We start from the raw sequence: 57,671 nt of genomic DNA, 5'->3' as shown, positions 1-57,671 counted from the left end.
CAGGACGCGACGGATGTCTCGCTGCACGATCTTCGGGGCTCGGGCGTCATCCTCTTCTTCTACCCACAGGCGATGACGCCGGGGTGTACGACGGAAGCGTGTGACTTCCGCGACAGTGTCGAGCCGCTTCGCAGCGCCGGGTACGTCGTGCTCGGCATCTCCCGCGACGCTCCCGCCAAGCTCCGGGCGTTCCGCGAACGGGACGCACTTCCGTACGACCTGTTGAGCGACCCCGACCGTGCCGTCCACGAGGCCTACGGAGCGTGGGGCGAGAAGACGATGTACGGCAAGACGACAGAGGGGGTGCTGCGCTCGACCTTCGTCCTCGACGAGAACGGCGGCATCACGCACGCCCTGTACAACGTCAAGGCGACGGGGCACGTTGCCCGAATCCGCGGTCTGCTCGGTCTCTAGTCTTCCCGCGCCGGTGGGGCCGCGCTGCGAACGGCGATCACCAGAATCACGAGGGCGACGATCGCCGGAATAGCGATCGCGACGCCCGTGACCGGATGCGCGTACTGGCCCGTTGCAGCGCCGAGGGCGACTGCGAGAATCAGCAACTGCGTCACAATCGCTCCCGAGCGACCCCATGACAGCCCGCGCCACGTCGTGATGCCGAACATCGCGACGATCGCAGCGCCGCCCAGCGTCAACACGATCAGGGCAATCGCACTGTCTAGCGCTGCGGTATCGCCGGCGATGACCGCAACGGCTTCCCATGCCGCGAGCGCGCCGAGCCCCGCTGCTTCCAGCAGCACGATCACGCCTGCCACTCGCGCGGCAGTCATCGAGCGCGTCACTGCATTGACCTCCCGATCACTCTCGGCTCGCTCATAGCGTTCTTGCATCGTCCTCACGAATGAACCCTTGATTCGGGTGAACGGCTGTGGGACGATGGGTAAAGCCGTGTGCTCCCACAAGGTCGTGGGACGAGACATCTTCTCGTACACCTCATAGAGTATCCGACCGCCCCCGTGGCCCGATGCTCATTCCCCATCAAGGAGCACCCCCTATGGATTGGCGCGACAAGGCCGCCTGCTTGACTGTCGACCCCGAGCTGTTCTTCCCGGTAGGAAACACGGGTCCAGCGGTCGACCAGATCGAGAAGGCAAAATCCGTGTGCGCCCGGTGCACCGTCACCGAAATCTGCCTGCAGTATGCCCTGGAGTCCGGTCAGGACTCGGGTGTGTGGGGCGGGCTCTCCGAAGACGAGCGCCGCGCCCTCAAGCGCCGCGCTGCCCGCGCGCGCCGCGCCAGCTGACAGCGTCGGGTACGGCGACGTCAGGCCGTCGTCAATCGAGCGCGATGTAGCGCAGCGGGATGTCGATCGTGACTTCCGTGCCGCTTCCGACGAGCGTGTGCCAATCGATCGTGCCACCCAGCTCTCCCTGAATGAGGGTGCGCACGATCTGGGTGCCCAAGCCTCGGCCGACCTGCCCTTCCGGCAGGCCCACGCCGTTGTCGCGGACACGCACCAGGAGTCGTTCGGGGTCCCGCTCGGCCTCGATCTCGACGTCGCCCTCCTTGCCGGCGAGGCCGTGCTCGACCGCGTTCGTCACCAGCTCTGTGAGGGCCAGCGCCAGAGGCGTCGCGTACTCGCTCGGGAGCGTGCCGAAGCGCCCCACGGAACGGGTCCGCGCACGTGTGGTTGGCGCGGCTGCCACTTCGGCGACGAGTTTGAGAACGCGATCGAAGACATCATCGAAGTCGACGCGTTGCGTGAGTCCTTCGGACAAGGTGTCGTGCACGACAGCGATCGCAGAAACGCGACGCATCGCCTGGGTCAGCGCTTCTCGGGCCTCCTCCGTATGCGAACGGCGAGCCTGGATACGAAGCAACGATGCGACAGTCTGCAGATTGTTCTTGACCCGGTGATGGATCTCGCGAATCGTCGCATCCTTGGTGATGAGCTCTTGCTCCTGGTGGCGCAGCTCCGTGACGTCGCGGCACAGCACGATCGCACCGATGCGCGTCCCGTGATCGCGAAGGGGGATCGTACGCAGGCTCACCGTCACCCCGCGCGCCTCGATGTCGGCGCGCCACGGCGCCCGCCCCGTCACCACCAACGGAAGCGATTCGTCGAACTGGCGCTTCTCCGGAAGGATCTCCGTCGTCACCTCGACGAGCGACTCGCCCTCGAGTTCGTCCTCGAATCCCATGCGGTTGAACGCCGAGAGTGCGTTGGGGCTCGCAAACGTCACGGTCCCATCGACATCGAGGCGCACGAGACCATCCGATGCTCGAGGCGCGCCCCGCCGTGGCGCTGTCGGAGCGCTCAGATCGGGGAAGTCACCCGAGGCGACCATCCCGAACAGATCATCGGCACACTCGTTGAAGGTGATCTGCTGTCGCGAGGGAGTACGCGTCTCGCCGAGATTGGTGTGACGGGTCAGCACTCCCACCGTGGTGCGACCGGAGCCGGACCCTCGCACGATCGGTACCGCACGCACCCGGGTCGGGGTCTCTTCGAACCAGTCCGGGGATGCCGAGTCGACGATCATTCCCGAGAAGAACGCCTCGCGGATCTGTGTCCGCCACTGCGGGCGGACCGGGTCACCGACGATGTCACGGTAGAACAGGGTCGCAGCTCCGCTGGGGCGGGCATGGCCGACAGCGACGAACGAGTCATCCGTCGTCGGAACCCAGATGACGATGTCGGCGAACGCGAGATCGGCCAACAGCTGACCGTCCCCGGCCAGGCGGTGGAGCCATTCGACATCCGCGCCAGTGGAACGCCCCTGGGCATAGACGAGATCGCTGAGGGTCGACATTGTTTCAGCCTAGAGCCCCGGCGTGAATGCTCGAACTACGCAGCTTTGCGAGTATCCACGGCGAGCGCCTCAGCCACAAGACGCCGCACCCCGGACACGATCGGTGATCTCCGGGCAACGTCTGCGATCGGGCGGGCGGCCAGGAGCGCAGCGTCAGCCGAGCGCGGATCTTGCGGCACGAACCACACGTCACGGATGCCGGCGAACCGGTCGAGACTACGGCGTACCTGGCCGCGGGCGTCGATGCCCAGGGAGCCCGGGCGCAGCCGGTTGGCGACCACCGCGATCGGTGTCGCTCCCACCGTCTCGCGCAACTGCGCGTACCCGCGAACGAATCGACTGATGCCGACTGGATCCGCAGCGGCAACGGCGACGATGAGATCAGCCTCCTGGAGGGCCGCGATCGTGGCGGCGTTGCGCCTGTCCCCCGCGAGATCACTCACGATCTCTTCGTCGCGGTCCAGCGACGCTGCCACGTCGACGACAGTGTCGTCAGCCCACTCACGGCATACCGCGAGCGCGGCGCGCACACGGTCTTCACGCAGCTCCGGCCAGCGCGACGGACGATTGATGCCGGTCAGAACGCGCGGCCCCCGCCCGAGCCGCAGCGCGATTCGATCGAGTTCGGCGACATCCAGAGCACCAAGACTCACTTGTCGACAGGCGGCGGCGAACCCCGGGCCTTCATCGGGGAGCCCCAGCGCCAAAGCAATCGACGGCGCGTGGGAGTCTGCATCGATCAGGGCGACGTCACGGTCGCGGGCGAGCTCCACCGCTAGTTCGATCGCGATCGTTGAGCGACCGGGCGACCCGGCCGGGCCCCATACGGCAATGACGCGTCGCCCGGCCCGGGGAGCGGGTGCGCCGGGCAGCGGGTTTCGGAGGGCACCCACGAGCTCGCGACCGGAAGCGCGAGGCGACATCGGGACACCGAGTCCGAATGCCTGAGCGAGGCGCGCCGTCGCCTCTCCATCCCCCACGGGAACGATTCGGACCCCCTCCCGATCGCACGCTGTCACGAGTTCGCGCGTGAGTGTGTCGTGGCGCGCAGCGACGACGAGAAGATCAACCTCCTGGTCGCCGGCGTCACGGACTGCGCCGCGGGCGGCCGCGATGCCGGGAGTCGTGACCGGCACCGCCAGCGCGTCCCATCCGAGCCGCGACAGCTCGTCAGCCAGACGTGTCGCGTGGGGCTCATCCAGCGCGATGAGCGCCCTCATTGCTGCCCCGGAGTCCAGGGGATAACCGAGAGCGCCGAACCGTCGGCGATCGCAGCGAGCGCGGCGGCGACATCTGCCCGGGGGATCACCAGCTCGACCGCTGCCGTTCCCCCTGCCAGTGGCGAGTCGTCGCGGCTGACACTGACGACTGTCGCGTCAGCCACGAGAATGCGTGGCGTATCGAAGCGCGACTGGTCCAGGCGCGGCGCTGCCCACAGCTCTACCGTCGATCCGGCAACGACAGACCCTGGTACCTCGGCCGCGCTGCGGACGACAACCGTCGTCGAGCGCGTGCTGTCGTCGGTCACGAGGGCATCCGCGGGCACGAGTTCTCCGGCCGAGACCGTACGCGCCGCTACGAGCCCTTCACCGAGATCATCCGCGCCGAGGTAAGCGTCAGATGCGGCTCCGAGAGCAACATCCACGACGGCAAGGTCGGCTGCCGCGACCGGCTCGCCGGGCACGATCGCCCGGACGGCGACGTACACGGGTTCGGTCTGACGCGCCGCCGACACGATGAACCACACGCCGCCGACAGAAGTCAGAACCAGAACGATGCCGATAAGGAACCGCAGGTCGGCCCACGCGGAGCGCCGGGACGTTCGAGACGGGGAGAACATGCGATCCATGGTGACCGAGGCAGGCGATGGGCTGCCGCGCTTATCCACAGCGTGCGCTGCTGCGCTGCCCTGTCCGAACCCGGCGTCATAATGGGGACATGCCCCATCCCCACGCTGCCGACGCGCGCCTGTTGACGCCCTCGCAGGTCGCCGAAGTGCTCGCGATCGAGGTCGATGACGTGGTGGCCCTGGTCTTGGCCGGACAGCTCCGCGGGATGCGTGTGGGCGAGAGCGGGCAGTGGCGTATCGACGAGACGAGCGTCGAGGCCTACCTCGACGATCAGGTCGAGCAGACCCGCCGCATGGCGCTGTGGCACCAGTCTCAGACCGCGAGCTTCCCCGAGCTGTGGGGCACCGGCGCCATTCGCAACCCCGACTGAGACGCGAGGTCAGCTGCGGGTCAGAGCCCCGAGTCGCCCGCCGCCACGATCAGCTGCGCGAGCGCGCCGAACGGAACCATCCGAAAGCCGGTCACTGCCGACGGATGCCGCGGGGTATCGAGGTCGTGAAGGGCAAGGTCGAAGTGATCGGCACCGGCTCGGTCCACGGTTCCGGTCAGGGAGTCACCAGCGACCAGCTCGACGAGGACGGGAACGCGCCGCCGCGCGAGGTCACGCAGAACGAATCCGAGATCCACCCGCTCGCGGAGGGCTTGCCCCGCGCGTCCCGAGGCGCTGTGCAGGAGGTCGGCGTGCGGCATCCGTAGTCCCATGAGCCCCGCGAGAGGCACGATGCTGACGGAGGACGGTCCTCGATCGAGCGCAAACCAATCGGCGCCCACCGCGACCATCCGCCCGTCGACAGCACCGCCACCGCTGAGGTGCGCCCGCACCTGAGCCTGGGCATCTCGCAACACGAGAAGCCGGTCCCGCAGCGATACACGCGACAGGCGCACCCGCTCGGACTCGGAGGCGAGGGCGGCACGCTCTGCTTCCCACTCGGCGGATGCTTGAGCCTCGAGGTCATCGAACAGCCGGTCCCATCGCACGGGGCGAGCGTACGTCGCAGATGAGGAGTCGATGAGAAACTGTCCACAGCGGGGCCCCGGCCCCCACCCGGCATCCCGCCGTGTGCTCTACTTCTCGACATCCTGTTACCGGTCGAGAGTGAGATCTCATGGCGACGACGCAACCGAACTTCGCACGCGCTTACCGCGCGGCAGACGAAGCGGCCGAGCTGAACCAGTACTTCGCGCCGCAGCGCACGAGTACCGCCGACCTCCCCGATCCCGAGACCTTCTTGCGCAACATCTCGCGCGGGGTCCTCGAGATCTTCGCGGGCGTTCGCGAGGTGGACCAACTCGCCAGGTGGCTGACCGAGGATGCCTATCGGAAGCTCGTGACCCGAGCCAACCTCGCCGCCCGCGCACGAAGTGCCCGCGGCATGCCCGCGAAACGTCCCGTGCATCAGATCGTTTCCGTGCGCTACTCCTCCCCCGCGGACGGCATCGTCGAGGGCGTCGTCATCGTCCGTGGCCCCGCACGCACCCGTGCCGTGGCCCTGCGGTTGGAGGGCATGGACGGTCGGTGGCGCACCACCTCGCTCGCCCTGCTGTGACGACGTCGCGCAGGGCGCTCCGCCTTACTGCCGGTACGACGAGAGGAAGTTCCCGAGCCGCTCGATCGCCTCGGTGAGCACCCGAGACTCCGGAAGCGTCACGATCCTCACGTGGTCAGGGGTCGGCCAGTTGAACCCCGTCCCCTGCACGAGCAGCACCTTCTCGGCGACGAGGAAGTCGTACACCAGCTTCGCGTCATCGCGAATCTCGTAGACGTTCGGATCGAAGCGCGGGAAGGCATACAGCGCCCCCTCCGGCTTGACGCAACTCACACCCGGGATCGACTCCAGAGCCTCCCAGGCGGCATCCCGCTGCTCGTGCAAGCGCCCCGTGGGCGCAATCAGCGCGTCGATCGACTGGACCCCCGACAGCGCAGCCTGCACGGCGTATTGCGCCGGAACGTTCGGACACAGCCGAGTCGAAGCCAGCAGGGTGATGCCCTCCAGGAAACCGGCTGCGTGATCCTTCGGTCCCGTGATCGCCAGCCACCCCGAGCGGTAGCCCGCGACGCGATAGGTCTTCGAGAGCCCGTTGAACGTGAGCACCAGCAGATCCGGCGCGACGGCAGCCATCGGAATGTGCGTTGCATCGTCGAAAAGGATGCGGTCGTAGATTTCGTCAGCGAGGACCAGGAGTGAGTGTTCCCGGGCGATGTCGGCGATCTGTTCGAGGACTTCCCGCGTGTAGACGGCACCGGTCGGATTGTTCGGGTTGATGACAACGATCGCTTTGGTGCGCTCGGTGATCTTCGAGCGGATGTCCTCGATGTCAGGCTGCCAGCCGTTTTGCTCATCGGAGAGGTAGTGAACCGGCGTCCCGCCGCCCAGGCTCGTCATCGCCGTCCACAGCGGGTAGTCAGGGGCCGGGATCAGCACTTCATCGCCCTCGTCCAGGAGGGCCTGCATCGTCATCGTGATGAGCTCGGAAACCCCGTTCCCGAGATACACGTCGTCGGGGTCGAGCGCGGGGAATCCGGGGACCTGCTCGTACCGATAGACGACGGCGAGCCGGGCCGACTTGATGCCGCGACTGTCGCTGTAGCCGTGTGCCTCGGGAACCGCCTCGATCATGTCCCGCACGATCTGGAACGGAGCCTCAAAGCCGAACGCTGCCGGGTTTCCCGTGTTCAGCTTGAGAATCCGGTGACCTTCGGCCTCAAGTCGGTCGGCCTCGACCAGGGCCTGCCCCCGGATCTCGTAGAGGACATGCTTGAGTTTGCTCGACTGGTCGAGCGGCCGGGGGTGGGTCATCCGTTCAGGATAATGCCGCACCCGCCGGGCCACCTGACCGCATGTGGCTTGCGCTCTCGCGTTCTGCGCTTACTTCTTCTTGTCGGCTGCGCGCCGCTGGGCGCGGTTCAGCGGTGGCTGGGCAGCCTGCGCCGGCGCTTCGCCCTCTGTGCGCTGCCCGAACGATCCTCGCGCGGCGGGTGCCGCCGGCGCAACGGGCGCTGCTGGCACGGATGCGGCAGCCTGACGGGCCCGGCTGGTCGCCGCTTGCTGCACCTGGCCGCGTTCGTTGCGTACCTCGACCTCACCAGCGTCGTTGGCTGCGGAATACTGCAGGCGCTGCCCCTCGACGGGCGCGATAGACAGACCCTTCGCCTCGACTTCGGCGGCGCTCTCGCCCTCGGCGCGGCGTACCTCGACCTCCAGGTTGTAGAGGTACCCGACTGACTCTTCCTTGATCTGCCCCATCATCTGCTGGAACATCTGATAGCCCTCGCGCTGGTACTCGATGAGCGGATCACGCTGGGCCATCGCGCGCAGGCCAATGCCGTCCTTCAAGTAGTCCATCTCGTAGAGGTGGTCGCGCCAACGGCGGTCGACGACCTGAAGCACCACGCGCCGCTCGAGCTCGCGCATCGCAGCCTCGCCGAGGCTCTCCTCACGCTTCTGGTAGGCGATGCGAGCATCCGAGATGATCTCGCGCTTGAGCACCTCGGGGGTGACCTTGCCCTTGCTTCCCGACTCGGCGACGACCTCGTCGATCGTGAGAGAGACCGGGTACAGCGTCTTGAGCTCGGTCCACAGAGCGTCGAAATCCCAGCTCTCGGTGTGACCCGTACCCGTGTGATCGTCAATGAGCGTGCTGATCGCGTCCTCGATGAAGTGCTGGACCCGATCCGCGATGTCATCACCCTCGAGGATGTGGCGGCGATCCGAATAGATTGCTTCACGCTGGCGGTTGAGGACGTCGTCGTACTTCAGCACGTTCTTGCGCAGCTCGGCGTTACGCGCCTCCACCTGCGACTGTGCGCTCTTGATCGCACGCGACACCATGCCGGATTCGATCGCGACGTCATCGGGGAAGTTCGTGCGCGACAGGATGGCCTCGGCAGCGCCCGACTGGAACAGCCGCATGAGGTCATCGGTCAGAGACAGGTAGAACCGGCTCTCCCCCGGGTCGCCCTGACGGCCCGACCGACCACGCAACTGGTTGTCGATGCGGCGCGACTCGTGCCGTTCCGTACCGAGCACGTACAAGCCACCGGCGGCAACGACCTTCTCGGCCTCTTCGGCGACATGCTCGCGGGTGGACTGGTACACGGCATCCCACTCGGCTTCGTACTCATCCGGCGTCTCCACCGGATCGAGGCCCTTCGCCTTCATCTCCTGCACCGCGAGGAACTCAGCGTTCCCGCCGAGCATGATGTCGGTTCCACGCCCTGCCATGTTCGTTGCGACGGTCACTGCGCCCAGTCGCCCGGCGCGTGCCACGATCTCGGCCTCGCGCGCGTGGTTCTTCGCGTTGAGCACCTCGTGCTTGATGCCCTTCTTCGCGAGCAGACGCGACAGGTACTCGCTCTTTTCCACCGACACCGTACCGACGAGCACCGGCTGACCCGACTCATGGCGCTTCGCGATGTCCTCGACCACCTGGGCGAACTTCGCCGGCTCGTTCTTGTAGACGAGATCCGACTGATCCTTGCGGATCATGGGCTTGTTCGTGGGGATTGCGACGACGCCCAGCTGATAGGTCGACATGAACTCGGCAGCCTCGGTCTCGGCGGTACCGGTCATGCCCGAGAGCTTGTCGTAGAGGCGGAAGTAGTTCTGCAAGGTGACAGTCGCGAGGGTCTGGTTCTCGGCCTTGACCGGCACGCCCTCCTTCGCCTCGATCGCCTGGTGGATGCCCTCGTTGTAGCGACGGCCGACCAGGATTCGACCGGTGTGCTCATCGACGATCATCACTTCGTCGTTCATGACGACATAGTCTGTGTCGCGCTTGAACAGGGCGAGCGCCTTGATCGAGTTATTCAGGAACGAGATCAGCGGGGTATTGACCGACTCGTAGAGGTTGTCGATCCCGAGGTAGTCCTCGACCTTCTCGATACCCGGCTCAAGCACACCGATGGTGCGCTTCTTCTCGTCCACCTCGTAGTCGACGCCCGGCTCAAGAGTCCGAGCGATCTTCGCGAACTCGGCGAACCACCGGTTGGCCTCGCCAGCGGAGGGTCCCGAGATGATCAGGGGCGTGCGGGCTTCGTCGATCAGGATCGAGTCAACCTCGTCGACGATCGCGAAGAAGTGGCCGCGCTGGACGAGGTCCTCCCGGCGCCACGCCATGTTGTCGCGAAGGTAGTCGAAGCCGAACTCATTGTTCGTGCCGTAGGTGATGTCCGCGAGGTACTGCTCCCGGCGCACCTCGGGGGTCTGCCCCGACACGATCGTGCCGGTCGTCATCCCGAGCGCCCGGTACACGCGCCCCATGAGGTCGGCCTGATAGCTCGCGAGGAAGTCGTTGACGGTGATCACGTGGACGCCCTTGCCCGCGATCGCGTTCAAGTACGCGGGAAGCGTTGCCACCAGCGTCTTGCCCTCACCGGTCTTCATCTCAGCGATGTTGCCGAGGTGCAGCGCAGCGCCGCCCATCAACTGCACGTCGTAGTGCCGCTGACCAATCGTCCGTTTCGCGGCCTCGCGCACGGCCGCGAAGGCCTCGGGCATCAGCTTGTCGAGCGTCTCGCCAGCCTCGTAGCGGGTGCGAAACTCCGCGGTCTCGTCCCGCAACTCGACATCGGTCAGCTGCGAGTACTCGTCCTCGAGGGCGTTGACCGCCTTCGCAACCTGCTGCAAGCGCCGCAGCAGCCGACCTTCGCCGGCACGCAGGAGTTTCTCGAGAGGATTGGCCACGGAAAGCTCTCCATCTGTCAACGGCGGCACCCGGAGTGCCGACCCGGCGCGAACCGCGCGCGGACATACCGACTCATGTTACCGGGCCGTGACCTTAGCGTGCGCTGGATCCGCTCCCAGCGGAAGCCTCACCCTCGCCGGCATGTTCGGCGCTCTGCAGGATGTGCCGCCCTTCCCGGTTCGTGCCGCGATCAACGGACTGATCGCATCTGTGGCGATCGGCGCCCTGGCAGGATTCCTTCCCGCGCTCGTCGCGGTGCGCTCACGCGTCATCGACACCCTTCGCGTGTGACCACTCAGCCCGAACACGGCTGCGCGAATCTAGGATCAAGGCATGGCCAGCTTTTGGGGACGACGCAAGCGTGAACAGGCCGAGACGGCGCAACAGGATGCCGACCTCGCGCGCCGCGCGCAAAGCTCGCTCGTCGCGGCTGACGAACACATCCGTCTCGCCTCAGACGAGGTCTCGTTCGCCGAAGCCGAACTCGGTCCGGGCGCCGTCGGCGACCTGCGCGACGCGCTCGATTCGGTGCGAACCCACATGCAAGAGGCCTTCCATCTGCACCAGCTCAACCACGACGAGATTCCCGACACCGCCGACGAGCTCCGCACCCGCAACACCCGCATCATCCAGCTGTGCGACTGGGCAGAAGACCTCCTCGAAGACCGGATGGCTGCCCTGGCCGAGCCGATCGAGCGGGCACGTCGGGCGCCTGAGATCATCGCCCGGGTTCGCGCCGACGCTGCCCGCGTCCGGGAACGCATCCCGCACGCGCGGGAGACCGTCGAGCGGCTCGCCACCAGGTACTCCACACGCGCGTTGGAAGGTGTTGGCGCCAATCCTGCGGAAGCCGAACAACTCCTGAGCTTCGCCGAACACAGCGCGGGAATCGCTGAGCGTCGGCGGGAAGCCGGGCAGCGGGAGCAAGCGAATCTCGCGATGGAAGCCGCGACGGAAGCGGCTCGTCGCGCCGAGACCCTGGTGGATGCCGTCGAAACGTTCGAGGTCGAGGCCCTCCGAGCTGAGGCGACACTCGGCGCGATCGTGGAAGACTCGCGCGGGGATCTGATCGCTGCGCGAACCGCCCCACAGGTTCCCGCCGTTGTCCAGGCGATGTCAGGACTGCAAGCTGCCCTCTCCGCGCTTCCCGCCGCCGGAGTGAACACCGACCCGTTTGAGCACTTGACCCGGATGCGGGAAGCGAACGCGGCCCTCGATGCGGCAGTGGCCGCGGCGCTCGAACGCGCATCCCGACCGATTCCGGAGCTCGGTCATGTGCGAAACGCGATCGATGACGCCGACCGCCAGCTCGCGGTGGCCCGAGACGTCATTGCCGGCCACCGGGGCTGGATCGGTGCTGACGCACGCACGCGCCTTGCCGAAGCCGAGCGCGTCCGGGCAGACCTGGACCGCGTCGTCGGAGGCTCCGCCGCGACCGTCCCCACCATCCCCGAGGACGATCGGGAGCAGGCGCTGGAGTTCGCCCGCCGCTCCGCCCAGCTGGCGGGCGACGCGCTGCGGTATGCCCAGCGCGACATCGACGCATCACGTCCCGCGGCGGGTCCACCGCCGCAGTGGGGCGGTCCCATGGAGGGCTTCGGTCGCCGCGCCGGCGGCGGTTCAGACCTCGTCGGAGGAATCCTCGGGGGCCTGGTGATCGGCAGCATCCTCGACGGAATCTTCGATTGACAGACGGATGCCGCGAGCTGGTGGGCCCGCGGCATCCGTTCCTCTATCTCGCGGCAGTGCCGCGAGCGGTCAGCTCACCAGGGCCGCCGGGCTCGCCTCCGTCGTGAGGGAGATCACACCGTAGTCCCAGCCCTTGCGGCGGTAGACCACGCTCGGGTGATCGGTTGCGGCGTTGATGAACAGGAAGAAGTCGTGCCCGACCAGTTCCATCCGGTCGACGGCATCCTCGACCGTCATCCACTCGGCCTCGAACTCCTTCGTACGGATCACGACGGGTGTGTAAGCTTCGTCATCCTCACCGTCAACGATCGGCACCTCGCCGGTCGCCACACGCCGGAGCACGTCTGCCGATGCGGGCTGGATGTCGATTCCGTCGAGCTCACCGCGCTCCTTGTCGAAACTCGCCTTCCGGGGGTGGTTTCGAGCATCCACTCTCTTGTCCTTGGCGCGGCGCAACTGCTCGCACAGCTTGTCGACAGCCATGTCGAGCGCAGTGAACTTGTCGGCATCGGTCGCTTCAGCCCGCACGAGCGGACCCTTGCCGGTGAGCGTGAGCTCGACAGTGTGGTCTTCGACCCGACCCGTGCGGTAGGTGCGGTGGGTGACCTTGACATCGATGCGCTGCGCACGGGGTGCGAGGTGTTCGATCCGGACGAGTTTCTCTTCGACGACCGAGCGGAAGCGATCGGTGATACCGACTCCCACGCCGACGATGTTCGTGTCCATCTTGACCTCCTTGTTTCCGGTCCGCCCGGTTCCAAGGGCGGACCATCAGTCGCCTTGTCACCCCCACGTTAGACCCTGGTCATCTGCCTGTCACGCACGATTTCCGCTGTGTCCGTATCCTCCGCAGGAACACGTGCGAGGACACGTTTACCCGGTGCTCAGCGACTCCGAAAACGCCGCATCAGAGCTACCATTCCCCGTCATCCCCGCGCGTCAGGTGACCACAGCAGCGGCGTGGAAGCCACAGTGACAGCTCCGATAACCGTTGCCCCTGCCGCCTGCAACGCCTCGGCCGCTGCCCGCAGGGTCGCGCCGGTCGTCACGACATCATCGATCAGGACGACTGGCCGCTCGGGCACCGATCGCACGATGAACATGCCCTGCGAATTGCGTTCCCGCGCCGCCCTGCCCAGTGCCCGTTGGTCGAGGCCGGAGCCGACGCTGCGGAGTGCGGGTAGGCAGTGGAGCCCAGCCCGCCTGGCGATGAGCTCGACCACGCTGTAACCGCGGCGGCGAAACGCGGCTGACGACGATGGGATCGCAACCGGGATGACCGCAGCTGCAGCGATAGCAGGCACCAATCCCCCGGGCACGATATCCGTCCCCTCCATCGCCCCGCGAAGCGCGGCCCCAAGTGGGCGAGCGAGCCCGGTCCGACCCTCGGCCTTGAGTGAGCGCATGACACCGACGACGGGCCCGGCGTAGTCCATCGCGCTGACCACCGCGAAGCCGGCGAGCGTCCGGTGCCTCACACCGCCACTGCGCACCGCACGCTCGCACTGCTCACACAGCGGGGAGTCAGGCTGGCCGCATCCAGCGCAATCGACCGGGATCAGCCACGAGAGTGCTTGCACTGCGGCATCGCGTACCCATGCGGCGGCACTCGCGGAGGGAGAGGTTGTCACTGCCCCACCGTGCACCGGAATGCTCATCGCACCGGGGGCTCGCCGCGATTCCCCGAAAGGCTGCGCCGGCACGCACGCTCGGGAGGAGCCGATGGGTCACTGCTGCGGGGTGCCCTGCTGAACCGCGAGGAGTAAGATCCCCTCCGCGGTCTGCAGCCAGTTCGCGCCACGGCGCACGTACAGCCCGCCCTCCTCCGAACGGAGACGAACGCTCGACGTGGCGGTCGCAACCGTTGAGATCGAAACGCCGGCGGGACCGGCAACCGCCCCGGAGGCACCCCCGACGACCTGTTCGACGAGGTTCGTCTCGGTTCCCGATCGCACGACGACAGCGACAGTGACGTCATCCGTCCACGCCATCGACACAGCCTCGCCCTCGATGCTGCCCGCAATGATCGGCTCACCCAATCGCGCGGGGACACCATCGTTGTTCCGGATGACGCCAGACAGCCACAGCTCGGTGCGATCACCAACGCGAACAACGCCTGCCATGCGTGTCCCGTCTCGGGAGATCGACACGGCTTGCACGTCGGTGGCACCGGCTGCCGCCCACGGCTGCGAGAGAAGCGGTGACTCGACGCCGGGACCGAAGGCGGTGAGAGTGGCCGGTGAACGGGCCGGAATACTCCAGACGAAACCCCGGGCATCGATCACGGGATCTCGAAGCGCGCTGCGCGTGTCGAGGACCACGACATCGTCGGTGGCGTCAGCACGTGCAACCGATCCATCCGCTGAGCGGACCGCTGCGCTTTCCTGATCAGGCCCCACCTGCACGGCCACCGGATTGCTTCGTACAACGGCCTCCGAAAGCCCGGGAATCGCCGTGATCGTGTTCCCGGAGAGGAAGCCGAATCCTTGGTCGGTCATCACCAGCGGGCTGCCGGTAACCGCCGTCGAGCGGGTCGGCACCGGAGTCGCAGCGATAGGGACGCCGTCGACAGTCAGCTGCACCTCCGTGATCCCGGCGGTGGCAAGACTCGCTTCCAGCTGCGTTGCCATGCGGTCGATCGTGAGCTGGGGCAGTGCGAGCACCTCGGGCGATAGCTCCACCTGGGCAGTTCCAGCGCTTTGCGGCACTGACGAATAGACCGACGTCACGTCGTCCGTGAATGCTGTCGATACTGCCCCGGCGAGCCAATCGCTCGGCTGCTCGTCGACCAGCGCCGCGGTGATGCGTACGGCAGCGGATGTGGTCGGGAACCATCTCTCATCGGGAACGAGATAGGTCCACGACGGGTCGAAGTACATCACCGAGTACCGGTGGAAAACGGTGCCGAACACGCTCTCGTCGAGGACGATACCGTCGGGGGCTCTCGAGATCCGCCACTGGCCCGCTATCTCGACCAGTTCGAACGCGAGGGTCGCGGTGCCGCCCAAGGCCGGCTCGTAGCGCCCGGTCTCGTCGACACTGGCAACGGGCGCAAGGGTGACTTTGACCATGTCATCGACCGCCGGCTGAGCGACGATCTGCCCCGTGGGCACGATCGTGACACCCGCTGAGGGGTTCCACGAGGACTGGATCGAGGGCGCAAGAAAGGAGCGAGCCGCCTGCCAGTCATTGCTTGAGCCCGATCCAGCCAGCAGGAACCCCTCGACGATCTCCTCCGGAGTCGCTCCGGGCTGGGCTTCCTCCGGGAAGAAGCGCACCTCGGGACCGGTCAGCACCTCATCCACGGGCCGACCGGCAGTGACCGGTCCGCTGACGGGTAGTCCCGCGCATGCAGAGAGCACCAGGATGCCGACCGTTGCCAGCACGCTCGCGATGAGCCGCCTCATGAATGAGCTCCCGGTGCTCGGTCGCCGCTGGGAATCGTGGATATCGGCTGGGTGTGCTCGAAGGCGTCGACAGTGTTCTCGTCGCCCGGGTCGAGCGGAATGGGTGAGTCCAGCGGAAGCGCTGCGGGTCCCGTGCGGTGCGCGCCGCGCGGAAGCGTGAGCACGAAGTGAGCCCCTCGTCCAGGTTCCGACCACACAGCCAGCTCTCCACCGTGAAGCTTCGCGTCGCCGAGTGAGATTGCCAGGCCGAGGCCCGTTCCGCCCAGGGTGCGCTTGCGGGACGGATCGGCGCGCCAAAAGCGGTCGAACACGCGTGCAGCATCCTCGGCGGCAATACCCATGCCGAAGTCTCTGACTCCGACAGCGACGGCTTGCTGATTGCTGTCTACGGTGACCACGACCGGCTTGCCCTCACCGTGCTCGATCGCGTTCCCGATGAGATTTCGCAGGATGCGTCGCACCCGCCGGGGATCAAGATCTACCGGCGAGTAACCGCCCGGGGCGACCAGGCGCAGATCAGTGCCGTGCTGGTGGGCGACCTGCTCCATCGAGGCGATCACATCCTCTGCCACGTGGGCAAGGCTCGTCGGTTCCAGCTCGAGCTGCACTGATCCTGCGTCATATCGGCTGATCTCCAAAAGATCGCTGAGGAGAACCTCGAAGCGCTCGACCTGGGCAGCGAGCAACTCGGCGGCGCGCGCAGTCGCCGGGTCGAAGTCCTCGCGGCGGTCGTTCAACATGTCGGCGGCGAGCCGGATGGTGGTCAGGGGCGTTCTCAGCTCGTGCGAGACATCCGAGACGAATCGCTGCTGCACCAGCGAAAGATCGGCGAGCTCCTTGATCTGAAACTCGATACTGTCGGCCATCGCGTTGAAGGACTCACCCAGCGTTGCAAGCTCGTCCTCGCCGCGCACGGGTAGCCGTACCCCCAGCTCTCCCGCCGCGAGCTTCGCGCTGGTCTGTGCAGCTTCGCCGATGGGCGTCGTAACCGAGCGGAGCACGAACCAGGCGATGCCGCCGATGAGCAAGACCAGCGCGACGCCGACGACCCACAGCGTCGCCTGAACGAAGCGGAGCGTCTGATCCGCGCTCTCCAGCCCGTAGGCGTAGTAGACCTCGAAGTTGCCGACCTGCGGGAAGATCAGCTGCTGCCCGACGACGATGCCGGGCGTGCCCGAAGCATCGAGGGCTACCGACTGCCACCACTGCTGGTTGGCGTCGGCCCGCACTTTCTCGCGCAGCCCTTCGGAGATGATCGCCGTGTCGAACTCGCCGACGCGGTACGCCTGCGCTGCAGCCGAGGGCGCTCCCATGCGAAACGTCGCGATCATGTCGGTCGAGGACTGCTGCTGCAGCGCCGTGCGCAGCCCAAGCCAGACGCGTTGGATCTGCGCCGGATCTCCCTGCGTGTCAGCACTGTCGAGCACCGTCTGCGCCGATGCCGTCGCACGAAGCGCCTGCTCGGTAACCTCGTCGCGGCGGGACGCGAAGAGGTCATCCTGGATGGCCAAAGCGGTCCAGGTCACAGCTATGAGGACGGCGAAGGCCGTGAGCACGATTGTCACCGAGAGGGTACGAAACCGCAGCGAACGTCGCCACAGGTGCACGAGATTGTCAGGCCACGCCCTCCAGTTGCGTCGCCAGATCAGCGGGCGAAACGACGGCTCGGCGGCCCCTCGGGAGCCCACTGTCTCACCTCACGCGACCGCTGCACGCGGCTCGATCGTCGACGACACTCACTCCACTGCACCGGCCCGGTAGCCCACACCGCGCACTGTCGTGACAATGCGGGGGTTGTCGGGGTCGAGTTCGACCTTGGCGCGCAGCCGCTGCACGTGCACATTGACCAGACGCGTGTCGGCCTTGTAGTGGTAACCCCAGACCTGCTCGAGCAGCATCTCGCGCGAGAACACCTGCTGCGGCTTGGAGGCAAGTGCGACGAGCAACTCGAACTCAAGCGGCGTGAGCGAGATCACCTCGTCGCCGCGTCGGACTTCGTGACCGGCGACATCGATCGTCAGGTTCCCGATCCGCAGTGTCTCCTGCGACGGATGCCCGCCGGGGCGCAGTCGTGTGCGGATGCGGGCCACGAGCTCTTTCGGGTTGAACGGCTTGACGATGTAGTCGTCAGCGCCCGACTCCAGTCCGCGCACGACATCGGCGGTGTCGGTGCGTGCCGTCAGCATGATGATCGGGATGCCCGACTCGGAGCGGATCGCCGTGCAGATCTCGATGCCGTCGCGACCGGGAAGCATCAAATCGAGCAGGATCAAGTCGGGACGTTCCGCGCGCCAGGTCTCGACAGCGGCGTTTCCGTCAGCGCAGAAGACCGTGTCGAACCCTTCCGTGCGCAGCACGATCCCGATCATCTCCGCCAGGGCGGTGTCATCGTCGACCACCAGGATGCGTGAGTTCATCGCGCCTTCGTTCCTTGCGTCCAGCCTGCGCACTTGCGGCAGGCAGCCGCGGGTGCTTCCCCCGAGAGTAGTCGACTCCACCTGTACGCACGCCGTTGATTCGCGCGCGCGTCGGCACCGGCCCGCACGGCTGCGGCACGCAGAACGCTGCAGTGACGGACACGAGCGGGCCTGCGTCCCGTGTGACACGATGGAACTCACGCCGATTCCAGCCCTGTAGGAGGAACCCGTGACCGCGTACCCGTCTTGGACGCCTGCGCCGCGGCCTGGGATCATCCCGTTGCAACCACTGACGTTCGGCACGATTCTGGGTCGCTCGTTCTCGGCGCTGCGACACAATCCGAAGGTGCTGCTCGGGTTCGCGATGGTCGTGCAGACGATCGCCTACCTCGTTGTCACCATCGCCATCTCGGCGGTCGCGTTCGCAACCTTCTCGCGGCTCGACACCGTGCCGGCCGGCACCGACGAATGGGATGCCGTCCTGACGGGATCGATCACGCTGACCGCCCTGTCGGGGCTGGTGCTCGGTCTTCTTGCGGGCGCCGTGGGCGTCCTCGTGCAGGCCGTGGTCATCTCCGATGTCTTGTACGCTGCGGTGGCCGAGAAGATGACGCTGCGGATGCTGTGGCAGCGTGTGCGGCCCGTGGCCTGGCGTCTGATCGGTTACACGATCCTGCTCTCGCTCGCGATCGGCGTGATCGTGATCATCGTCGGCGGGCTGATCGCCGTCCTGGCTGTCTCCGTTCCCGCCGCCGCAGTCATCCTCGGAATCCTCGTCATCCTCGCCGCCATCCCCCTGAGCCTCTGGCTGTCCGTGAAGCTGCTGCTCGTTCCGGCGGTCCTGATCGTGGAGCACACGTCGCTGGGCGCGGCTCTGGGGCGCTCGTGGCGGCTGTCGCGGGGCCGATTCTGGGTGATCTTGGGGATCATCGTGCTCGTCTCGCTCGTCTTCGGCGCCGTCGCCCAGGTCGTCAGCATCCCGTTCTCGTTCCTCGCCTCGGCCCTGACGACAGTGATAGCCCCCACGGGCGATGAGAGCGCAGCGGCGATCATCGGAATCGTCGCAACCCTCGGTCTCACGCAGATCGTGACCCTACTCATCCAGTCGGTCGCCGTCATCGTGCAGTCAACAGCCGCGGGGCTCGTCTACATCGACTGCCGGATGCGGCACGAGGGCCTCGACCTCGACCTGCTCGAGTACGTCGATCGCAGAGATGCGGGAGAGGCGGGCCTCCCCGACCCGTACGTCGTGCACATCGGCCGCGCCGTGCAGCCCCGGTGGCCTGCGGCGTACGCGCAACCAGCTCCGTTCGCCCCGCCGCCGGGGTACGTCATGACGCCTCAAACCGCAGCTGTGCCGACATCCGGGTCGCCGACACCCGCCACGCCGACCGCTGACCCGGCGTCGTCGACGCCTCCCGCGGGCCCCGATGACGACCAGACGACATGGGCGATGCCTCGGTGATCTCAGAGATCCCGCTCATCCCTGATGGCGAACAGGCTCGCGACTGGGCCGTGCAGGAACTCGCGGATCCGGTCTATCAGGCGGCGAAGCCGACGTGGTTCGACCGAGCGGCACAAGCGGCGCGGGATGCGCTAGCTTCCCTGTTCTCGCCCGATGTCGCACCAGAGTGGGCAGCCATTCTCGCCCTTATTGCCGCGATCATCGCCATCGCGGTCATCGTCATCGCGATTCTCGTGTGGGGAGTCCCCCGCCGGGCATCCTCACGACGAGCCCGCACCGGTGAACTCTTCGGCGACGTCGACTATCGAACTGCCGACGGGCTGCGGACGGCAGCTGAGGCTGCCCGCAGCCGCCGGGACTGGGACGCGGCGATCGTGCTGCGCTTCCGGGCAGCAGCCCGCGGCCTGGACGAACGAGGCTTGATCGAGCTTGCCCCCGGCACGACAGCCCGGCAGTTCGCGGTGCGCGCCGACGCGCTGACAGCGCCGGCGAGCGGGCGGGTCGGAGACGCCGCCACCGTCTTCGAGGACGTCCGCTATCTTCAGCGGCCGGGGACCGAGGCCGGGTACGAGGTGGTGGCTGCGGCAGACAGGGCGCTGGCCCAGCTCGGGTCCGTGCGGGCCGATCCGGCCGAGGTGCCGGCGTCATGAGCCTCGACACCCGCGAGCGCCGCGCGGCTCGAGCCGATCTCCCAACCACCAGAGCCCGCCGGGGTTCGGCGGTGGGCTGGATCGCCATCGTCGCAGGCCTCATCGCTGTCGGCATCGTCGGTGCGAGCATCGCCGGCGGCAGCGAGTGGAGCCAGCGCGAGTCGCTCGATCCCGAGTCCGCGGCGCCGACGGGCACGCGGGCGCTGGCACGCATCCTGGCCGATCAGGGCGTCGACGTGCACATCGTCCGCTCGCACGAGCAGGCCGCAGCGGCGCTGAGCGAGACCGCGGCAACGCTCGTACTTCCGGATGCACCCGCGCTCTCCGATGAGGCGATCTCCGCCCTCGCCGCGCCCGCGACAGACGTCGTCCTCATCGACCCACGCTCGCGGACGCTCCGGCTGATCGCCGACGGGGCAAACGCCGTCGGCGTCGCCGATGACGCGCTCGTGCAGCCGCAGTGCTCAGTGCCAGAGGCGCAGCGGGCCGGAGCGATCCGTCCGCGAACGGTCTTCGTCGGTACGGATGCCGCCCAGTGCTATCCGGCAGCAGGAGGCTATGGGCTGCTGGTGCGCGAAACTGTCCGCCCCGATGCGCCGGGTACGCAACGCGTCTCTGCCGTCGACGGCGCTGCGCTGTTCACGAATGAACACCTGGCAGAGGACGGCAATGCTGCCCTCGCGCTGGGCCTCATGGGCAGGAATGCGACGCTTGTCTGGTACGTCCCATCCGTGGCCGATACCAATCTCGACCCCGTGAACCCGTCCCTCGGCGAGCTCACGCCACCGTGGGTCAGCCCCGTGATCGTCCTGGCGCTGGCGGCTGCAGTCGCGGCCGCGCTGTGGCGCGGCATACGCTTCGGACCGCTTGTTGGCGAGCGACTGCCGGTGACGGTGCGTGGCGAGGAGACGACGTGGGGCCGAGCGCGCCTGTATGCACGATCCGGCGACACCGCGCACGCAGCGTCCCTGCTGCGCCATGGCGCGCGGGTGCGGATAGCACGGATGCTCGGCCTGTCAGGATCGTCGTCGGCAGCAGAGGTCGCCGACGCGCTTGCCAGCGCCTCGGTGACGTCGCGGGAGGATGCGCGAAGCATCCTGGACGGAACCCCGCCGATGTCACGGCGCGACCTTGACGAACTCCACGACCGATTGCGCAGACTCGAAGCTGCAGCGCGCGCGGCACTTCACCCCGAAAGGAACGCCCCATGACGACTCCCGACCCGGCGCCGACGACTGCCGACGAATCCGTCCTCGGCGACGACGCCGCCCGCGCCGCCGTCGGGCGCGTTCGTACTGAGATCGGCAAGGCTGTCGTCGGTCAGGATGCCGCCATCACGGGTCTCCTGATCGCGCTGCTGGCTCGCGGACATGTCCTGGTCGAGGGTGTTCCCGGTGTCGCCAAGACGCTGCTGGTACGGGCATTCAGCCGCGCGCTCGGCCTCGAGACCAAGCGAGTGCAGTTCACTCCCGACCTCATGCCCGGCGATGTCTCGGGCTCCCTCATCTACGACGCTCGGTCAGGCGAGTTCGAGTTCCGCGAGGGCCCGGTCTTCACCCACATCCTGCTGGCTGACGAGATCAACCGCACACCGCCGAAGACGCAGGCTGCCCTCCTGGAGGCGATGGAAGAACGCCAGGTATCCACCGACGGCGTGACCCGCCCGCTCCCCGATCCGTTCCTTGTCGCCGCGACCCAGAACCCGATCGAGCACGAGGGAACCTATACGCTCCCCGAAGCTCAGCTCGATCGGTTCCTCCTGAAGCTCATCGTCGATATGCCCGCACGCGATGCGGAAGTCACGGTGCTCCGCCGGCACGCCGACGGCTTCTCACCCCGCGACCTCGATGAGGCCGGGGTGCAGACAGTTGTCACCGCCGCCGACCTCCGGGCCGCCCAGGCGGCGGTGCGGAACGTCACCGCCGCCGATGACGTCCTCGGCTACATCGTCGATCTCGCGCAAGCCACGAGGCAGAGCCCCTCGGTGCAGCTGGGCGCGAGCCCGCGCGCCGCCACGGCGCTGCTGGCGACGGCGAAAGCGTGGGCGTGGCTCGGCGGATCACCGGCCATCACCCCCGACCACGTCCAGACGATGCTGCTCCCTACGTGGCGGCACCGCCTTCGGCTTCGTCCGGATGCTGAACTCGAAGGGGTGTCGGTCGAAGCGCTGCTCCAGAGCATCCTGCAGCAGACCCGCGTCCCGCTGTGAGCCCCGCATGTACGTGACCGGTCGCTACCCGCTTCTCGTGGGTGCCGGCGCTGTTCCCGTGATCCTCGGCTCGGTCGGCGGAATCCCTGCCTGGGCAGGGGCAGCTGCCTGGCTCGGGCTCTGCGTGCTGCTGCTCGGGATCGATGTGCTGGCCGCCCCCAATCCGCGTCAGGTGAGCATCACCCGCGCCGGACCGACGAAGGTGTTGCGCGACCAAGCGACCCAGGTGACGGCGACAGTCACCAACACGGGTGCACGAACGCTCAGCCTCCGTGTTCGGGATGCCTGGCAGCCGACCGCAGGCGCAGTCACTGGAACGGCGGTGATACGCATCGACCCAGGCGCGTCGGGTCGGGTGGTCACGTCGCTGCTGCCCCGTCGGCGCGGAGAGCTGCGCAGCGCCGGACTCGCACTGCGCTCCGCGGGGCCCCTCGGGATCGCGGGGCGGAGCGCCCTGATCACCGTTGCGGGAAGCATCCGGGTTCTGCCGCCCTTCACCTCGCGGCGTCATCTGCCCTCGCGCCTCGCGCGGCTGCGCGAGCTCGACGGGAACACCAGCGTTCAGGTGCGCGGACAGGGCACCGAATTCGACTCCCTGCGTGAGTATGTGCGCGGCGACGATGTGCGCTCGATCGACTGGCGCGCCACGGCCCGGGCCAGCGCCACAATGCTGCGCACGTGGCGCCCCGAGCGCGACCGCCACATCGTCATCATCATCGACACCGGTCGCACCGCCGCGACGCGCGTCGGTGACGGCGTGCGACTGGATGCCGCTATGGAGGCAGCCCTCCTCCTCTCGGCGCTCGCGGCGCAAGCTGGAGACCACGTCCACCTGTTGATGTTCGACCGGGCGGTGCGTGCCCGGGTGACCGGTCGCGACGGTGCGGCGCTTCTGCCCGCCCTCGTGGACGCCATGGTCGCCGTGGATACCGGGCTCATCGATACCGACTGGGACGCCGCCTTCGCGCAGGCCCGGCTCCTGACCACCCGGCCCTCGATGATCGTCGTGCTCACGGCACACGACGATCCGGAGGCCGCTCGGGGCTTCCTCGGCGCTCTCCCCCTCATTCCCAGCCACACGCACGTTCTCGTTGCCGCAGCCCAGCCCGAGCAGACCGAGGCGCCACAATCCGATGCTTTCGAGGCCGCCGCGCGGGAACGGGCCCGTTGGGATGCCGACCGAATGGTGACGGCGCTCTCTCGCGCGGGCATCGACGCCCTGTCGGCCTCAGCCGAGGATCTGCCACCGCGCGTTGCCGACCGTTACCTCGCGCTCAAGGCGCTCGGCCGGCTCTGAACGGCGAACCGCGGCCTGACCGCGGGGTCACACAGATGAAAGCGGGGCGATTTCACGCCTCCGGGGCGAGTCGTTTGCCTGTGAGTCGCCTGAGAGCGCTAGGTTTCGGCCGAATGAAAGGAGCCAGAGATGGCTGAGACCACTTCCGCCCCCGGCACAGCCCCGAAGCTCATCGCCGAGGCCCTGGGCACCTTCCTGCTCGTGTTCGGTTCGATCGGCACCGCCCTGTTCGCCGCGAACTTCGGCGCGAGCGAGAACGGCACCTCGCTCGGCGTTGGTTTCCTCGGAGTCTCCCTCGCCTTCGGTCTGACCCTGATGGCCGGCATCTACACGTGGGGTCCGATCTCGGGCGGCCACTTCAACCCGGCTGTCACGTTCGGACTCGCCGCTGCCGGGCGGTTCGCGTGGAAAGACGTTCCCGGCTACCTCATCGCCCAGGTCATCGGCGGCGCCGTCGGCACGACGCTGATCGTGCTCATCGGACTGTTCGGTCCTGACGGCTGGCTCAGCGCCGCTCAGGACAGCGGCTTCGCAAGCAACGGGTACGGCGCGGCATCCCCCGGCGGATTCGGCCTCGGTGCGGCCATCGTCGCCGAGGTCCTGCTCACCGCGATCTTCCTGCTCGTGATCCTCGGGGTGACGCATCCCCAGCGCAACGCCGAGAAGTTTGCGGGGCTTGTGATCGGCTTCACGCTCACGATGATCCACCTCGTCTCGATCCCCATCGACAACACCTCCGTCAACCCTGCCCGCTCCATCGCGACGGCCATCTACGGCGGCGGCGAGGCGCTCGCGCAGCTGTGGGTGTTCATCGTGTTCCCCTTGGTCGGAGGCCTCCTGGCCGGATTCGCGCACCGCGCACTGTTCGAGCGCAAGCCGCTCCCTCCTGTTCAGGCAGAGGCACGCGTCAGCTGACGACGCACCCGGCACAACAGAAGCGGCCCGCCTCCGACGAGACACGGGCCGCTTCTGTCTGGATGCCGAGACTGAGGCTCAGACCAGGTCGAACCGATCGAGCTCGGTGACCTTGCCCCACGCCTTCACGAAGTCACGCACGAACTGCTCGTTCGCGTCGTCGCTCGCGTAGACCTCGGCGATCGCGCGCAGCTCCGAGTTGGAGCCGAACAGCAGGTCGACCCGGGTTCCGCGGCCGACGAGCTCACCCGATCCGTCCTTCTTCCCTTCGAAGGCGTGCTGGCCGGGGTCAAGCGCCCGCCACGTGGTGCCGAGGTCGAGAAGGTTCACGAAGAAGTCGTTCGTGAGTACTCCCGGGCGCTCGGTCCACACACCGTAAGCCGAGCCGTCGTAGTTGCCCGCGATCACACGCAGACCACCGACGAGAACGGTCATTTCGGGGGCGGTGAGGGTCAGCAGGTTCGCCTTGTCGATGAGCAGGTGCTCTTCGGGCAGACCGGATGCCGCGGCGATCGGACCCAGGTAGTTGCGGAAACCGTCGGCTGCGGGCTCAAGGTACTGCATCGACTCGACATCCGTCTGCTCCTGCGTGGCGTCGGTACGCCCGGGGTGGAACGTCACGACAGCCTCGACACCGGCATCCTTCGCTGCCTTCTCGACGCCGGCGTTGCCCGCCAGCACGATGAGGTCGGCCAGCGACACCTTCTTGCCACCCGTTGCCGACGCGTCGAACTCGGCCTTGATGCCTTCCAGCACGCCGAGCACCTTGGCGACCTGGGCGGGGTTGTTGACCTCGAAGTCCTTCTGCGGGGCAAGGCGCAGGCGAGCGCCGTTCACGCCGCCGCGCTTGTCGCTTCCGCGGAAGGTGGATGCCGCAGCCCAGGTGGTCTGCACGAGCTCTGCAACAGTAAGGCCCGACTCGAGGATGCGCTGCTTGAGGAGCGCCGCATCTGCCTCATCGATGAGCGGGTGATCGACAGCCGGCACCGGGTCCTGCCACACCAAGTCCTCGGCCGGAACCTCGGGGCCGAGGTAGCGAGCCTTCGGGCCCATGTCGCGGTGGGTCAGCTTGAACCAGGCGCGCGCAAATGCGTCAGCGAAAGCTTCCGGATCTTCGAGGAACCGGCGCGAGATCTTCTCGTACTCGGGATCGAACCGCAGCGCGAGGTCGCTCGTGAGCATCCGGGGCTCGCGACGCTTCGAGGGGTCGTGGGCAAGCGGAACCATGTCGGCACCGCCGCCGTTGACCGGACGCCACTGGTTGGCACCCGCGGGGCTCTTCATGAGCTCCCACTCGTAGCCGAACAGGATGTGGAAGAACTCGTTGTCCCAACGGGTCGGGTGGTAGGTCCAGGTGACCTCGAGACCACTCGTGATCTGGTCGTCGCCCTTGCCTGAGCCGAAGTTGTTCTTCCACCCCAGGCCCTGCATCTCGGGCCCGGCGGCCTCGGGGTTGTTCTCGAGGTACGAATCGGATGCCGCGCCGTGCGTCTTGCCGAAGGTGTGACCACCGGCGATCAGCGCGACCGTTTCTTCGTCGTTCATCGCCATCCGCTTGAAGGTCTCCCGGATGTCGATCGCCGATGCCAGCGGGTCGGGGTTGCCGTTCGGGCCTTCGGGGTTGACGTAGATGAGACCCATCTGCACGGCAGCGAGCGGTCGCTCGAGGTTACGCTCACCCGTGTAGCGCTCGTCGCCGAGCCAGGTGGTCTCGGGGCCCCAGTAGACGTCGTCATCCGGCTCCCACGCGTCGACGCGTCCGCCGGCGAACCCGAAGGTCTTGAATCCCATGTTCTCGAGCGCGACGTTGCCGGCGAGGATCATGAGATCGGCCCACGACAGCGAGCGCCCGTACTTCTTCTTGACCGGCCACAGGATACGGCGAGCCTTGTCGAGGCCGACGTTGTCGGGCCAGCTGTTCAGCGGAGCGAACCGCTGCTGCCCGGTGCCGCCGCCACCGCGACCGTCCATCACGCGGTAGGTCCCCGCGCTGTGCCAGGCCATGCGGATCATGAGCGGTCCGTAGTTGCCGAAGTCGGCTGGCCACCAGTCCTGCGAGACGGTGATGGTCTCTTCGATGTCCTTCTTCACGGCGTCAAGATCGAGGGTCTCGAACGCGGCCTTGTAGTCGAAGTCACCGCCGTAGGGGTTCGCCTCAACGGGGTTCTTCGCGAGGATCTTGAGGTTCAGCTTGTTCGGCCACCACACCTGGTTGGCCGAACCGTTCGTCGGGTGGGGCTGCGCGTGGATGACGGGGCAGGCGCCGTCGCCCGTGGCCTCGGCGACTTCCGCCTCGTCGGTGTCGGTGACGGTGACCGACTGATCGATGTCATTGGGCTGTTCCCCCAGGGGGGTGACTGCCGGGTCGTTTTCGCTCATGATCGTCCTTCCGTGACGGTCGGGTTGTGGGTAGGTGATGAAGTGTCGGTCTCTGTCGCGGCGCACGCTGCGCACACGCCCCAGAATGTGATCTCGGCCTGGGCGAGTGCGAAGCCGTGGGTTTGCGACGGATGCAGACACGGTGCTTCGCCGGTGACGCAGTCGACATCTTCGACCCGCCCGCACGAGGTGCACACCATGTGGTGGTGGTTGTCGTCGATGCGGACCTCGAACCGCATGGGCTGGCCGGCCGGCTGGATGCGGCGTACGAGTCCCGCCGCCTCGAAGTCGCTCAGCGCGTTGTAGACGGATTGCAGGGTGGTCCCGGGAGCGCGGCGATCGACATCCGCGAAGATTGCATCGGCACTGGCGTGAGGGTGCTCCCGAAGAGCGTCGAGCACCGCCAGACGCGCGCTCGTAACCCGAAGTCCCGCTGCGCGGATCACCGATTCGACCGGCTCCGAGCCGGCGATCCCCCGCGCATCCATCACACCTCGACGCTAGCGCATTTTTGATCGGTTCAAAAGGAGTGAGCGTGATGGGTCACGCTCACCCGCCAGTCCACAGCCGAGCGGTGCCGGCGTGGAACTCCGTAAGGTCCCCCGTCTCACCGGCACGCACCGCTCGCCGCCCGACGACGAGCATGTACACGAGGAATCCCGCGAGTGCAACGGTTCCGATACCGATCTTGAGGGCCCACGGCCACGCTTGCGCGGTCACGAAACCCTCGATGACCCCCGCCACAGCGAGCGCGAAGACCAGTCCGATCGCCACCGTCGCCAGCGCCCGACCCTCCGAAGCGAGAGCCTCACCGCGCATGCGCGGACCCGGCGCGACCCATGACCAGAAGAGGTGAAGGCCAGCCGCGACAGCAACGAAGACACACGTGAGCTCCAGTTGGCCGTGCGGAAGGATGAAGAGGAAAAACGTGTCGATGCGGTCGAAGGCTGCGAGCACGGCGGCTGCTGTCCCGACCGCGACGGCATTTTGTACCAGCACCATGACCGGCCAGATCCCGGTGATCCCGAACAGCACGCTTTGAGCTGCGATCCACGCGTTGTTGGTCCAGACCGTGCCTGCGAAGACGGCTGCGGGATTCTCGCTGTAGTAGCCCTCGAACTCGACATCCGCGTAGTACTCGAGTTGCACCTGTGAGCCCAGCGACGCGATCAATGCCGGGTCACGGGAGATCCAGGTTGCTACCACCGTCGCGACCAGCACGAACAGTCCTGCGACGGCGACGGTGGTCCACCGCAGCCGGTAGAGCGCTGCCGGCAACTGCCAGACGAAGAAGCGGGGAATCTGCCGCAGTGGGTTCTCACCGCGGCCGGTCAACCGCCGACGCGCGCGAGCGAGCAGGAGGGAGACATAGTCCCCCTCGGCAGTGCGCCCCGCGGTCGTCTTGATGTCGGCGAGATCCGCCGACGCGGCCCGGTACCGGGTGATCAGTTCATCGATCTCGGCGCCTGAGAGACTGCGGGAACGGCCGAGCTGGTCCAGCCGCGCCCACTCCGCGCGTCGCGCGTCAGTCAGGGCATCGAGATCCATTTGCTTTACTGTACCCATGGCCTCCGAGCACCCGATGACGGTCGACATCCGTCAGGACGAAGTGCTCACCGGCGAAGCAGTAGCACTCGACATCCAGCCGTTGAGCTTCTTTCAGCGGGCCCTCGGCTGTCTGATCGATGTCGTCGCGTCAGTCGTCCTCCTGATCGTGCTGGCCGTCGTGGCGAACTGGCTGCTGGGCGGCGCGTTCCTGGATGCCGCGGCGGCGCCGATTCTCGGAATCACGACAGTGGTCATCGTCCTGGTGCTCGTTCCGGCGCTCGTAGAGACACTCACGGGCGGCTCGAGCCTCGGCCGGTGGGCAGTGGGCGGCCGCATCGTGCGCGTCGACGGCGGCGCTGCAGGATTCCGCCACGCGTTCATCCGCGCCTTCATCGGGGTGCTGGAGATCTGGCTGACCGCGGGCGCGGTGGCCGCGATCGTCGGTGCGTTCACGCCACGGACGCAGCGCCTCGGCGACCTTGTCGCCGGTACATACTGCGAGCGCTCGCGTGCCCCGAAGCTCCAGCCGCGCCCCGCCGAGTTGCCTCCGACTCTCGCGAGTTGGGCAGCGGTCGCCGACGTCGGGCGCATGCCCGATCGGTTGGCGCGGCGGGTCTCGCAGTTCGCCCACCAGGCCGCCTACCTCGACCCCGGTGCGCGGGCCCGGGTCGCCGCCGCGCTGGCGTCAGAGGTCACCCCCTACGTCTCGCCTCTCCCGCCCGTGGACCCCGAGACGCTGCTGCGCGGTGTCGTAGCCCTGCGGCGGGCGCGCGAGGGCCGGGCTCTCGCTCTGCAGAACGAGCGCCTCGCGACCCTGACCGCCGGGGATGCCGACACGACGACGGTCCGGACGGTGCGTCAGTAGCGGTAGTGCTCGAGCTTGTACGGCCCCTCGACCGGAACGCCGATGTAGGCGGCCTGATCACCGGAAAGCTGCGTCAGCTGGACTCCCAGTGCGGGAAGGTGCAAGCGCGCGACCTTCTCGTCGAGGGCCTTGGGGAGGGTAGCCACACCGAGCGGGTAGTTGTCGCGCTTGGTCCACAACTCGATCTGGGCGAGAACCTGATTAGTGAACGACGCGCTCATGACGAACGAGGGATGACCCGTCGCGTTGCCGAGGTTCATAAGGCGTCCTTCGCTGAGGACCAGGACGCTCCGGCCGGTGGGAAGTCTCCACTCGTGGACCTGGGGCTTGATCTCGACGCGCTCGGTTCCGGCGAGGCTCTCCAGACCCGCCATGTCGATCTCGTTGTCGAAGTGTCCGACGTTGGCGACGATCGCGAGGTGCTTCATCGCGAGCAGGTGATCGACGGTGACGACGTTGCGGTTACCGGTGCCCGTGATGAGGATGTCCACCTGATCGATGACATCCTCGAGCCGGGCGACCTGGAACCCGTCCATCGCTGCCTGCAGCGCGCAGATCGGGTCGATCTCGCTCACGATGACGCGAGCGCCCTGGCCACGCAGCGCTTCAGCGGCCCCCTTGCCGACATCGCCGTACCCGGCGACGAACGCGACCTTGCCGCCGATGAGAGCATCGGTGGCGCGGTTGAGACCGTCGGGCAGGGAGTGACGGATGCCGTACTTGTTGTCGAACTTGGACTTGGTCACCGAGTCGTTGACGTTGATCGCTCGGAACAGCAACTCGCCGTCGCGTGCCAGCTCGTAGAGTCGGTGAACGCCGGTCGTCGTCTCTTCGGTCACACCGACGAGCTCCCGACTCATGCGTGTGAACCGCTCGGGGTCGCTGGCCAGCGAGCGTCGCAGCACGTCGAGAACCACCCGGTATTCCGTGGAATCGCCAGGAGCGGCATCCGGCACGGCCCCCTCCTTCTCGAACGCGACGCCCTTGTGGACGAGGAGGGTGGCGTCACCCCCGTCGTCGAGAATGAGGTTCGGACCGTCGAAGCCCTCTGCCGACCAGTCGAAGATGCGATCGGTGCAGTCCCAGTACTCGGCGAGGGTCTCGCCCTTCCAGGCGAACACCGGAACGCCCCGGGGCCGCTCGACGGTGCCGGTCGGACCCACCACGACGGCAGCAGCAGCTTCGTTCTGGGTCGAGAAGATGTTGCAGCTGGCCCACCGCACCCGGGCTCCGAGAGCGACGAGTGTCTCGATGAGCACAGCCGTCTGCACTGTCATGTGCAGGGAGCCCGCGATCCGCGCGCCACGCAGCGGCTGCTGGGGACCGAACTCCTCGCGCAGAGCCATCAGGCCCGGCATCTCGTTCTCGGCGAGGCGGATCTGGTGGCGTCCGGCATCGGCGAGCGCGAGGTCGGCGACGGTGTAATCGAGCGCGGCGATCGTGGAAGTCGGCATGAGCGGTATTCTCCCACGCCGCCGGCTGCCGGAGCTGCGCCCCGTCAGGCCCGCAGGGTCTCGTGGCGCACAACCACCCAGCCCCGCGGCATCGCGAGCCGCTCGGTGTGGATGCTGCACAGATCGTGCGCGTGGATGACCGCCTCGGGACCCAGCGGGCCGAGCACAGCCATCTGGTCACCGTAGTCATAGGTGAGCGTGGCAACGGCTTCCCGCGCGCACGCGATCTTGGAGCACAACCGTTCACGCATCACCGTCACGGTACCCGCATGCCCCGCGTCCTCCTCGCCGCCACGCGGGTCCCGCCAACCACCGCCGCCGTTCGAGTGTCACGCGCTGCGGGTCGCGGGCGGCGCAAACCGTGCATCCGTGACACCGGAACGGTGGAGATCCGGCGGGGCCAGCCGATCTAGGATGGGCGCATGGCCTGGCGACGCTCCCGCTCAGCCCCGGCGAGATCCCGGCGCCCCGCACGTCACGGGCGCCACGGGCGCGTCGGACGCAGCCCCGTCGTTCGCCCGCCGCTCCCACCCCTGGACACCCGCATCGACCGGTTCGACCTCACCGTCGGCACCGCGGCGGAGTTCCTCCGATCGGCGTGGGAGGAGCTTCGCGACGTCAGCTTCGAGATCGGCGACATGCCCCCCGCAACGGATGCCGACGGCATCCCCCGGTGGGCGGTACTGACCGACCAGAAGCGCATCATCCTGTACCGAGTGCCGCTGGAGCGCCTGTCGCACCTGCACCGCAACGATGATCTGCATCGCCGGATGCTGATCGAGGGCGCCGTGTTCCGCGCTGCGGCGCAGTACCTCGGCAAGGATCCGTGGGATCTCGGCCCCGACCGCTTCCGCTACTTCTGAGGCCGGCTCAGGGGTAGACGACGATCGGTTCCTGGCCCGCGGTCGAGGGGAGAACCGGGAAGGCACCCAGCGCACCAGCTCCGACGTAGCCGACGCCCGCGCGCACGGGCCCCCCAGTGAGCTCGTACGCTGTCGCGGCCCGCAGCGGCACCTGAACGCTCGCGCCCGCCGGCACGGTCACCGGGACGGGGTCAGACCCCGGTTCTGCAAGCTCGACTGTCACATCCGCTGAGCCGGGGTTGGCGATGGTGAGGACCGGACCGGGCCCGCTCGGCACAGCGACCACAGCGGAAGAGTCGATCTGCGGAGACGCCTGGTACCACGCGAAGTCGGATCCCGCACCGAAGCCGGTGGTCTGCCACACCGCCGCCGCCACCGGTGTCGAGGCCACAACATCCACCGTGTAGGAACCGACCGGCAGACTCGGCATCTCGACGGCCGCTGGGATTCCCGCCCGGAGCTGAACGTTCACCGGGTCGATGGCCGGCGCTGCAGCACCGACAGCTCGCACCGAGATCGTCGCCTCGGTATCGGCATCCGGCGAGAGCACCCGCACCATGGTTCCCGAAAGCCCGGTCCCGGTAGCGAGAGCTCCCTCGGTGACCGTGACGCCGACGATCGTCTGGCTGGTGGCGAGTTCGCTGAGCGCTCCTGACTGGTCCACCCCGCCGGGCTCAAGGACCCGCGTGATGCTCGACTGCAGGGATGCCGCGACCGGGGCGCCGGTGGCCTGAACGTGCACGACGGGGCTCTCCTCGCCGAGGGCGATGCCCGCGAGCGGGATGATGCGCTGAGCGCCGGGGCGCACGACGATGCCTCCACCACCGGGCGGAACCTCGGCTCCGGACGCACCGTAGACAGTGAGTGTGACAGTCGCGGCGACCTCTCCCGGGTTGGAGAGCACGATAAGATCGGCGGCGCCTGTCGTGCCAGCTCCGGCCACGAGCCACGAGTCCAGCAGCGGCAGGCGGCACGACGCCGCGCTGAATCCCGCAAGGTCGGGGTCGCCGACCGTGGCAGAACCCGCGGCAGCGAAAGGCTCCGACCCCGGCGGCGAGCGAAGCACGAGGGGAGCTGCGCCCGCGGCATCCGAGTCCAACTCGCCGCGATCGATCGCGCTCTCCCCTGCCGTTGCCACAGCCTGCGGCGCTGCCACGGTGATCGAGCTCACGGCTGTCGAATCTCGCGCTGACACGAGCAGGTCGCCGGCACAGACAAGGGTCTGACCAGCCGACGGCGGCGAAACAGCCACGGATGCCGGTTCGGGGGCTATCGCGGGAACCTCGATCATCGGCACCAGCACTATCGCCGCAATGGCGCCCGCTCCCGCCAGGGCACCGAAGAGGGGTCGTATCCAGCGCGAGGCTGTGCCGGTCATGTCGTCTCCTCGCCCGTCGGCTCGCTCGGCAGAGCCTGGGCCTCCTGTGCGCCATCCTCGAGGCGGCGAGCCCTCCCGGCATCCATCGCCCGCTCAGCGGGTGTCAGGCCCACGATGCGTGGATGCTGCCGAGCACGGGCCCGACTCCGCCCCGTCGGCGCCGCCAGCAAGAGGGCGATCACGATGACAGCGAACTGCAGGATCTGAAGCGCGATTGCGCCGGCTGAACCTTCGGCGCCGGGCCGCGCAGCGATGTCGGAGGTGACACGCCACAGATCACCTCGCTCGGTTGCTCCGACGGGATCGAGGTCATCGCGCTGATCGAGTGCCGTGGCAGACTCGCGCCGGAGCACGTCAGCCGCCGGGGCGTCGGCGCCGGGAGCGAGCAGGACGAACGCGATCCCTTGCTCGCCCAGCGCTGCAACGGCGTCGGGCAAGGTCGAGGTCACGAGCGCCGCGGCCGTGGCAGCAAGCTGGGATGAGGCGTCGTCCATAGCAGTCCGGGTCTCGAGGACGGTGCTGTGGGCACCCAGGGTCTCGCTGCCGCCCCAGACGACGCGTGCGGCGAGACTGCCGTCGGATTCGGGGGTCAGCACCATCGTTCCTCGCGCGGTGGCGCCACCGCTATCGGCTTCGACGTACGCCGGCAGCGTGCTGGTCGGACCGTTGGTGAGGGCTGTCGCACCCCGCGCCGACGCCGTGAGCGCGGGTGCTGCCAGGATCACGAGAGTCGCCATGCAGACAACCGCGACGGATGCCGATACCGCTCCGGCGCGCCGACGGAACCGAGCCATTTCGGCCCGACCGAGCTGATCGAGTGTCAGGATGGCGCCGCCCACGACGCCCCACCATGCCAGGCTGAGTCCCGCTCCCGGCCACAGCGTGAGAGCGTTCGCGCCGTCGAAGCGCACCGCGACGGCCGTGGCGGCCACAGCCGTGGTAACGCCGAGCACGATCAGTGCGAGGTGCGCCAGCCCGACGGGCCATCTCGGCGTCGCAGCAGCGGATGCCGCCAGCAGCGCGATAGGCACCAGCAGCGCTGCCGGGACCCACAGCGGCAGGGTGGAGAAGAGCTCTGCCCATCCAGCGCCGCTCGAGGCCGGGAACCCGAGAGACACCCAGAGTCGAGTGCCCGCATCCGACGTCTGCGCGAGGGCCTCGATCGGGGCGCCGGGGTCTGCGAGAAGCGCCCACGGGTTTCCCGCATGAAGCTGCGCCCATGCCACGGGCGCGAAGGCCACGATCGTCGGAACGGGAATCCACAGCATCCGTGCGACACTCGCCCCGGAACGGCGCACGGCAGCCGCAACGACCCCCGCGATCAGGGCGAGAGCCAGCGCGGGAGCGAGCGAGGGAGCCGCGGCGATGACCGCTGCGGCAAGCAGTGAGGCAGCTGCTGCCGGGACCCAGGAGCGGTGCGCGACGGCACCGGCGAAGACCAGCCACGGCAGCAGAAGATGCACGATCACACCGGTCGGGATGCCCTGGGTCAGGGCAACAAGGAAGGTCGGCGCAAGCGCCCACGCCACACCGGCGGTGATGCGCAGCACCGGGCGGTCGGTGATCCGCGTCGCCGCGAACCACCCGCCGAGGGCAGCCAGCGGCAGAGCCGCCAGCCACAGGAGGACGAGAGCGCGACTGGGCGCGAAAGGCCAGAGCGAACCGATGACCGCAACGACCGCCGAGAACGGGTCGGCCGGGCCCGACACGTTCCACCCCGTGGGTCGTAGTCCGTAGGCCGCGTCAGCCCAGAGCGCTGTGACGGTATCGCGCAGCGGCTGGAGAGCGCCGCCGCCGAGCGCTGGCCACGCCAGGAGCGCGGGGAAGGCAGCGAGGGAGAGAACTGCCATCGCGAGGACGAGCCACGCCCCTCCACCGCTGAAGAAGTGAAGCTCGCCACGCGGGAGCGCGTCAGGCTCGGGCTCTTCGGGCTCTGCCGCACGCTCTCGGGCGAGCGCGGTCGAGACACGGAGACCTGCGATCCTCGACCAGGGAACGCTGCGGTGACGGCGCAGGCGGCGTCTGCCGCGCGCGATTGCGGCCAGGCGCACCATCGCGAGTATCGTGGCCGTCCACTCCCCCACAATCCGCCCCGGATCCTTCATCACCAACTGCGCGATCGTGCGACCGAGGGCAACGAACGGAAGCGTTAGCCAGATGGGGATGAGCAGCAGCGGATGGGCAGCTGTCAGGCGTCGGTGTAGCTGAGCCGCACGGCGCCGCGCGATGATCGCGCGGCGGTGGCGACCGGTGTCAGCGAACGGCAGCCCAGCGACACCATCGCCCGAGACGCCGACGCGCGTGGTGGGGACCAGAGCAACGCGGCCTCCCATGAGGCGTGCCGCCACCGCCAGGTCCAGGCCTTCGTCCGCGTCGCGCAGGGCCGGGTCGATCCCATGCAACGCACGGAAGACGGACCCACGGACGAGCACGGCACGGACGTCGGAGCCCAATACATCGGCGATGCCATCGCGCTGGCCCTGGTCAAGATCCCCGGCGGCAAGCTCTACCGACGCGCCGGCGCGTGTCATGCTGACCCCGAGCGACACGATCCGCTCAGGTCTGTCATGGTGGACGAGCTTTGGCGCCACGAACGCGAGCGTGGGTGAGAGCTCAAGCTGCCCGGCGAGACGGGCCAGCGCCTCGGGTTCGGGAGCGGTGTCTTGCGCGAGCAGCCACAGCAGGTCGGCATCCATCCCCGTGCCGCTTCGCGGGTCCGGCTCGAGGGCTGCGCTGGCCACCGCCGCCGCGAACCGCGTCCGCCGCCCGAGACGGATGACGCGCACGCCGCGCCCATCGGCGGTGGGATCGGGAAGGCTTCCGGGTTCGAGCGCGTCTTCGACAGCCGGGTCGGTTCCGCACACCACGAGGGTCACGGCATCCGGACGACGAGAGCCCGCCGCCAGGGACGCGAAAGTGCGACGAAGGTGGTACGCCGCGGACGTGCGACCGTCGGGACGCACGACGACGATCGCGTGAACAGTGCCGGGCATGACGCCGTCAGCCTATGGTCGCGTCCCCCGACGCACGCGGCTTGGGCCCGGCGTTTCCGGCTGAGAGCCGCCGTGGGCGAGAAGGCCGCCCCCTCCGGTCAGCTTGCCCGGCGCTTGAGCTTCCGACGTTCGCGCTCGCTGAGGCCGCCCCAGATCCCGAACCGCTCGTCGTTCTGGAGCGCGTACTCCAGGCACTCGCCGCGGACATCGCAGGAGCTGCAGATGCGCTTGGCGTCCCGTGTCGAGCCGCCCTTCTCCGGGAAGAACGCCTCGGGGTCGGTCTGCGCGCACAGCGCGTCGGTCTGCCAGGCGAGCGCGTTCTCGTCTTCGGGGTCGACGCGACGCACACCGGGCACACCGAGATGCACCGGGTCGACGAACCAGTTGTCCGGCACACCCGACCGATACTGCGAAGCCGACATGTCGTTCTCCCCACCTCAAGAACTCCCCCACGCGGTCAGCGTGTTGCAGTAATTACACCGGTGTAGTTCGCTGCGGTCAAGTCGCAGATCGTAAACCCTCAATCGCCGCCTTAACCTTCTTGGCGGATTTCGCGGCGTGTCGCGGGTCGAGACTAGCGACCTGGTTCGGCGACGAACACCTCGCCAGTGCCCGAGATCGAGACTTCGGGCTCCCCTGTGACGAAGACCGCCTGGCCCGCACTCAGCTTCAGCTCCATTCCCGAGGCGGCGACGAAAACATCTCCGGCGACGCACAGAGCAATCGCGGGGCCGATCAATCCGACGTGCGCTGTGGTCCCCGTATTCACGTCTACACGCAGGAGCGAGAAGTCCGGTACTCCGACGTCGTAGCGAACGAGCTCACCGGCGCCATGCGGCTCGACCAGCGGGACCGCACCCGCCGTCGTATCGACCACCCGCATGAGTTCTTCCACGTCAACATGCTTCGGTGTGAGTCCGCCACGCAGAACGTTGTCGCTCGCGGCCATCAGCTCGACACCCAAGCCGTCCTGATAGGCGTGGAGAACACCCGCAGGGGCGAAGACTGCCTCCCCTCGCCGCAACACCACAAGGTTCATGAGGAGCGCAACAATGAGCCCTCCGTCTCCGGGGAACTCATCCGCTATCCGCCGTAGGACGTCGAGCTCTTGCCTGAACTCCTCGCTGTTCGCGCGACGGATCGCGCCGACGAGGTCTGGGAGACTCGCCCGAGCCTCTTCACTCAGAGCCCATCGCAGAGCAGCCCGCAGAACCTCGGCATCCTGTTCACCCGTCAGCCTCGACCGAAGGGGATCCGCTCCCGCCCCCAGCGTCGCGAGGAGCCGGCGAGTCTGATCCAAGGGGCGCAACCCAACAAGGGCACGAAAGCGATCACTGATCGCGACGATGATCTCGGGCTTGTGATTGTCGTCTCGGTAATTGCGGCTTCCCGCATCGCGGGCCACACCGTCGGCGTCTTCGCGCGCGAAACCCGCCTCGGCCTGTTCCTTCGACGGGTGCGCCTGAATGGAGAGAGAGGACGACGCCGCGAGGATCTTCAGCAGGTACGGGAGCCGCTCCGGAGTGCCCTCAGGCGCGTCGCCAGAGGCGAGCCACTCGCCGAGAGCGCGACCGTCAGGCACGCGGGCTGGGTGGCCGGGATGATCCCCGAACCACACTTCAGCCTCGGGCGCACCGGTCGGGGTCCGTCCCTCCAGCTCGGCGATCAGAGTCGGGGACCCCCAGGCGTAGTCGCGGGGCGTGTTCGTGAGCGGAACCAGCACGCGACCAGCGTACCGACGGCAGCACCAGCATCCGTGCCAGTGCTCCCCGCGCCGGGCAGACGCTGAGCGATAGCCTGAGAACACCATGGCCCGCTTCAGCCGTCACCCAGCTTCGGCGCCGCCGGTCGCTCCAGAGCGGGAGCGCACCCGGCATCTTCTGCTGCGTGGATGGATGGTCTTCAGCCTCTTCTTCGCGTTCACCGCTCCGGGCTGGGCGCTCGGATTCGGCGTGCCCCTCACGGCGATCGTCGGCGGTGTGATCGTTGCCGGTTCGGCGATCATGGTCGCGGTCATCCGCCCGCCGTTCCAGTGGCGGCGGCTGCCCTGGATCGCTGGGACGTTCATCCTGTGGGCGGGGCTGTCCATCGCGTGGTCGGGATGGCGCGAGACATCCGCACTTACATGGCTGCTGCTGGTCGCCACGACCTTCCAGGGGATCGCCATCGCGAGCGTGCTGACGTGGCGCGAGATCGTCCGAGCGATCGGGGCGGCCCTCGGCTGGGTCATCGGGCTGTCCCTTGCCGCCGAGATCCTGGTGGCGTGGCTCGTCGGCGGCCCGCTCTACGCCGGGTTCGAGACGGATGCCGCAGCCGGTGGTGCCGAGTGGATCAGCGGCGGCATCTTCGCCGGCGCGCGTATCGACGGCGTGATCGGGAACCCGAACTTGCTCGGCATGATCGCTCTGCTGGCGGTCATCGTTTTCGCGATCGAGTTCGCCGCACGTGAGTCGCGCCGGATCATGCTCGGCGTGTGGATCGGGCTGTCAGCCCTGACGCTCGTGCTCGCAGCATCCGTGACCGCGTGGATCGCTGCCGCCGGTGTCGCGCTCGTGCTGGCAACGGTGTTGCTGATGCGCACCGCCCGCAGGCCCGGCGAGCGCACGCGCTACTACCTCGGTTATGCCGTGATCGGCGCAGCCGGCGCGCTTGCGCTCTGGATCTGGCGTGTCCCCGTGTTCACCGCGCTTGATCGCACGGCTGACCTCCTTGATCGCGAGACGATCTGGGCCGCCGTCCTCGAACGCGCCGGCGACCACCTTGCGATCGGCAGCGGCTTCGCAACCCCCTGGCTGCCGTGGGATCCCGCGTTCCAGGACTGGATCGTGCTCGAGGGCAGGCAGGTTACCGAAGCGCACAGCGTCTGGGTCGACATCCTGTTCCAACTCGGCGTCGTCGGCGTCTTCCTCCTCGGGTTCGCCTACCTGGCGTTCGTGTGGCGCTCATGGTTTTTCGCTGTCGACCGCCCCCGCTGGGATCTCCGGGCCGATCGGCCATACTCGGCGCTCACCCTGCTGCCAACGCTCACTGCCGCGGTACTGCTCGTCCAGGGTGTTGCCGAAACGGCGCCCCTCATGGGCTGGGGATGGATGCTGATGATCGTGCTCGGATCCAAGATCAAGCAGTCCCCGCACATCGGCGAAGGACCCGCGGAACAGCGTTTGGCGATCGAGCGCGGGGAGCTCTTGCGCGCCAGCTGACCGGCTGATTCCGGCTGTTCTGGTCGCGTCGGATTCGGTGGCAAGGCTCGGGAGTCCGTGACCGATCTGTGATGTCGGCCAGCTAGCGTGGCCATCGATGACGGCTTTCAGCGCCTCCACGGCCACACTTCCTGTCGTCGCCCCCTCCACCACGATCCCGCTGCGTCGCGCCCCGCACCTGTGGGCCGGCGTGGTCTTGTTCATCGCCTTCACGGCACCCGGATGGGCGGCGGCGTTCGGCGCACCCGCCGCAGCTGCCGCCGGCGTCATCGCGTGCGCGGGGGTAGCTGTTCTCGCCGCACGCATGATCCGTGCACCGCAGTGGCGGGCACTCCCCTGGACCGCGCTCGCGTTCGCAGGATGGGCCGGTGCCAGCCTCGCGTGGTCGCGGTGGCCGGAAACGACTGCCCTGACCTGGACTTTGCTAGCAGCGACCACGCTGGTCGCCATCGCGCTTGCGGCGATGCTGACCTGGCGCCAGCTCGTATCGGCTCTGGCCTGGGCACTGGCCGCTGTTATGGCGCTGTCGGTGGTCTTCGAAGCCTGGGCAGCGCTCGTCGTGGGCGGCCCGGTCGGGATCGAGTTCGCTGCGGTGGACGCCGACACCGCGCGCAGCGATATCTGGACGAGCGCCCAGCTCTTCACGGACGGACGCCTTGACGGCATTGTCGGCAACGCCAATCTGCTCGCCATGCTGGCTTTGCTCTCGGTGGTCGTGCTCAGCATCCGTCTGGTCATCGAGCCGCGGTCTCGCGGCCTGTTCGCGGTCGCGCTGGCCGTCTCGGCATACCTCCTCGTTCGCACCGAGTCAGCCACGGCGTTCATCGCGACGATCGCTCTCGCGATCGCCCTTGTCATCCTGCTGGCGGCACGTATGGCGCGCACGACGGCGGGTCGCATGCGGGTCTATCTCGCGGCGGCAGTGGTCGGCGCGGTCGCGGCGGGCCTGGCGTGGGTGATGCGGCGCGGCATCCTGTCGTTCCTCGGCCGCGACGGAGACCTCACGGACCGCACCGAGATCTGGGATCTCGTATTCTCGCGCGGGGCCGCCCAGCCGGTCGTCGGCAACGGCTTCGCCACTCCGTGGATCCCCTGGGATCCGGCGTTCTCCGACTGGATCGTCATGCCCCGAGGGCTGCACATCATCCAGGCGCACAGCGTGTGGGTCGACGTGTGGTTCCAGCTAGGCGTTGTCGGGGTGGTGCTCCTCGCCTGCCTGTACGTGTTATTCGTGTGGCGCACCTGGGTCTTCGCGGTGCGGCACCACCGGTGGCAGCGCCGGGACGACCGCGTCACCGCCACCGTCTCGTTGCTCCCCGTCGCGGTCGGGGTCATCGTCGTCATCCAGGGGATCACCGAGTCGAGCCCCCTCCTGCTGTGGGGATGGATGCTGACCGTGCTGTTCCTGGCGAAGCTGCAGCCGCGCGAGGGGGCGCGCCACACGGAAAGCGTCAAGGACGGGAAGGTAGGCTACGGTCTCGGCCTCGATCAGCCACCCTTCGTCTGACCGGAGACTTGCTTGGTGACCCACGTCCTGCAGAACGTCGTCTTCCCCTTGGAACGCGACCCTGACTTGCTCCCTCTCTACGCCGACCCCGAAATCTGGTCTGTGATCGACGAGCAGCCCGTACGGGTATCGAGCCGGGCCCACCTGGGCAACATCCTCGATCGTCGGCGAGCCCGCATCGTCGCCGGGCGCCGTGTGTCGCTGGGAACCTACTTCAACGCGTTCCCCGCCTCCTACTGGCAACACTGGACGGTGGTCCGTGACATCCGCCTCACCGTTCGCACCAGCGGTCCCGCAACCGTCCTGGTGTACCGATCCAACGGAAACGGCGTACGCCAGCGCCTCGACACCCGCGAAGTCACAGGGGACTCGGAAGCGCACTTCGATCTGACACTTGACCGCTACAGCGACGGCGGCTGGATCTGGTTCGACATCGTGGCCGACGAGAGCGCGGCGGTGTTCGAGGGCGCGGAGTGGACCACCGAGCAGGAACCCGTTCGCACCGGCAAAGCCAGCCTCGGCATCACGACCTTCAACAAGCCCGACTACTGCATGCAGACACTCGCGAGCCTGGCTGACAGCCCTGATGTTCTCGAGCTCGTCGACCGGATCTTCGTCATCGACCAGGGCACCGATCTCGTCGCCGACCGACCCGAGCATCTTGAGCTGAGCGAGCGCCTCGGAGAGACGCTGCAGATCATCCGTCAACCCAACCTCGGCGGATCGGGTGGGTTCTCACGGGCAATGCTGGAAACCCTCGACCGGCCCGACAGCGACTTCGTGCAGCTCCTCGATGACGATGTTCTCATCGAGCCCGAGTCCCTCCGTCGCTCCATCGTGTTCGGGCAATATGCCACCCGACCCACGATCGTGGGTGCGCACATGTTCGACCTGCTGGATCGCCCGAAGCTGCACGCGTGGGCCGAGGTCGTCGATGAGGTCCCGTTCATGTGGCGCACTCTCTACCAGGAGGAGTTCCCGCACGATTTCAGCGCGAGCAACCTGCGCCAGACGAAGATCCTGCACCAGAGGCTGGATTCGGACTACAACGGTTGGTGGATGTGCCTGATCCCGATGGCGACAGTCCGCGAGATTGGCCTCGCCCTGCCGGCGTTCATCAAGTGGGATGACGCCGAGTACTGCCTCCGCGCTGGCGAGGCAGGGTTCCCTACGGTTTCAGTACCAGGCATCGCCCTGTGGCATGTGTCGTGGGTCGGTAAAGACGACACGATCGACTGGCAGGCCTATTTTCACGCCCGTAACCGCATCGTCGCAGGACTCCTCCACTCTCGCGCTCCGGAGGGAGGCACGCTCCTTCGGCACAGCCGCAGGATGGATCTCAAGCACCTGATGATGATGCAGTACTACCCCGTCACGCTTCGGCATCAGGCGCTGCGCGATATTCTGAGCGGGCCGCGGCACATGTGGCAAAACCTCGCCACTGCCATGCCTGCCGCGCGAGCACTCGCGGCCGAGTTCCCCGAGACCGTCGTGCACCGCGACGACAGCACGAAGCTCCGCGCCCGCAAGGGACGCGTCGTCTTCAAACAGTCGCGACGGCACGAGTACGACAACCCGACAGGCATGCGACTGCGATGGTTCACGCTGAGGACTCTCGTCTCGCACTGGATCCACCGGCCCGATCCAGCGAACCTCGCACAGCCCGAGGTAGAGTTCGGCAAGCTCGACGCGCACTGGTGGCGCCTTCCGGTCTACGACAGTGCTCTCGTCAGTTCCGCCGACGGACGCGGCAAGAACATCTACACACGTGACCGCGACCAGTATCGACGCACGCTCCGCGAGTCTCTGCGGCTGCACAGCCAACTCCGACGACGGTGGCCGAGACTGGCTGAGCAGTATCGCACCGAGCTGTCTCGGCTCACATCACCCGAGGCGTGGCGCGCTGCATTCGAGGAGAAGCAATGACCTTGACGCCTGCGGCATTCGATCCGTTGACCGCCACCATCGTCGCTGTGACGTTCAATCGTTCCGGACTGCTCTCCCGACTGCTGACGAGCATCAGCGAGATGGATCCGAAGCCCGGCCGCGTCGTGGTCATCGATAACGCCTCGTCTGACGACACCACCGAGGTCGTGGAATCCTTCCGCGACCGTCTTGGCGCCGAACTGGTCTACCGCCGACTCGAAACCAATACCGGTGGGTCCGGAGGATTCGGCGCTGGGATGAAGACAGCGTATGAACTGGGATCCGAGTGGATCTGGCTCATGGATGACGACGTCGAAGTCATCCCCGACGGACTGGCGAAGATGGGCCGGTGGTCGGAGCGTTTCCGCTCGATCCAGGGACGACGCTACGACTTCGACGGCAGCGAGTTCTACTGGCAGTACCGCATCGCCGAGCGGATGGGGATCCCCATCCCGTTTGCGCCAGCCGAATTCGACGACTCGGGGTACAAGGAGATGAACTCCGGGTGCTTCGAAGGGATGTTCATCCACCGCGACATCGTCCGTCAGATCGGATTGCCAGACCCAAGGTTCTTCATCTACTGGGACGATCAGGTATACGGCTGGCTGGCCTCTCGGGTTACAACATCGGTCATCGTGAACGAGTTCGTACTGCGTCGCACCCGCGAGATCAAACAGTGGGACATGGGCGTACGCCATATGAACGCCTCAAGCGACACCTACCGGTACTACATCATGCGCAACCGTGCGCTCATCAAGCAGTACTACCGGTCCGTCGGTTTCTACCGCCCGATTCCCTTCGCACTCGGCACGAGCCTCACGTTCGCCAAGGAGCTCATCCGCCTGGTCGTGGTCGAGCGGACCTTCCGCGGGACGAGCCACCTGTTCCGCGGCCTGCGTGATGGCCACTCAATCGCAGAAGATCGAGAGTGGATGCCGATGCCTCCCCTGGAGGTGCACTCATGAAGAAGCGGCTCGTGATCGTCGCCCACTACGACGCGACGGGGGATGCTGCGCCGCACGTGATCCGGCAACTGGACGCATTGTCGATGTCGTTCGATCGCATCATCGTCGCAACGACGAGTTCACTCACTCCACGCGGCCGCCAGGCGCTCGCGAGCAGGGCGGAAGTCATCGAGCGCCCCAACTACGGCCAAGACTTCGCCTCGTGGCGCGACGGCCTTGAGCGCGCGAACTGGGGGCGGGATTACGACAGCGTGCTCCTGACGAACGACTCCTACGTCGGCGTGATCAACTCCTACGAACCCGTGATCTCGACGATGGATACACGCCCCGTGGAAGTCTGGGGTCTCACGAAGACGTGGCGGCACCAGGAGCACATTCAGAGCTACTTCCTCTATTTCACCAAGCCGGCTTTGCGCTCCCAGGGATTCCATGGCTTCTGGTCCGACTTCCGCCCGGCCCCCAACCGACAGGCAGCGATCTTGACGCAGGAGATCGGAATTAGCTCCGCTATGCGCAAATCCGGCTTTCGTCTGGGCTCGTACTTCGAACCGACCATAGGAGAAAGGCGACTCGCCAACCTCCGTGGCGTCCACTGGCTGGTGCAGCGCCGGCGCAGCTTCCCCGAGAAGTTCCACAACTTCTCAGACCACTTCAGTATCCGACGCTGGAGAGATCCGTTCGAGAGCAACAACCTGAACTGGGCGACCGACTTCGCAGACTTCGTGTTCGACCGTGCGCGGTACCCCGTTGTCAAGTTCGATACCTTGCGGTACGACCCACATTGGCTCGGTTCTGACCGTCTGCTGACCGACTGCGAACGTGAGTTCCCCCTCGCTTTCGATGGCGTTCGCGATTACATACGCAACACCGCTGAGTTCTATCCGAGCCGCGTCTACGAGAACGCCGGTCCCGCGCACCTCAACCCGCTGGCGCGCCGCATGTACGGATACCGACGTCAGGGCAAGTCAGGCTGGAAGGGGAACTAGGAGATGGCTGGTCCCATCAGTGCCGCCAAGGATCTCGCACGGGAGTTGCGGCGAGTTCCTGCGTTGCGCGGCGCGTTCGAGCGCACTGATCCGATACGACGGGCGAAAAGGATCGTCCAATCCGGTCTCATTGACGTCGATCTCTACGGGATGCTGACGTCACAACCTGGAATCACAGCGGAGGAAGCGGCAGAACACTACGTCAGGTGGGGGCATTGGGCGGGTCTGCCGATAAACGCTCTCCTCGACGACGCGACGTTGCGGCGGAGCGTAGGCGGCGGGGAGCGGCCGCCAGTGTTCGAGTACCTTTGGACTCGCTCCTTTTCCGCGCCAGTGAGCCCCTTCTGGGATGCCGCCCAATACGCGAGGGAGGAACCGAACGCGCTGCGCCACCCAGCAGGTCCTGTCGGGCATATGTGCAATAAAGCACAGCACGACCCGCAGACCCCGATCACAGTCACACGTGGCGGCCAGCTCGTCACGATGCCGTGGTCTGAGTGGCGCGCGGAGTTCGCCGCGGCCCTCGCGCCCTGGGCTCAATCGGACGCTCTCCGACGAGCACGGCGGCTTACGCGTCACTTTCACGGCGTTCCGACACTCGGGGTTTGGCCTGCGGGCCGAAAGCAACCGCTCGTCAGCATAATCCTCGCGACGTGGAACCGAGCAGGGGAACTACGTAGTGCTGTGGACTCCGTGCTAGCGCAAACGTGGGCTAACTGGGAAGTCCTCATCGTCGACGACGGATCATGGGACGATACACGATTGCTTGCCGAACTCCTCGCAAGTCGCGACCCCCGGATCCGTTACATCCCCCGACAGCACAGCGGAGTAAGTGCCACACGGAATGCTGGCCTATCTCAGGCGACAGGCGACTACCTCACTTTCCTGGACAGCGACAACGTCTGGGAACCGAACTTCCTGCAGGACATGATGATCGCCATGAGCGAGGGCGACCTGGAGGCGGCCTTCTCGACGCTGGAGACCATCGACGGTGAGAAACGGCTGTTCCGAGAAGCGCCGGCCGAACTCCGTTCACTCGAAAACGGCAATGTTGTCGACCTCAACATCCTCGTGGTACGACGAGACGTCATCGAACGGATCGGTGGCTTTGACGAGACGCTTGCGCGCGCAGTCGACTATGACCTCATCCTCCGTATCGCTCAGCGGTGCACAATTACGCACGTCCCGGTTCTTGGAGCGATCTATTGGAATGAGTCGCATCGTTCCGATCGCATCTCCGTCTCGCAGCCATTGGGCTGGAACACTCATGTACGGGTGAAGAACCTGCTCGATTGGCGCGAGCTTGCCGACCGCGAGCTCACGCCTGGAACCGACGTGGTTGTCATCGTGTCACGCAAGGACCCCCTCGTTGACGAGAAGTTGGAGAAGGCGGTCGAACTGGCAGGTGACCCCGACAAGACTGTGCACCTCGCGTTCATCGCCCCCGATCCAAGCAGTTGGGCTCGAGGCCAGATCGCTGCAGCACATGCTGGCGTCAAGACCCACCTATTCGGCGGCCCGGAGCCGTTTTCGTATGTGGTTACGATGATGCTCGACGTTGCGACGCATGAGAAGTTGGTGATGATTGAGCCGGCCGCACGGTTCGATACACCAACTGTTCGAACGCTGTCAGAACGCCTCGACGGAAGAGGTGCGCGCGCGCTCATGCCAGTCTTGCGCCACCGCGACGGCACGGTGGTTACGATCGGCGCAGCGGTTCCAAAACCCGCGGCGGCTCCCGTGGACCTCCTCAGTCGCCACCCGATAGAAGATGCTCGGGCGCTAGGCACTGAGGTTCCCGTCCCATATCTTTCCGGGCGGACGTTCGCGGTACGGACTCGTGACCTCATCTCGGCGCGCGGACTCGATCCCCTCTTGTACAACGAATACGAGTTACCGGCCCTGTCCGTTGCCCTGCGGCAACTCCACTCTGACTATCAGACCGTCGCGGCCACCGATCTTGAGATGCTCCACGTGGAGCTAGAAGAGGACTTCGCTCGGATAGATCCTGACGGGAGCCTCAGCAGGATTCGGGATGTGATGAGCAACGAACCGGCGACGGATGTGAACGCGCTCCTCTCACCGCTCGACTTTCGAGTCAGCCATTACCGAGCCGACCGGCCACATGTGGAACGGGTGTCTCTCGTCGAACCGCCCGCGGAGGGTGAATCAGGTAGCGGCAGCGATATTGCTCATGCCCGCCTATCACAACGTGGGCGCCTACATCCCGTCGTGATCCGAGACCGGAGGACGATCACGGTGGGCGGCAAGGAAGTACCCCGACTGCGCTGGGCCCTCAGAATCGCCTCACCAGCAGGAGCAGTTGGTGAAACATGGGGCGACACCCACTTCGCCCGATCTCTGGCTGCGGCATTGCGACGGCTCGGCCAGGAAGTTGTGATCGACCACCACGAGATCACGACGCGCCCGAGCGGCTATCTCGATGACGTCACTCTCGTCATCCGCGGATTGGACGTTGTCGAGCCCGTAACCGGCGGAGTCTCGATGCTGTGGGTCATTAGCCATCCGGACCTCGTCACACGACGCGAAGCCAGCCACTTCGACAAGGTCTTCGCCGCCTCGGAGAAATGGGCACGGGAGACGTCAGCTCGCTGGGGGCTGCCGATCGAACCTCTCCTCCAATGCACCGATCCGCAGCTGTTCCATCCCCGCGGCACGCCTCGCACCCCTCACATCGTCTTCGTCGGCAACAGCCGAGGAGTGCCCCGGCCCGCTGTCATCACACCTGTTTCCGCTGGGATCCCGATTCGCGTCTTCGGCAGCGAGTGGGAGGGCATCTTGCCTCCCCACGTCGTCGAAGCGCCGTACGTGCCGAATCACGAGCTCTCCGAGCTCTACGAGTCCGCGGCGGTCGTGCTGAATGACCACTGGAACGACATGCGACGCGACGGCTTCATCTCAAACCGCCTCTTTGATGTGGTTGCGGCCGGGGGCCGCGTAATCAGCGATGACGTCGAGGGCATAAATGAGCTGTTCGGCGACGCGGTGAAAACATTCCGTGATTCCGGGGAACTCGTGGACTTGCTGCGCTGCGCCCCTGGCGACCTCTTCCCCGGGGATATCGCGTCAAGTGTTGCTGAACGCGTACGTCAAGAACACTCATTCGAGGCACGCGCACAGGTGCTCCTCGATACAGCACGAGGCGCACTCGGATTGAATTGAACCGCACGCACGGAGGGGACGACGACGAGTTCTTGGACCGCGTATCGGCGCGGCGTCTAAAGCCATCCACGGTGGAAGGAGTCAGCGGCTGTTCGCCGCGACAAGAACGAGCAGGTCGCCGGGCACGGAAGACGTCAGCGACTAGGCTCATGGCTTCCGGCACACTCACCATCCGGCCCAGCTCTGGAGTTCACGTGACTATCTCCGCAACCGCACGGGAACGCGTCCTCGTCGTCTTGGCCGGCTGCCTCATCCTGTCCGTCCAGCTCATCTGGCTCGAACGCCCGTCGTACTGGTACGACGAGGTCGCGACGGTATCCGGTGCAACGCGGTCCTGGAGCAGTTTGTTAGCGATGTTCCAGAACGTGGACATGGTGCACGCCGCCTACTACCTGATCATGAATGCGTGGACGAGAGTTGCCGGAAGCTCGGAGTTCGCGATGCGGTTCCCGAGCGCGCTCGCAGTTAGCCTCACTGCGGTAGCTCTGTACTTCCTCGGTGCGAGGCACGGCGGACGCACGGTCGCGGTGCTTGCCGGCATCCTCTACCTGCTGCTGCCCCGTGTGATGTGGTCCGCGACAGAGGCTCGCTCGTTCGCCTTTGCCGCACTTGCCGCAACTCTCGTCGTGCTGTGCCTGTCTTGGGCTCTCACGATACGCAACTTCGCCTCTTTGGTCGTGTTCACGGTCGCGGCAGCCCTATCCGTCTTTGTCTTCATGTACAACGCACTGGTCATCGCGGGCATTGTCTTGGGAGCACTGGTGTATCCGAAGACCCGTCGCCGCGGATTTGCGTTACTAATCGCCGCCACCACCGCGGCCATAGTCGTGTCGCCGTTTCTCCTCGCAGTGCTCGCGCAACGGGCACAGCTAGGCGGCACCCGCACGATCTCCGTAACAACGTGGTACGAAGTGGCGGTAGAGCAGTACTTCCTGGACAACCCGCTCGCCAGCGCCGCATGGGTCGCCGCTCTCGTGGGAGGCGGGATCATGGCGATAACAGGACGTCGACGCCGGGGCGACATAGACCCTAGACAACGACTGCTGCTCTTTCCCATCCTCGGATGGCTCATCTTGCCCCAGGTGCTGATTCTGAGCTACTCAGCCATGGCGCCGAGCATCTATCAGCCACGCGCTCTGACGATCTCCGCCCCTGCTCTGGCCCTTGCATCTGCATGGCTCTTGAGAAGCCTACGCCGTTGGCACATGTGGGCAGTCGTGTTCATACTGGCTCTCACCACCGTCCCTTCCGCAGTCGCGCTCCGCGAGCCAGAAGCGAAGAACACGGACTGGCGGAGCGTCGCAGATCTAATGGCTTCCTTGCCGGTTTCGGCGACAGCGGTCATCTATGCTCCCCCGCAGGATGTGAACTCCTACGTGGCACTCGTACGGTTGGCGTATCCGAGTTCGGTGGAAGGCATCGCTGATCCCACGCTCATCACTCCGGCAGAAGAGCGGGCCTACCTTTTTGATAACAGAACAAGTCCGCTTGAGGTCGCGCCGCAACTGGCGCAGTTCGACCGAGTTCTCGTCGTTCTCCGTGAGCCTGATCCCGACTTCTCCGAACCGATGTCCGCCGAACTCACACAGGCTGGGTTCGAGAACAGCGAGAAGATCGATCTGCCACTTACGACGCTGCAAGTGTGGGATCGGTCGAGCCAGTTGGTTCCCTAGAGGCCTGCTGGCATTTCTGCTCTCTAGCGGAAACAAAGCACCCACACAGCAGGGTTCCAAGGACAGTCAGTCAGGCGAGGATGTTGTTCCACATAGTGAGCGCAGACCCGATAGCCATGTGCATGTCAAGATACTGATACGTACCCAGCCGTCCGCCGAAGTACACGCCTCGCTCGCCCTTTTGGAGGTCGCGATAGGCCAATAGACCCTCGCGATCCTCGGGGGTGTTGATCGGGTAGTAAGGCTCGTCGTCCCGGGTCGCGAAGCGGGAGAACTCCCGCATGATGACCGTGCGATCGGTGGGATACCGGTTCGCACGCTCGGGGTGGAAATGCTTGAACTCATGGATCCGGGTGTACGGAACGTCCGCGCCGGCATAGTTCATGACCGGTGTGCCCTGGAAATCTTCGACGTCAAGGACTTCTTCCTCGAAGTCCAGCGTCCGCCATGCCAGCTCGCCCGCGTGATACTCGAAGTAGCGGTCGATCGGGCCGGTGTAGACGATCGGGACCTGGCCGACAGTCGCGGCCTTGTTCAGCGTCTGCGACGCATCGAAAAAGTCTGTGTCGAGCTTGACGTCGATGTTCGGATGATCGGCCATCCGCTCCAACCACGCAGTGTACCCATCGACGGGTAGTCCCTCCCAGGTGTCACTGAAGTACCGGTTGTCGTAGGTGTACCGCACCGGAAGGCGGCTGATGACTTCTGCAGGGAGCTCGGTCGGATCGGTCTGCCACTGCTTGGCGGTGTAGTCGCGGATGAATGCTTCGTAGAGGGGCCGGCCGATGAGGCCGATCGCTCGCTCCTCGAGGTTCCGCGCAGACTTCGCGTCGAATTCCGCTGCCTGCTCGGTAACGAGGGCGCGTGCTTGCGCCGGTGAGTATGCAGCGTTGAAGAACTGGTTGATCGTGCCCAAGTTAATCGGCAACGGGTACACAACGCCGCCATGGTTGGTGTACACACGGTGCACGTATGGCGTGAAGCTCGTGAACCTGTTCACGTACTCCCACACGGTGGCGTTCGAGGTGTGAAACAAATGCGCGCCGTAGCGGTGCACCTCAATCCCCGTGGAGGCCTCGGCCTCGCTGAACGCGTTGCCGCCGATATGGTGACGGCGATCGATCACTGTCACGCGGCGGCCAGCACTCGCGGCTCGCTCAGCGATCGTAAGACCGAAGAACCCCGAGCCGACAACAAGAAGGTCCATGGTGGATCAGGCTTTCGGTCTGGGAGCCGCGCGACGGCGGCTCGGCACGAAGTCAACGAGTGCAGTTTACCCGCGCCCTGCTGCCAAGCCCGCCTGCGCGCGCAGGGTTCCAACAGGCACATCCACTACCATGATGCGTTGACCGAGTGAAGGGGCGATCACGCACATGATCGAGAGCTGGTCGGCTGCGATCGCGCCGTTCACAGTGGCGGCCCTCGCGCTGATCCTCCCGGGCGCTGTGATCGTCGTGGCCGGATGGGGTGTGCGCCGACTTGCCCTCTGGTTCTTCGCCCCGGCGTTGTCGCTAGCCGTGCTGGCGGTGGCCGCCGTCCTCGCCGGAATGGTTGGGCTGCCCTGGGGTCCGATCCCGATCGCAATTGTCACGGTCGTGGTAGCTGCCATCGCCACCACTATCCGGCTTCTCTGGGTCAGGGATGCTCCGGCTGCGCTGCCCCCTCTTCGTGTGATCCTGACCACGGTTGCGGCGTTCGTCGCCGCAACCGTGGCGATCAGCATCCAGCTCATGACGGTCTTCGACCGCCCCGAAAACATCTCTCAGACATTCGACGCGATCGTGCACCTGAACACGATCCGCTATGCGATGGACACCGCGAACGCATCGGCTTTCCATATCGGCGCAACAAGCGACATCGCCTTCTATCCGAACGCCTGGCACGCCCTGGTCTCGCTGTCTGGTCTCGTGTCCGGGGCGAGCGTTCCGATCGCGGTGAACGCGGCGAACATCGCGATCGGTGCAGTCGCATGGCCCGCCTCCGTCATTGCGCTGTCGCTCACGCTGTTCGGCAGCCGGATGGCGGTCGGCATCGTAGCCGCGGCCCTCTCGACGGGATTTGGCGCCTTCCCGATCCTGCTGTTCGACTTCGGTGTGCTCTACCCCAACGCGACCGCATACGCGATCCTTCCTGCGGGGCTTGCGGCACTATGGATGATCCTCAAGGTGACCGGTCGAGGCGATGCCATCCGCACGGTCGCCCTGATCCTGCTGCTGGTCGTGGGCGTCGGACTGGCCCATCCGAACGCGGTTCTCGCGCTCTATGCTATGGGCGCCGCCGTCGCACTTGTCGTCTTGCTGCTACGTGCGATATCGGCCGGATCCCGCCGCGTGTGGCTCACCCACTCGAGTGCCGCCCTGCTAGTCCTACTCGTCGGTGCCGCGTTGTGGCGCTTCTCTCGCACGGGATGGGGCATGTCGCGATGGGCGCCCTGGCAGTCCACCGCGCAGTCCTTTGGTGAAGCAGTCCTGATCAGTCCACGCGCCTACCCCCTGACTCTCATCACGGCGGCGTTCCTACTCCTCGGGGTGACCTTAATTATCCGCACGCCCAGTCGCGGTCTGTTCGCACTGCCCTTCGCGGTAGCAGCATTCATGTTCATCCTCGTCTCGGGAACTCCCGTCGACTTCCTCCTTCGCGAGATGGTCACCAACCCCTGGTACAACGACCCGTACCGGCTAGCGGCGCTCCTGCCCGTGGCAGGAATCCCGGTAGCAGTGTTCGCAGTGACCTGGCTCGCGGATGCTTGTGCGCCCTGGCTTCGCGGACGTACCGCAGTGTATGCGGTTACCGTTGCTGTCTCATCGGTCGCGCTGTTCAGCGTCGCGGTCGGACCAAACGTTTCGGCTGCAATGGAACGGGCACACGTCAACTACCGCATGGATGCTTCGTCCGCGCTGCTCACCTCTGACGAAGAGGAGCTACTGGAGCGCCTCGACGACACGACTCCCGCTGAAGCGCTGATCGCCGGGAGCCCGTGGACCGGGACCTCGCTCGCCTATGCGCTGGCAGGAAGAGACGTCGTGGAGATCCATGTCTTCGGAACCCGAAGCTCCGAAGAAATCTATCTCGATGAGCATCTGCGGGAAATCGACGAAGACCCGCTGGTGTGCGATGCCATCCGAACCGTCGGCGTTACTCATGTGCTCGATTTCGGTACACAGAATGTCTTCAATCGAGACGACGCCGCCGCCGACCGCGCGGGGATCCAGGGGCTTGATCCGGGAGAGCACCTCGAATTGATCGATTCGCAGGGCGACGCCCAGCTGTTCCGCGTCGTGGGCTGCTGAACATGGCCGGCCGGACCATCTCGATCGTCTATGACTGCCTCTTCCCTCTCACAAAAGGGGGCGGTGAACGCCAGTACGATGCTTTCGCGCGCGACCTTGTCAGGCGTGGGGAGGATGTGGAGTACCTTACTGCTCACCAGTGGGACGGTGAGACTCCGGATGCCGCGTACCGCGTCGAGGCCGTCACCGGACCGCTGCGCCTGTATGACGACGGCGGAGTGCGGCGCGCGTCCGCAGCGTTCCGGTTCTCGGTCGGAGTCTTTCGGGCGCTGCGCCGCAGACGACGACGCGTCGGTGCGGTGATCGTCAGCGGATTACCCGTGCTGAACGTCTTCGCTGCCCGCCTGTCTCTGGCAGGAACACAGACTCCGCTCATCGTGGACTATCTCGAGGTGTGGGGCAGATCGCGGTGGACCGAGTATGCGGGCCGAGTGATGGGCACCGTCGCGTGGCTACTGCAGCGACTCGCGATCGCTGTGACGCCCATCGCGACGTGCCACTCTCAACTGAGCGCGGAGCACCTCCGTGATGAGGGCTTCCGCGGAACCCTTCTCGTCAGTCCCGGCCTCATCGACGGAACAGGCGAGACGGAACCGCCCAGCCCCGCGGCGTGTCCGCCCTTCGTCCTGTACGTCGGACGCCATATCGCCGACAAACGGGTCGACGCACTTCCCGCGGCCGTCGCTACGGCCCGCGCGCATGTACCGGATCTCGAGCTCGTGATCCTCGGCCAGGGTGCGACGACGGAACAGATCCGATCAGAGGTCGCCCGCGTCGAGGGCGGCGCGTGGACACGGATGCCCGGCTTCGTAGACCAGGAAGAGCTCACCGACCTCATGGCCACCGCCGCGTGCTTGGCCAACCCCTCCCGCCGTGAAGGTTACGGCCTGGTCGTCGTCGAAGCGGCAGCGCACGGCACACCCGTTGTGCTCGTGACAGACGAAGGAAACGCAGCCACCGAACTTGTGGACGACCGCGTCAACGGCTACGTTGCCGCATCGGCCTCCCCCGACGATCTGGCAGCGGCGATCGTGGCATGCGTGCGCGACGGTGATCGGCTGCGAGACTCGACGTATCAGTGGTATCAGGACGCGCTGCAGACTCGCACGATCGCCCGGACGATGGACGCGATTGTGGAAGCTCTCGACGAGCGCACCGCTCCGACCCCTCCGAACGAAGGACACCTCCCGTGAGCGCGACGAACGACGCACCCGAGCTCGAGTTGACGATCCTCATGCCGTGCCTCAACGAGGCCGAGACGCTCGAGGTGTGCATCCGCAAGGCACAGGGATATCTGCTGCGCTCGGGGATCGCCGGTGAGGTACTCATCTCCGACAACGGCAGCACTGACGGCTCGCAGGAGATCGCGCTGCGCCTCGGTGCGCGCGTATCCCCCGCACCCCGGCGCGGATACGGCGCGGCGCTGATCAACGGCATCGAGAACGCACGCGGCCGCTACATCATCATGGGCGATGCGGACGACAGCTACGACTTTGAGAACCTGCAACCGTTCGTCGACAGGCTTCGCGACGGTGCCGACCTCGTGATGGGCAACAGGTTCAAAGGAGGCATCGCGCCCGGTGCCATGCCGCCGCTGCACAGGTACCTGGGCAACCCCGTCCTTTCGGGCATCGGGCAGCTCTTCTTCCGCCCGAACGTCGGCGACTTCCACTGCGGGCTGCGCGGGTTCAACCGCGACCGCATCCGGGACCTCGACCTGCAGACGACGGGTATGGAGTTCGCATCCGAGATGGTTGTCAAGTCCACGCTGGCGCGCCCGAAGTACCGCATCGAAGAGGTGCCGACGACTCTCAAGAAGGACGGCCGGTCACGCCCGCCGCACCTGCGCAGCTGGCACGACGGATGGCGGCACCTGCGGTTCCTGCTTATCTTTGCGCCCCGATGGCTGTTCGTCTATCCGGGGCTTGTGGCGTTCTTCCTCGGCGCGATCGCCGTGGGGATTCTGTCGTTCGGGGGTATTCGGATCGGCGGCATCGGGTTCGACGTGACCACGATGGTCTATGCGAGCGCCTTGTGTGTCATCGGCTACCAGGCCTTGATGTTCTTCTGGTTGACCAAGCTCTACGCTACGCAAGAGGCCTTCCTGCCGACCAGTCCACACTTGCGCACGGCAGTGGAGATTTGGACCGCTGAGCGAGGACTGCTCATCGGCGTCGGCCTTTTCGTGCTCGGTGTAGGAATCGGCGTGGCCCAGGTCATCCGCTGGGGCAGCCTCGATTTCGGTCCCTTGGACGCCGCAGCGGTCGTTCGCATCGCCATTCCGAGCGCTCTCGGCATGATCCTCGGTTTCCAGACGATCATGATGAGCTTCTTCTCGGGTATTCTCACGATCCCAAGACGCGAGCAACGCCCGGATGCCGTGATTGAGAATTGAGCGGCATGCGCATCGTCGTCGATCTGCTCGGCTTCACGGGTTCACGAGGCGGCACTGAGACATACGCACGCGAACTCCTCACCCGGCTGCCCACGCTGCTGCCCGAAGTCGAGTTCGCCGCGATCACAGGACGAGCGGGCACCGCCATCGTCTCGGGCTTCCTCGTGGGGCCGGTGCACACGCTCGAGGATGTCGGCCCGAGCCCGAGCAGCTGGGCGAGAGCGGCGGTGACAACGACGGATCGGATGGCACGGAAGCTCGGCGCCGACCTCCTCTGGGCTCCCCAGAACTTCGGCCCCATCCGCCAGGGTGTACCGCGCGTGGTTACGGTACACGACGCGATCTACAACGATGTCCCCGGCGGCAGCGTCTTTGAGCGTGCACAGCGCGCCGCCACCTCGTGGCTCATGACACGCTCGGCTCGCACGGCGGACCTCGTACTCACGGTCTCGCACACGGCGGCATCCAGCATTCAGACGCGCCTGGGAGTCCCGGAGCGACGCATTCGTGTCGTCCACAACGGCAGTGCCCCGCCGCATCCCGCACCCTCGCCCTGGTCGCATCTGAGTGAGCTCGGGATCGAGCCGGGGCGGCCCATCCTGCTGAGCGCCGGCAACCGACTCCCTCACAAGAACTTCGTGGGACTACTCGCCGCGCTCGCGGAGCTGCCCGCACACGAGCGACCGCTGACAGTGATCGCGGGTGGGGGTGAGTCGGACCCGCTCGCATCGATGGTGGTCGAGCGCGGACTCGTCGGCGATGTCGTCCTGCCGGGCTGGGTCAACGCCGAACAACTGGAAGCACTCTTCGGCGTTGCCGACCTCTACGTCTGTCCCTCCCTCGCCGAGGGGTTCGGGTTGCCGGTGCTCGACGCCCTCCGCCGGGGCGTGCGCGTCGTCGCCAATGACATCCCCGTGCTCAGGGAAGTCGGCGCGGACTATGTGGCCTACGCGGACGCGAGCAGTCCTCCCGGCCTCGCCGCAGCCATCGCGGATGCCCTGCGTTCACCAATCGGGCAGGCTGACCGGAAAGCGGCGATGTCGTGGGCCGAGACGTTCACGTGGGAGCGCAGTGCCGAACGCACCGCCGAGGTCCTCCGCGACGCGCTCGAGATCGCGAGACGACCCTCATGACGCCTCAGCCACTCGGGAGCCGCTTGATCGGTTTCCTCGCGATTCCGGCCATCGCGGCGGCCTCCCCTCTGATCGTGCTTCCTTTCGTCTCTCGCAACGCCGGACCCGCGGGCTGGGCCAGCGCCATTGCGGGCGAATCGGTCGGGACCCTTGCAGCCATCGCAATCGGCTACGGGTGGGCATCCATCGGGCCCGCCATGGTCTCGGTTGCGGGCGAAGACAGCCGACGAGCCCGTATCTACCGCGACTCGATCGTCGTCCGCCTCCTCCTGGCCGTGATCGTGCTGCCCGTGCTCGCCGTCGTGTGCTGGTTCGTCGCCTCGCCCGGCTTCGAGTGGCTGAGCGTGCTCATGGGCACGCAAGGCGCGCTTATCGCGCTGTCGTTCACGTGGTACTGTGCGGGCGTCGGAGACCCTCGCACGATCATCGTCTTCGATGCGGTGCCGCGCCTGGTCGCGACCGTCGCTGCCGCAGGGGCGATCGCCGCCACAGGCATCGTCGAGCTCTACCCTATTGCGGGCATCCTGGTGACCCTCGGTGGCACGACGCTGTTCACGTGGCGCCTGCTCCGGCGCAATCCCGGGCCGTGGCCGACGGCACGCGAGATTCCGGGGTTGATGCGCAAGGGCGCACCAGTCGCACTCAACGACGCCGCGCTCAGCGGGTACTCGAGCCTGCCTGCTCCTCTCGTGAACGTCACCTCCCCACCGATCGCCGCTGCCGGTTTCGCGTCGGCGGAGAAGATGCTCAAGCTCGGGCAGTTCCTCCCGATGACGCTCGCAAACGCTTTCCAGAGCTGGGTCGCAGAAACCGACGGCGTGGGTCGCCGGAGACGAATTCTCCTGGCGATGGCGGCCCTCATCACGGGTGGCCTTGCCGGTTGGGCGGGGCTGGCGGTTCTAGGGCCCTGGGCCAGCACGGTGCTCTTCGGCGAGGAGGCGTCGTCGAGCATCGGCATTCTGTTCACGATGGGTCTGGTGTTCGCATTCTTCTCATTCCGAACCGGGCTGACCCGTCTCGTCCTCTTCCCCGCAGGGCTGGCGACGCCGGTCATGCGCGCGACGCTCATCGCTACCGCGCTCGGCACCCCCCTCATGATCGGGCTCGGACTGGCGTGGGGGCCGATCGGCGCCGCGATCGGATACGCCGTGACCGAGGGTATGGCGGCTGCTCTCCTGATCCCCCGTAGTCTGCACGTCCTACGCGCCCTCGCGACCGCATGAGCCATGGAGCGCGACGGCTCGAAGCTAGGCTGATGCGGTGACCATCGCGATCAACGGGCGCTTTCTGCTGAACTCCTTCGGAGGCGTCCGCCGCTTTGCCACCGAGCTGACTGTGCGGCTGGCACGAGAACGGGACGATGTCGTGCTGCTGCTACCCGCGGGCGGCGCGGACCTCGGGATCCCCGATGTGCCGTACGAGGTCGTGGGGCGCTTCGGGGGCCCGGTCTGGGAGCAGGTCGAACTGCCCTCGTGGCTGCGCAGACATGGGCACCCCGTACTGCTGAACTTCGCGAACATCGCACCCGTCTTCTACCGTCGCCAGATCACCGTCCTGCACGACATCGCTCCCGCCCTG

49 protein-coding genes (2 of these 49 only partly in view) are annotated in these 57,671 nt (G+C 66.6%); 27 read left to right on the top strand and 22 right to left on the bottom strand.

All coding sequences use genetic code 11. The features are described 5' to 3' along the window. A protein-coding gene (gene bcp / locus AADH62_RS01240; RefSeq protein ID WP_341577913.1) for a thioredoxin-dependent thiol peroxidase crosses the window boundary here: on the top strand, positions 1-414 show its 3' portion. The gene continues 54 nt to the left of window position 1, outside the view; 414 of the gene's 468 nt are visible here — the last part of the coding sequence; its start codon lies beyond the left edge, outside the window; its stop codon occupies positions 412-414. On the opposite strand, the gene AADH62_RS01235 is transcribed toward bcp, so the two are convergent. Continuing rightward, on the bottom strand, positions 411-848 hold the full coding sequence (locus AADH62_RS01235) for a histidine kinase (RefSeq protein ID WP_341578017.1): 438 nt from the start codon (positions 846-848) through the stop codon (positions 411-413). The two genes, bcp and AADH62_RS01235, sit on opposite strands and share 4 nt — an antisense overlap. A 164-nt stretch (positions 849-1,012) precedes the next feature. Here AADH62_RS01235 and AADH62_RS01230 point away from each other — a divergent pair, with 164 nt between their 5' ends. Further along, positions 1,013-1,261: a WhiB family transcriptional regulator gene (locus AADH62_RS01230; RefSeq protein ID WP_019182239.1), complete on the top strand. Its 249-nt coding sequence runs from the start codon at positions 1,013-1,015 to the stop codon at positions 1,259-1,261. 31 nt (positions 1,262-1,292) lie between these two features. Here the strand turns inward: AADH62_RS01230 and AADH62_RS01225 are convergent, their stop codons facing one another. Genes AADH62_RS01225 through AADH62_RS01215 form a run of 3 tightly spaced genes read right to left on the bottom strand, consistent with a single transcriptional unit; the run spans position 1,293 to position 4,611 of the window. Then, positions 1,293-2,771 carry a sensor histidine kinase gene (locus AADH62_RS01225; protein ID WP_341577910.1) on the bottom strand — a complete coding sequence of 493 codons (1,479 nt, stop codon included), beginning with the start codon at positions 2,769-2,771 and terminating at the stop codon, positions 1,293-1,295. A gap of 35 nt (positions 2,772-2,806) precedes the next feature. Beyond that, the gene (locus AADH62_RS01220) at positions 2,807-3,991 is read right to left on the bottom strand and encodes a hypothetical protein (RefSeq protein ID WP_341577909.1); all 1,185 of its coding nucleotides are present in this window, start codon (positions 3,989-3,991) and stop codon (positions 2,807-2,809) included. Further along, complete coding sequence (locus AADH62_RS01215; protein WP_341577908.1) at positions 3,988-4,611, bottom strand: SAF domain-containing protein; 624 nt, start codon at positions 4,609-4,611, stop codon at positions 3,988-3,990. The genes AADH62_RS01220 and AADH62_RS01215 overlap by 4 nt, the downstream gene beginning before the upstream one ends. Positions 4,612-4,709: 98 nt before the next feature. On the opposite strand from AADH62_RS01215, the gene AADH62_RS01210 reads away from it, so the two are divergent. After that, positions 4,710-4,991: a helix-turn-helix domain-containing protein gene (locus tag AADH62_RS01210; protein ID WP_341577907.1), complete on the top strand. Its 282-nt coding sequence runs from the start codon at positions 4,710-4,712 to the stop codon at positions 4,989-4,991. 20 nt (positions 4,992-5,011) lie between these two features. On the opposite strand, the gene AADH62_RS01205 is transcribed toward AADH62_RS01210, so the two are convergent. Next, complete coding sequence (locus AADH62_RS01205) at positions 5,012-5,599, bottom strand: hypothetical protein (RefSeq protein ID WP_341577906.1); 588 nt, start codon at positions 5,597-5,599, stop codon at positions 5,012-5,014. 128 nt (positions 5,600-5,727) lie between these two features. Here AADH62_RS01205 and AADH62_RS01200 point away from each other — a divergent pair, with 128 nt between their 5' ends. Beyond that, entirely contained in the window at positions 5,728-6,168 is a 441-nt protein-coding gene (locus AADH62_RS01200) for an Rv3235 family protein (protein WP_341577905.1), read from the top strand. Positions 6,169-6,192: 24 nt separating this feature from the next. Here the strand turns inward: AADH62_RS01200 and AADH62_RS01195 are convergent, their stop codons facing one another. Continuing rightward, positions 6,193-7,419: a pyridoxal phosphate-dependent aminotransferase gene (locus AADH62_RS01195; protein ID WP_300593471.1), complete on the bottom strand. Its 1,227-nt coding sequence runs from the start codon at positions 7,417-7,419 to the stop codon at positions 6,193-6,195. Between the two features lie 69 nt (positions 7,420-7,488). Continuing rightward, entirely contained in the window at positions 7,489-10,305 is a 2,817-nt protein-coding gene (gene secA / locus AADH62_RS01190) for a preprotein translocase subunit SecA (protein WP_341577904.1), read from the bottom strand. A gap of 142 nt (positions 10,306-10,447) precedes the next feature. Between secA and AADH62_RS01185 the strand changes: the two genes are divergently transcribed. Both AADH62_RS01185 and AADH62_RS01180 read left to right on the top strand, forming a co-directional pair. Next, entirely contained in the window at positions 10,448-10,597 is a 150-nt protein-coding gene (locus AADH62_RS01185) for a hypothetical protein (protein ID WP_341577903.1), read from the top strand. A gap of 42 nt (positions 10,598-10,639) precedes the next feature. After that, the gene (locus AADH62_RS01180) at positions 10,640-11,995 is read left to right on the top strand and encodes a hypothetical protein (RefSeq protein WP_341577902.1); all 1,356 of its coding nucleotides are present in this window, start codon (positions 10,640-10,642) and stop codon (positions 11,993-11,995) included. Between the two features lie 69 nt (positions 11,996-12,064). Here AADH62_RS01180 and hpf read toward each other — a convergent pair whose 3' ends face one another. The 5 genes from hpf to mtrA all read right to left on the bottom strand — a co-directional run bounded on the left by hpf (position 12,065) and on the right by mtrA (position 17,819). Continuing rightward, positions 12,065-12,721, bottom strand: a complete 657-nt coding sequence (gene hpf / locus AADH62_RS01175) for a ribosome hibernation-promoting factor, HPF/YfiA family (protein ID WP_341577901.1) — start codon at positions 12,719-12,721, stop codon at positions 12,065-12,067. A 200-nt stretch (positions 12,722-12,921) separates the two neighbouring features. Next, entirely contained in the window at positions 12,922-13,626 is a 705-nt protein-coding gene (locus AADH62_RS01170) for a ComF family protein (protein ID WP_341577900.1), read from the bottom strand. A gap of 96 nt (positions 13,627-13,722) precedes the next feature. After that, on the bottom strand, positions 13,723-15,402 hold the full coding sequence (locus tag AADH62_RS01165) for an LpqB family beta-propeller domain-containing protein (protein WP_341577899.1): 1,680 nt from the start codon (positions 15,400-15,402) through the stop codon (positions 13,723-13,725). Further along, positions 15,399-17,090: an MtrAB system histidine kinase MtrB gene (gene mtrB / locus AADH62_RS01160; protein WP_341577898.1), complete on the bottom strand. Its 1,692-nt coding sequence runs from the start codon at positions 17,088-17,090 to the stop codon at positions 15,399-15,401. The genes AADH62_RS01165 and mtrB overlap by 4 nt, the downstream gene beginning before the upstream one ends. A 48-nt stretch (positions 17,091-17,138) precedes the next feature. Then, positions 17,139-17,819, bottom strand: a complete 681-nt coding sequence (gene mtrA / locus AADH62_RS01155; protein ID WP_292711772.1) for an MtrAB system response regulator MtrA — start codon at positions 17,817-17,819, stop codon at positions 17,139-17,141. A gap of 229 nt (positions 17,820-18,048) precedes the next feature. Here mtrA and AADH62_RS01150 point away from each other — a divergent pair, with 229 nt between their 5' ends. The 6 genes from AADH62_RS01150 to aqpZ all read left to right on the top strand — a co-directional run bounded on the left by AADH62_RS01150 (position 18,049) and on the right by aqpZ (position 24,355). Next, positions 18,049-19,284, top strand: coding sequence for a hypothetical protein (locus AADH62_RS01150; RefSeq protein WP_341577897.1), 1,236 nt, complete (start codon positions 18,049-18,051; stop codon positions 19,282-19,284). After that, complete coding sequence (locus AADH62_RS01145) at positions 19,266-19,934, top strand: DUF4129 domain-containing protein (protein ID WP_341577896.1); 669 nt, start codon at positions 19,266-19,268, stop codon at positions 19,932-19,934. The genes AADH62_RS01150 and AADH62_RS01145 overlap by 19 nt, the downstream gene beginning before the upstream one ends. Beyond that, the gene (locus AADH62_RS01140; RefSeq protein WP_341577895.1) at positions 19,931-21,145 is read left to right on the top strand and encodes a DUF4350 domain-containing protein; all 1,215 of its coding nucleotides are present in this window, start codon (positions 19,931-19,933) and stop codon (positions 21,143-21,145) included. The genes AADH62_RS01145 and AADH62_RS01140 overlap by 4 nt, the downstream gene beginning before the upstream one ends. Further along, positions 21,142-22,143: a MoxR family ATPase gene (locus AADH62_RS01135; protein ID WP_341577894.1), complete on the top strand. Its 1,002-nt coding sequence runs from the start codon at positions 21,142-21,144 to the stop codon at positions 22,141-22,143. Before AADH62_RS01140 ends, AADH62_RS01135 begins: the two co-directional genes overlap by 4 nt. 7 nt (positions 22,144-22,150) lie before the next feature. After that, positions 22,151-23,440 carry a DUF58 domain-containing protein gene (locus AADH62_RS01130; RefSeq protein WP_341577893.1) on the top strand — a complete coding sequence of 430 codons (1,290 nt, stop codon included), beginning with the start codon at positions 22,151-22,153 and terminating at the stop codon, positions 23,438-23,440. A 129-nt stretch (positions 23,441-23,569) separates the two neighbouring features. Next, the gene (gene aqpZ / locus AADH62_RS01125) at positions 23,570-24,355 is read left to right on the top strand and encodes an aquaporin Z (RefSeq protein ID WP_341577892.1); all 786 of its coding nucleotides are present in this window, start codon (positions 23,570-23,572) and stop codon (positions 24,353-24,355) included. 78 nt (positions 24,356-24,433) lie between these two features. Here the strand turns inward: aqpZ and katG are convergent, their stop codons facing one another. The 3 genes from katG to AADH62_RS01110 form a co-directional block, all read right to left on the bottom strand. Next, entirely contained in the window at positions 24,434-26,734 is a 2,301-nt protein-coding gene (gene katG, locus AADH62_RS01120) for a catalase/peroxidase HPI (RefSeq protein WP_341577891.1), read from the bottom strand. Next, positions 26,731-27,222: a Fur family transcriptional regulator gene (locus AADH62_RS01115; protein ID WP_341578015.1), complete on the bottom strand. Its 492-nt coding sequence runs from the start codon at positions 27,220-27,222 to the stop codon at positions 26,731-26,733. Before AADH62_RS01115 ends, katG begins: the two co-directional genes overlap by 4 nt. A 61-nt stretch (positions 27,223-27,283) precedes the next feature. After that, entirely contained in the window at positions 27,284-28,282 is a 999-nt protein-coding gene (locus AADH62_RS01110) for a stage II sporulation protein M (protein ID WP_341577890.1), read from the bottom strand. A gap of 16 nt (positions 28,283-28,298) precedes the next feature. Here AADH62_RS01110 and AADH62_RS01105 point away from each other — a divergent pair, with 16 nt between their 5' ends. Further along, entirely contained in the window at positions 28,299-29,147 is an 849-nt protein-coding gene (locus tag AADH62_RS01105) for an RDD family protein (RefSeq protein WP_341577889.1), read from the top strand. Here AADH62_RS01105 and ahcY read toward each other — a convergent pair. Both ahcY and AADH62_RS01095 read right to left on the bottom strand, forming a co-directional pair. After that, positions 29,141-30,601, bottom strand: coding sequence for an adenosylhomocysteinase (gene ahcY / locus AADH62_RS01100; RefSeq protein ID WP_341577888.1), 1,461 nt, complete (start codon positions 30,599-30,601; stop codon positions 29,141-29,143). The genes AADH62_RS01105 and ahcY overlap by 7 nt on opposite strands. Before the next feature lie 44 nt (positions 30,602-30,645). Then, positions 30,646-30,852 (bottom strand): DUF3499 family protein, encoded by a 207-nt coding sequence (locus AADH62_RS01095; RefSeq protein WP_195693236.1) that lies wholly within the window; start codon positions 30,850-30,852, stop codon positions 30,646-30,648. Between the two features lie 171 nt (positions 30,853-31,023). Between AADH62_RS01095 and AADH62_RS01090 the strand changes: the two genes are divergently transcribed. Beyond that, positions 31,024-31,464, top strand: coding sequence for a metallopeptidase family protein (locus tag AADH62_RS01090; protein ID WP_341577887.1), 441 nt, complete (start codon positions 31,024-31,026; stop codon positions 31,462-31,464). Between the two features lie 7 nt (positions 31,465-31,471). Here AADH62_RS01090 and AADH62_RS01085 read toward each other — a convergent pair whose 3' ends face one another. From AADH62_RS01085 to manA, 4 genes are all read right to left on the bottom strand, one after another. Further along, entirely contained in the window at positions 31,472-32,842 is a 1,371-nt protein-coding gene (locus AADH62_RS01085) for a DUF5719 family protein (RefSeq protein WP_341577886.1), read from the bottom strand. After that, on the bottom strand, positions 32,839-35,835 hold the full coding sequence (locus AADH62_RS01080; RefSeq protein WP_341577885.1) for a glycosyl transferase: 2,997 nt from the start codon (positions 35,833-35,835) through the stop codon (positions 32,839-32,841). Before AADH62_RS01080 ends, AADH62_RS01085 begins: the two co-directional genes overlap by 4 nt. A 98-nt stretch (positions 35,836-35,933) precedes the next feature. Further along, on the bottom strand, positions 35,934-36,257 hold the full coding sequence (locus AADH62_RS01075; RefSeq protein ID WP_228177570.1) for a WhiB family transcriptional regulator: 324 nt from the start codon (positions 36,255-36,257) through the stop codon (positions 35,934-35,936). A 152-nt stretch (positions 36,258-36,409) separates the two neighbouring features. After that, on the bottom strand, positions 36,410-37,558 hold the full coding sequence (gene manA / locus AADH62_RS01070) for a mannose-6-phosphate isomerase, class I (protein WP_341577884.1): 1,149 nt from the start codon (positions 37,556-37,558) through the stop codon (positions 36,410-36,412). 85 nt (positions 37,559-37,643) lie between these two features. Here manA and AADH62_RS01065 point away from each other — a divergent pair, with 85 nt between their 5' ends. From AADH62_RS01065 to AADH62_RS01035, 7 genes are all read left to right on the top strand, one after another. Beyond that, entirely contained in the window at positions 37,644-39,035 is a 1,392-nt protein-coding gene (locus tag AADH62_RS01065; protein WP_341577883.1) for an O-antigen ligase family protein, read from the top strand. Positions 39,036-39,132: 97 nt separating this feature from the next. Continuing rightward, positions 39,133-40,542, top strand: a complete 1,410-nt coding sequence (locus AADH62_RS01060) for an O-antigen ligase family protein (protein ID WP_341577882.1) — start codon at positions 39,133-39,135, stop codon at positions 40,540-40,542. 15 nt (positions 40,543-40,557) lie between these two features. Continuing rightward, a complete protein-coding gene (locus tag AADH62_RS01055; RefSeq protein ID WP_341577881.1) occupies positions 40,558-42,468 on the top strand; it encodes a glycosyltransferase in 1,911 nt (636 codons plus the stop codon). Continuing rightward, positions 42,465-43,433 carry a glycosyltransferase gene (locus tag AADH62_RS01050; RefSeq protein WP_341577880.1) on the top strand — a complete coding sequence of 323 codons (969 nt, stop codon included), beginning with the start codon at positions 42,465-42,467 and terminating at the stop codon, positions 43,431-43,433. The genes AADH62_RS01055 and AADH62_RS01050 overlap by 4 nt, the downstream gene beginning before the upstream one ends. Continuing rightward, positions 43,430-44,419 (top strand): rhamnan synthesis F family protein, encoded by a 990-nt coding sequence (locus tag AADH62_RS01045; protein WP_341577879.1) that lies wholly within the window; start codon positions 43,430-43,432, stop codon positions 44,417-44,419. Before AADH62_RS01050 ends, AADH62_RS01045 begins: the two co-directional genes overlap by 4 nt. 3 nt (positions 44,420-44,422) lie before the next feature. Beyond that, positions 44,423-47,602: a glycosyltransferase gene (locus tag AADH62_RS01040; protein ID WP_341577877.1), complete on the top strand. Its 3,180-nt coding sequence runs from the start codon at positions 44,423-44,425 to the stop codon at positions 47,600-47,602. 194 nt (positions 47,603-47,796) lie between these two features. After that, complete coding sequence (locus AADH62_RS01035) at positions 47,797-49,275, top strand: glycosyltransferase family 39 protein (RefSeq protein ID WP_341577876.1); 1,479 nt, start codon at positions 47,797-47,799, stop codon at positions 49,273-49,275. 70 nt (positions 49,276-49,345) lie between these two features. Here AADH62_RS01035 and glf read toward each other — a convergent pair whose 3' ends face one another. Beyond that, the gene (glf, locus tag AADH62_RS01030) at positions 49,346-50,482 is read right to left on the bottom strand and encodes a UDP-galactopyranose mutase (protein WP_341577875.1); all 1,137 of its coding nucleotides are present in this window, start codon (positions 50,480-50,482) and stop codon (positions 49,346-49,348) included. Between the two features lie 166 nt (positions 50,483-50,648). On the opposite strand from glf, the gene AADH62_RS01025 reads away from it, so the two are divergent. The 6 genes in view from AADH62_RS01025 to AADH62_RS01000 are tightly spaced (at most 37 nt apart) and all read left to right on the top strand, a layout consistent with a single transcriptional unit that may run on beyond the window. Continuing rightward, positions 50,649-52,565, top strand: coding sequence for a DUF6541 family protein (locus AADH62_RS01025; RefSeq protein ID WP_341577874.1), 1,917 nt, complete (start codon positions 50,649-50,651; stop codon positions 52,563-52,565). A gap of 2 nt (positions 52,566-52,567) precedes the next feature. Next, positions 52,568-53,758, top strand: a complete 1,191-nt coding sequence (locus AADH62_RS01020; protein WP_341577873.1) for a glycosyltransferase family 4 protein — start codon at positions 52,568-52,570, stop codon at positions 53,756-53,758. Continuing rightward, positions 53,755-54,960 carry a glycosyltransferase family 2 protein gene (locus AADH62_RS01015; protein ID WP_341577872.1) on the top strand — a complete coding sequence of 402 codons (1,206 nt, stop codon included), beginning with the start codon at positions 53,755-53,757 and terminating at the stop codon, positions 54,958-54,960. Before AADH62_RS01020 ends, AADH62_RS01015 begins: the two co-directional genes overlap by 4 nt. 5 nt (positions 54,961-54,965) lie before the next feature. Beyond that, positions 54,966-56,093: a glycosyltransferase family 1 protein gene (locus tag AADH62_RS01010; RefSeq protein ID WP_341577871.1), complete on the top strand. Its 1,128-nt coding sequence runs from the start codon at positions 54,966-54,968 to the stop codon at positions 56,091-56,093. Further along, positions 56,090-57,316 (top strand): hypothetical protein, encoded by a 1,227-nt coding sequence (locus tag AADH62_RS01005; RefSeq protein WP_341577870.1) that lies wholly within the window; start codon positions 56,090-56,092, stop codon positions 57,314-57,316. The genes AADH62_RS01010 and AADH62_RS01005 overlap by 4 nt, the downstream gene beginning before the upstream one ends. A gap of 37 nt (positions 57,317-57,353) precedes the next feature. Then, positions 57,354-57,671, top strand: partial view of a glycosyltransferase family 1 protein gene (locus AADH62_RS01000; protein WP_341577869.1) — the 5' end (the start) only. 741 nt of this gene lie beyond the right edge of the window; the window shows 318 of its 1,059 coding nt (coding positions 1-318); the start codon lies at positions 57,354-57,356; its stop codon lies off the right edge, out of view.

It is taken from the genome of Microbacterium schleiferi, from assembly GCF_038150145.1.
Taxonomy (GTDB): domain Bacteria; phylum Actinomycetota; class Actinomycetes; order Actinomycetales; family Microbacteriaceae; genus Microbacterium; species Microbacterium schleiferi_B.
This window is presented reverse-complemented; position numbering and strand designations above follow the sequence as displayed.

Bases quoted from the DNA above. Each gene is read 5' to 3' on its own strand.
- AADH62_RS01230 (WP_019182239.1), top strand. From the start codon at position 1,013: ATGGATTGGCGCGACAAGGCCGCCTGCTTGACTGTCGACCCCGAGCTG.
- AADH62_RS01215 (WP_341577908.1), bottom strand. From the start codon at position 4,611: ATGTTCTCCCCGTCTCGAACGTCCCGGCGCTCCGCGTGGGCCGACCTG.
- AADH62_RS01090 (WP_341577887.1), top strand. From the start codon at position 31,024: ATGGCCTGGCGACGCTCCCGCTCAGCCCCGGCGAGATCCCGGCGCCCC.
- hpf (WP_341577901.1), bottom strand. From the start codon at position 12,721: ATGGACACGAACATCGTCGGCGTGGGAGTCGGTATCACCGATCGCTTC.
- AADH62_RS01020 (WP_341577873.1), top strand. From the start codon at position 52,568: ATGGCCGGCCGGACCATCTCGATCGTCTATGACTGCCTCTTCCCTCTC.
- AADH62_RS01060 (WP_341577882.1), top strand. From the start codon at position 39,133: ATGACGGCTTTCAGCGCCTCCACGGCCACACTTCCTGTCGTCGCCCCC.
- AADH62_RS01025 (WP_341577874.1), top strand. From the start codon at position 50,649: ATGATCGAGAGCTGGTCGGCTGCGATCGCGCCGTTCACAGTGGCGGCC.
- katG (WP_341577891.1), bottom strand. From the start codon at position 26,734: ATGAGCGAAAACGACCCGGCAGTCACCCCCCTGGGGGAACAGCCCAAT.
- AADH62_RS01180 (WP_341577902.1), top strand. From the start codon at position 10,640: ATGGCCAGCTTTTGGGGACGACGCAAGCGTGAACAGGCCGAGACGGCG.
- mtrA (WP_292711772.1), bottom strand. From the start codon at position 17,819: ATGAACTCACGCATCCTGGTGGTCGACGATGACACCGCCCTGGCGGAG.
- ahcY (WP_341577888.1), bottom strand. From the start codon at position 30,601: ATGCCGACTTCCACGATCGCCGCGCTCGATTACACCGTCGCCGACCTC.
- AADH62_RS01075 (WP_228177570.1), bottom strand. From the start codon at position 36,257: ATGTCGGCTTCGCAGTATCGGTCGGGTGTGCCGGACAACTGGTTCGTC.
- AADH62_RS01225 (WP_341577910.1), bottom strand. From the start codon at position 2,771: ATGTCGACCCTCAGCGATCTCGTCTATGCCCAGGGGCGTTCCACTGGC.
- AADH62_RS01110 (WP_341577890.1), bottom strand. From the start codon at position 28,282: ATGGATCTCGATGCCCTGACTGACGCGCGACGCGCGGAGTGGGCGCGG.
- AADH62_RS01220 (WP_341577909.1), bottom strand. From the start codon at position 3,991: ATGAGGGCGCTCATCGCGCTGGATGAGCCCCACGCGACACGTCTGGCT.
- AADH62_RS01235 (WP_341578017.1), bottom strand. From the start codon at position 848: ATGCAAGAACGCTATGAGCGAGCCGAGAGTGATCGGGAGGTCAATGCA.
- AADH62_RS01050 (WP_341577880.1), top strand. From the start codon at position 42,465: ATGACCTTGACGCCTGCGGCATTCGATCCGTTGACCGCCACCATCGTC.
- AADH62_RS01145 (WP_341577896.1), top strand. From the start codon at position 19,266: ATGGGCGATGCCTCGGTGATCTCAGAGATCCCGCTCATCCCTGATGGC.
- AADH62_RS01045 (WP_341577879.1), top strand. From the start codon at position 43,430: ATGAAGAAGCGGCTCGTGATCGTCGCCCACTACGACGCGACGGGGGAT.
- AADH62_RS01085 (WP_341577886.1), bottom strand. From the start codon at position 32,842: ATGACCGGCACAGCCTCGCGCTGGATACGACCCCTCTTCGGTGCCCTG.
- AADH62_RS01080 (WP_341577885.1), bottom strand. From the start codon at position 35,835: ATGCCCGGCACTGTTCACGCGATCGTCGTCGTGCGTCCCGACGGTCGC.
- AADH62_RS01130 (WP_341577893.1), top strand. From the start codon at position 22,151: ATGTACGTGACCGGTCGCTACCCGCTTCTCGTGGGTGCCGGCGCTGTT.
- AADH62_RS01005 (WP_341577870.1), top strand. From the start codon at position 56,090: ATGACGCCTCAGCCACTCGGGAGCCGCTTGATCGGTTTCCTCGCGATT.
- AADH62_RS01210 (WP_341577907.1), top strand. From the start codon at position 4,710: ATGCCCCATCCCCACGCTGCCGACGCGCGCCTGTTGACGCCCTCGCAG.
- AADH62_RS01165 (WP_341577899.1), bottom strand. From the start codon at position 15,402: ATGAGGCGGCTCATCGCGAGCGTGCTGGCAACGGTCGGCATCCTGGTG.
- AADH62_RS01140 (WP_341577895.1), top strand. From the start codon at position 19,931: ATGAGCCTCGACACCCGCGAGCGCCGCGCGGCTCGAGCCGATCTCCCA.
- AADH62_RS01200 (WP_341577905.1), top strand. From the start codon at position 5,728: ATGGCGACGACGCAACCGAACTTCGCACGCGCTTACCGCGCGGCAGAC.
- AADH62_RS01010 (WP_341577871.1), top strand. From the start codon at position 54,966: ATGCGCATCGTCGTCGATCTGCTCGGCTTCACGGGTTCACGAGGCGGC.
- AADH62_RS01040 (WP_341577877.1), top strand. From the start codon at position 44,423: ATGGCTGGTCCCATCAGTGCCGCCAAGGATCTCGCACGGGAGTTGCGG.
- AADH62_RS01135 (WP_341577894.1), top strand. From the start codon at position 21,142: ATGACGACTCCCGACCCGGCGCCGACGACTGCCGACGAATCCGTCCTC.
- AADH62_RS01115 (WP_341578015.1), bottom strand. From the start codon at position 27,222: ATGGATGCGCGGGGGATCGCCGGCTCGGAGCCGGTCGAATCGGTGATC.
- AADH62_RS01095 (WP_195693236.1), bottom strand. From the start codon at position 30,852: ATGCGTGAACGGTTGTGCTCCAAGATCGCGTGCGCGCGGGAAGCCGTT.
- AADH62_RS01065 (WP_341577883.1), top strand. From the start codon at position 37,644: ATGGCCCGCTTCAGCCGTCACCCAGCTTCGGCGCCGCCGGTCGCTCCA.
- aqpZ (WP_341577892.1), top strand. From the start codon at position 23,570: ATGGCTGAGACCACTTCCGCCCCCGGCACAGCCCCGAAGCTCATCGCC.
- AADH62_RS01195 (WP_300593471.1), bottom strand. From the start codon at position 7,419: ATGACCCACCCCCGGCCGCTCGACCAGTCGAGCAAACTCAAGCATGTC.
- AADH62_RS01105 (WP_341577889.1), top strand. From the start codon at position 28,299: ATGGCCTCCGAGCACCCGATGACGGTCGACATCCGTCAGGACGAAGTG.
- glf (WP_341577875.1), bottom strand. From the start codon at position 50,482: ATGGACCTTCTTGTTGTCGGCTCGGGGTTCTTCGGTCTTACGATCGCT.
- AADH62_RS01185 (WP_341577903.1), top strand. From the start codon at position 10,448: ATGTTCGGCGCTCTGCAGGATGTGCCGCCCTTCCCGGTTCGTGCCGCG.